The sequence below is a fragment of the Ruegeria sp. AJ12 genome (assembly GCF_056536245.1).
The window spans coordinates 2,610,090-2,667,760 of record NZ_JBQFJJ010000001.1; the positions used below are offsets into that span (position 1 = coordinate 2,610,090).

The 57,671-nt window shown below is 57.7% G+C and carries 53 protein-coding genes (2 of these 53 cut by a window edge); 12 read left to right on the top strand and 41 right to left on the bottom strand.

Annotation, left to right across the window (positions count from 1 at the left end; translation table 11 throughout):
- From ACR3E0_RS13145 to ACR3E0_RS13175, 7 genes are all read right to left on the bottom strand, one after another.
- A protein-coding gene (locus ACR3E0_RS13145) for an autotransporter outer membrane beta-barrel domain-containing protein (protein ID WP_480479266.1) crosses the window boundary here: on the bottom strand, nt 1-600 show its 5' portion. It extends 1,899 nt beyond the left edge of the window; only the first 600 of its 2,499 coding nucleotides appear in the window; the start codon lies at nt 598-600; its stop codon lies beyond the left edge, outside the window.
- A gap of 363 nt (nt 601-963) precedes the next feature.
- Nucleotides 964-2,340, bottom strand: coding sequence for a hypothetical protein (locus ACR3E0_RS13150; RefSeq protein WP_480479268.1), 1,377 nt, complete (start codon nt 2,338-2,340; stop codon nt 964-966).
- Nucleotides 2,341-2,350: 10 nt separating this feature from the next.
- Nucleotides 2,351-5,179 (bottom strand): peroxidase family protein, encoded by a 2,829-nt coding sequence (locus tag ACR3E0_RS13155; protein WP_480479270.1) that lies wholly within the window; start codon nt 5,177-5,179, stop codon nt 2,351-2,353.
- A 13-nt stretch (nt 5,180-5,192) separates the two neighbouring features.
- Nucleotides 5,193-6,923 carry a thiamine pyrophosphate-binding protein gene (locus tag ACR3E0_RS13160; protein WP_480479271.1) on the bottom strand — a complete coding sequence of 577 codons (1,731 nt, stop codon included), beginning with the start codon at nt 6,921-6,923 and terminating at the stop codon, nt 5,193-5,195.
- A gap of 175 nt (nt 6,924-7,098) precedes the next feature.
- Nucleotides 7,099-8,523, bottom strand: a complete 1,425-nt coding sequence (locus tag ACR3E0_RS13165) for a tetratricopeptide repeat protein (RefSeq protein ID WP_480479272.1) — start codon at nt 8,521-8,523, stop codon at nt 7,099-7,101.
- Nucleotides 8,524-8,525: 2 nt separating this feature from the next.
- Complete coding sequence (locus ACR3E0_RS13170; RefSeq protein WP_480479273.1) at nt 8,526-9,383, bottom strand: hypothetical protein; 858 nt, start codon at nt 9,381-9,383, stop codon at nt 8,526-8,528.
- 26 nt (nt 9,384-9,409) lie between these two features.
- Nucleotides 9,410-10,138, bottom strand: coding sequence for a hypothetical protein (locus ACR3E0_RS13175; protein ID WP_480479274.1), 729 nt, complete (start codon nt 10,136-10,138; stop codon nt 9,410-9,412).
- 334 nt (nt 10,139-10,472) lie between these two features.
- On the opposite strand from ACR3E0_RS13175, the gene ACR3E0_RS13180 reads away from it, so the two are divergent.
- Nucleotides 10,473-11,492 (top strand): hypothetical protein, encoded by a 1,020-nt coding sequence (locus ACR3E0_RS13180; protein ID WP_480479275.1) that lies wholly within the window; start codon nt 10,473-10,475, stop codon nt 11,490-11,492.
- A gap of 161 nt (nt 11,493-11,653) precedes the next feature.
- Here ACR3E0_RS13180 and ACR3E0_RS13185 read toward each other — a convergent pair whose 3' ends face one another.
- Entirely contained in the window at nt 11,654-12,637 is a 984-nt protein-coding gene (locus tag ACR3E0_RS13185) for a zinc-dependent alcohol dehydrogenase family protein (RefSeq protein ID WP_480479276.1), read from the bottom strand.
- A 511-nt stretch (nt 12,638-13,148) separates the two neighbouring features.
- Between ACR3E0_RS13185 and ACR3E0_RS13190 the strand changes: the two genes are divergently transcribed.
- From ACR3E0_RS13190 to trhA, 5 genes are all read left to right on the top strand, one after another.
- The gene (locus tag ACR3E0_RS13190; RefSeq protein ID WP_480479277.1) at nt 13,149-13,709 is read left to right on the top strand and encodes a TRAP transporter small permease subunit; all 561 of its coding nucleotides are present in this window, start codon (nt 13,149-13,151) and stop codon (nt 13,707-13,709) included.
- Nucleotides 13,706-15,034 (top strand): TRAP transporter large permease, encoded by a 1,329-nt coding sequence (locus tag ACR3E0_RS13195; protein ID WP_480479278.1) that lies wholly within the window; start codon nt 13,706-13,708, stop codon nt 15,032-15,034. The genes ACR3E0_RS13190 and ACR3E0_RS13195 overlap by 4 nt, the downstream gene beginning before the upstream one ends.
- A gap of 70 nt (nt 15,035-15,104) precedes the next feature.
- Nucleotides 15,105-16,145, top strand: a complete 1,041-nt coding sequence (locus tag ACR3E0_RS13200) for a TRAP transporter substrate-binding protein (protein WP_480479279.1) — start codon at nt 15,105-15,107, stop codon at nt 16,143-16,145.
- A gap of 82 nt (nt 16,146-16,227) precedes the next feature.
- A complete protein-coding gene (locus tag ACR3E0_RS13205; protein WP_480479280.1) occupies nt 16,228-18,636 on the top strand; it encodes a fatty acid cis/trans isomerase in 2,409 nt (802 codons plus the stop codon).
- A gap of 94 nt (nt 18,637-18,730) precedes the next feature.
- Nucleotides 18,731-19,399: a PAQR family membrane homeostasis protein TrhA gene (gene trhA, locus ACR3E0_RS13210; protein ID WP_480479281.1), complete on the top strand. Its 669-nt coding sequence runs from the start codon at nt 18,731-18,733 to the stop codon at nt 19,397-19,399.
- Nucleotides 19,400-19,497: 98 nt separating this feature from the next.
- On the opposite strand, the gene ACR3E0_RS13215 is transcribed toward trhA, so the two are convergent.
- The 27 genes from ACR3E0_RS13215 to ACR3E0_RS13345 form a co-directional block, all read right to left on the bottom strand.
- A complete protein-coding gene (locus ACR3E0_RS13215; RefSeq protein ID WP_480479282.1) occupies nt 19,498-20,241 on the bottom strand; it encodes a proteasome-type protease in 744 nt (247 codons plus the stop codon).
- A gap of 11 nt (nt 20,242-20,252) precedes the next feature.
- Nucleotides 20,253-21,050 carry a transglutaminase family protein gene (locus tag ACR3E0_RS13220; RefSeq protein WP_480479283.1) on the bottom strand — a complete coding sequence of 266 codons (798 nt, stop codon included), beginning with the start codon at nt 21,048-21,050 and terminating at the stop codon, nt 20,253-20,255.
- Between the two features lie 3 nt (nt 21,051-21,053).
- Complete coding sequence (locus tag ACR3E0_RS13225) at nt 21,054-21,995, bottom strand: alpha-E domain-containing protein (protein ID WP_480479284.1); 942 nt, start codon at nt 21,993-21,995, stop codon at nt 21,054-21,056.
- A gap of 3 nt (nt 21,996-21,998) precedes the next feature.
- Nucleotides 21,999-23,417, bottom strand: a complete 1,419-nt coding sequence (locus ACR3E0_RS13230) for a circularly permuted type 2 ATP-grasp protein (RefSeq protein ID WP_480479285.1) — start codon at nt 23,415-23,417, stop codon at nt 21,999-22,001.
- A 141-nt stretch (nt 23,418-23,558) separates the two neighbouring features.
- Nucleotides 23,559-24,191: an urease accessory protein UreG gene (gene ureG / locus ACR3E0_RS13235; protein ID WP_480479286.1), complete on the bottom strand. Its 633-nt coding sequence runs from the start codon at nt 24,189-24,191 to the stop codon at nt 23,559-23,561.
- Complete coding sequence (locus ACR3E0_RS13240) at nt 24,188-24,841, bottom strand: urease accessory protein UreF (protein WP_480479287.1); 654 nt, start codon at nt 24,839-24,841, stop codon at nt 24,188-24,190. Before ACR3E0_RS13240 ends, ureG begins: the two co-directional genes overlap by 4 nt.
- Nucleotides 24,825-25,277, bottom strand: coding sequence for an urease accessory protein UreE (gene ureE / locus ACR3E0_RS13245; RefSeq protein WP_480479288.1), 453 nt, complete (start codon nt 25,275-25,277; stop codon nt 24,825-24,827). The genes ACR3E0_RS13240 and ureE overlap by 17 nt, the downstream gene beginning before the upstream one ends.
- 18 nt (nt 25,278-25,295) lie before the next feature.
- Complete coding sequence (ureC, locus tag ACR3E0_RS13250; protein ID WP_480479289.1) at nt 25,296-27,047, bottom strand: urease subunit alpha; 1,752 nt, start codon at nt 27,045-27,047, stop codon at nt 25,296-25,298.
- A gap of 498 nt (nt 27,048-27,545) precedes the next feature.
- Nucleotides 27,546-27,851, bottom strand: coding sequence for an urease subunit beta (locus ACR3E0_RS13255; protein WP_480479290.1), 306 nt, complete (start codon nt 27,849-27,851; stop codon nt 27,546-27,548).
- The gene (locus tag ACR3E0_RS13260; protein ID WP_480479291.1) at nt 27,848-28,009 is read right to left on the bottom strand and encodes a hypothetical protein; all 162 of its coding nucleotides are present in this window, start codon (nt 28,007-28,009) and stop codon (nt 27,848-27,850) included. Before ACR3E0_RS13260 ends, ACR3E0_RS13255 begins: the two co-directional genes overlap by 4 nt.
- Before the next feature lie 16 nt (nt 28,010-28,025).
- Nucleotides 28,026-28,328 (bottom strand): urease subunit gamma, encoded by a 303-nt coding sequence (locus ACR3E0_RS13265; protein ID WP_480479292.1) that lies wholly within the window; start codon nt 28,326-28,328, stop codon nt 28,026-28,028.
- Between the two features lies 1 nt (nt 28,329).
- Nucleotides 28,330-29,067 (bottom strand): urease accessory protein UreD, encoded by a 738-nt coding sequence (locus ACR3E0_RS13270; protein ID WP_480479293.1) that lies wholly within the window; start codon nt 29,065-29,067, stop codon nt 28,330-28,332.
- A gap of 530 nt (nt 29,068-29,597) precedes the next feature.
- Nucleotides 29,598-30,608: a cytochrome d ubiquinol oxidase subunit II gene (locus tag ACR3E0_RS13275; RefSeq protein WP_480479294.1), complete on the bottom strand. Its 1,011-nt coding sequence runs from the start codon at nt 30,606-30,608 to the stop codon at nt 29,598-29,600.
- A 6-nt stretch (nt 30,609-30,614) separates the two neighbouring features.
- Nucleotides 30,615-31,976, bottom strand: a complete 1,362-nt coding sequence (locus ACR3E0_RS13280) for a cytochrome ubiquinol oxidase subunit I (protein ID WP_480479295.1) — start codon at nt 31,974-31,976, stop codon at nt 30,615-30,617.
- Nucleotides 31,977-32,218: 242 nt separating this feature from the next.
- The gene (locus tag ACR3E0_RS13285) at nt 32,219-33,373 is read right to left on the bottom strand and encodes a Gfo/Idh/MocA family protein (protein ID WP_480479296.1); all 1,155 of its coding nucleotides are present in this window, start codon (nt 33,371-33,373) and stop codon (nt 32,219-32,221) included.
- Nucleotides 33,373-34,428, bottom strand: a complete 1,056-nt coding sequence (locus ACR3E0_RS13290; RefSeq protein WP_480479297.1) for a sugar phosphate isomerase/epimerase family protein — start codon at nt 34,426-34,428, stop codon at nt 33,373-33,375. Before ACR3E0_RS13290 ends, ACR3E0_RS13285 begins: the two co-directional genes overlap by 1 nt.
- 27 nt (nt 34,429-34,455) lie before the next feature.
- Complete coding sequence (locus ACR3E0_RS13295) at nt 34,456-35,508, bottom strand: LacI family DNA-binding transcriptional regulator (protein ID WP_480479298.1); 1,053 nt, start codon at nt 35,506-35,508, stop codon at nt 34,456-34,458.
- Between the two features lie 7 nt (nt 35,509-35,515).
- Entirely contained in the window at nt 35,516-37,138 is a 1,623-nt protein-coding gene (locus tag ACR3E0_RS13300) for a dihydroxyacetone kinase subunit DhaK (RefSeq protein ID WP_480479299.1), read from the bottom strand.
- An 11-nt stretch (nt 37,139-37,149) separates the two neighbouring features.
- Complete coding sequence (locus tag ACR3E0_RS13305) at nt 37,150-38,142, bottom strand: ABC transporter ATP-binding protein (protein ID WP_480479300.1); 993 nt, start codon at nt 38,140-38,142, stop codon at nt 37,150-37,152.
- The gene (locus ACR3E0_RS13310) at nt 38,135-39,232 is read right to left on the bottom strand and encodes an ABC transporter ATP-binding protein (protein ID WP_480479301.1); all 1,098 of its coding nucleotides are present in this window, start codon (nt 39,230-39,232) and stop codon (nt 38,135-38,137) included. Before ACR3E0_RS13310 ends, ACR3E0_RS13305 begins: the two co-directional genes overlap by 8 nt.
- Before the next feature lie 2 nt (nt 39,233-39,234).
- Nucleotides 39,235-39,423 carry a hypothetical protein gene (locus ACR3E0_RS13315; protein ID WP_480479302.1) on the bottom strand — a complete coding sequence of 63 codons (189 nt, stop codon included), beginning with the start codon at nt 39,421-39,423 and terminating at the stop codon, nt 39,235-39,237.
- Nucleotides 39,420-40,358, bottom strand: a complete 939-nt coding sequence (locus ACR3E0_RS13320; RefSeq protein ID WP_480479303.1) for a carbohydrate ABC transporter permease — start codon at nt 40,356-40,358, stop codon at nt 39,420-39,422. The genes ACR3E0_RS13315 and ACR3E0_RS13320 overlap by 4 nt, the downstream gene beginning before the upstream one ends.
- On the bottom strand, nt 40,355-41,302 hold the full coding sequence (locus ACR3E0_RS13325; protein ID WP_480481039.1) for a carbohydrate ABC transporter permease: 948 nt from the start codon (nt 41,300-41,302) through the stop codon (nt 40,355-40,357). Before ACR3E0_RS13325 ends, ACR3E0_RS13320 begins: the two co-directional genes overlap by 4 nt.
- 78 nt (nt 41,303-41,380) lie before the next feature.
- Nucleotides 41,381-42,700 carry an ABC transporter substrate-binding protein gene (locus ACR3E0_RS13330; RefSeq protein WP_480479304.1) on the bottom strand — a complete coding sequence of 440 codons (1,320 nt, stop codon included), beginning with the start codon at nt 42,698-42,700 and terminating at the stop codon, nt 41,381-41,383.
- A 316-nt stretch (nt 42,701-43,016) separates the two neighbouring features.
- The gene (locus ACR3E0_RS13335) at nt 43,017-44,531 is read right to left on the bottom strand and encodes an ABC transporter transmembrane domain-containing protein (protein WP_480479305.1); all 1,515 of its coding nucleotides are present in this window, start codon (nt 44,529-44,531) and stop codon (nt 43,017-43,019) included.
- The gene (locus ACR3E0_RS13340) at nt 44,528-45,574 is read right to left on the bottom strand and encodes a hypothetical protein (protein ID WP_480479306.1); all 1,047 of its coding nucleotides are present in this window, start codon (nt 45,572-45,574) and stop codon (nt 44,528-44,530) included. Before ACR3E0_RS13340 ends, ACR3E0_RS13335 begins: the two co-directional genes overlap by 4 nt.
- Before the next feature lie 26 nt (nt 45,575-45,600).
- On the bottom strand, nt 45,601-46,638 hold the full coding sequence (locus tag ACR3E0_RS13345; RefSeq protein ID WP_480479307.1) for an alpha/beta fold hydrolase: 1,038 nt from the start codon (nt 46,636-46,638) through the stop codon (nt 45,601-45,603).
- A 21-nt stretch (nt 46,639-46,659) separates the two neighbouring features.
- On the opposite strand from ACR3E0_RS13345, the gene ACR3E0_RS13350 reads away from it, so the two are divergent.
- Nucleotides 46,660-47,166 (top strand): RNA polymerase sigma factor, encoded by a 507-nt coding sequence (locus tag ACR3E0_RS13350; protein WP_480479308.1) that lies wholly within the window; start codon nt 46,660-46,662, stop codon nt 47,164-47,166.
- A complete protein-coding gene (locus ACR3E0_RS13355; RefSeq protein WP_480479309.1) occupies nt 47,163-47,906 on the top strand; it encodes an anti-sigma factor family protein in 744 nt (247 codons plus the stop codon). The genes ACR3E0_RS13350 and ACR3E0_RS13355 overlap by 4 nt, the downstream gene beginning before the upstream one ends.
- On the opposite strand, the gene ACR3E0_RS13360 is transcribed toward ACR3E0_RS13355, so the two are convergent.
- The 3 genes from ACR3E0_RS13360 to ACR3E0_RS13370 all read right to left on the bottom strand — a co-directional run bounded on the left by ACR3E0_RS13360 (nt 47,903) and on the right by ACR3E0_RS13370 (nt 52,045).
- Nucleotides 47,903-49,285, bottom strand: a complete 1,383-nt coding sequence (locus ACR3E0_RS13360) for a S8 family serine peptidase (RefSeq protein ID WP_480479310.1) — start codon at nt 49,283-49,285, stop codon at nt 47,903-47,905. The genes ACR3E0_RS13355 and ACR3E0_RS13360 overlap by 4 nt on opposite strands.
- 448 nt (nt 49,286-49,733) lie before the next feature.
- On the bottom strand, nt 49,734-50,504 hold the full coding sequence (locus tag ACR3E0_RS13365) for an alpha/beta hydrolase (RefSeq protein ID WP_480479311.1): 771 nt from the start codon (nt 50,502-50,504) through the stop codon (nt 49,734-49,736).
- An 866-nt stretch (nt 50,505-51,370) separates the two neighbouring features.
- Complete coding sequence (locus ACR3E0_RS13370; RefSeq protein WP_480479312.1) at nt 51,371-52,045, bottom strand: TIGR04283 family arsenosugar biosynthesis glycosyltransferase; 675 nt, start codon at nt 52,043-52,045, stop codon at nt 51,371-51,373.
- A gap of 73 nt (nt 52,046-52,118) precedes the next feature.
- Here ACR3E0_RS13370 and ygfZ point away from each other — a divergent pair, with 73 nt between their 5' ends.
- Entirely contained in the window at nt 52,119-52,856 is a 738-nt protein-coding gene (gene ygfZ, locus ACR3E0_RS13375; protein ID WP_480481041.1) for a CAF17-like 4Fe-4S cluster assembly/insertion protein YgfZ, read from the top strand.
- 106 nt (nt 52,857-52,962) lie between these two features.
- Nucleotides 52,963-53,913, top strand: a complete 951-nt coding sequence (locus ACR3E0_RS13380; protein ID WP_480479313.1) for an ABC transporter transmembrane domain-containing protein — start codon at nt 52,963-52,965, stop codon at nt 53,911-53,913.
- A gap of 56 nt (nt 53,914-53,969) precedes the next feature.
- Here the strand turns inward: ACR3E0_RS13380 and efp are convergent, their stop codons facing one another.
- Nucleotides 53,970-54,533, bottom strand: a complete 564-nt coding sequence (efp, locus tag ACR3E0_RS13385) for an elongation factor P (protein ID WP_480479314.1) — start codon at nt 54,531-54,533, stop codon at nt 53,970-53,972.
- A gap of 219 nt (nt 54,534-54,752) precedes the next feature.
- Between efp and ACR3E0_RS13390 the strand changes: the two genes are divergently transcribed.
- On the top strand, nt 54,753-55,073 hold the full coding sequence (locus ACR3E0_RS13390; protein ID WP_008757056.1) for a DUF6280 family protein: 321 nt from the start codon (nt 54,753-54,755) through the stop codon (nt 55,071-55,073).
- 70 nt (nt 55,074-55,143) lie between these two features.
- On the opposite strand, the gene ACR3E0_RS13395 is transcribed toward ACR3E0_RS13390, so the two are convergent.
- Complete coding sequence (locus ACR3E0_RS13395) at nt 55,144-55,713, bottom strand: cobalamin biosynthesis protein CobQ (RefSeq protein WP_480479315.1); 570 nt, start codon at nt 55,711-55,713, stop codon at nt 55,144-55,146.
- 62 nt (nt 55,714-55,775) lie between these two features.
- On the opposite strand from ACR3E0_RS13395, the gene ACR3E0_RS13400 reads away from it, so the two are divergent.
- Nucleotides 55,776-57,233 (top strand): cobyric acid synthase, encoded by a 1,458-nt coding sequence (locus tag ACR3E0_RS13400; protein ID WP_480479316.1) that lies wholly within the window; start codon nt 55,776-55,778, stop codon nt 57,231-57,233.
- A gap of 3 nt (nt 57,234-57,236) precedes the next feature.
- Here the strand turns inward: ACR3E0_RS13400 and ACR3E0_RS13405 are convergent, their stop codons facing one another.
- On the bottom strand, nt 57,237-57,671 hold the 3' portion of the coding sequence (locus ACR3E0_RS13405) for a hypothetical protein (protein WP_480479317.1). 393 nt of this gene lie beyond the right edge of the window; the window shows 435 of its 828 coding nt (coding positions 394-828); its start codon lies off the right edge, out of view; its stop codon occupies nt 57,237-57,239.

Sequence of the window (57,671 nt, forward strand, 5' to 3'; positions counted from 1 at the left end):
CGCTCCAGAGCCGGTGTTGCCCGCGTAAATACCCGTCCTGCTTCCGCTGACCGCACCCACATTGATCGTGACATTGGTTCCTGCGTTTCGGGCGTTGATCCCGTCACCTCCTGTACCAGAAATCGCACCTGTAGACGTTATGGTCACGGCCCCGGTACCGTTGTTACGGGCGCTGATACCAGAACCGCCTCCGTTCACTTGAGCCGCCGAGATCGTCAGGTCTGTGGCGGTGGCCGCATTGCGGGCATAAATCCCAGTGTTTGAGACGCCGGTTACCGTACCCGTGACGGTGATCATAGTTGCGCCGGTCCCGTTGTTGCGGGAATAAATACCCAGATTTGAGCCGGAAATCGTCGAACTGTTATTGTCTGTAAATGTGACACTATTGGTCGAATTCAGATTGAATGCGTTGCCAGTGGAAACTGTTTGCCCGAATCCCGGCTGTGTCGTGACGGTCAGAGCCGCCGCCCCGGAGTTCAGCGAAATCGTCGTATCCCCTGCCGATGCTGCACCGGAACATTCATACGATCCACCGCCGATAGACGCGCAACTGCCGCCATAAGCCACTCGTCCATAACCGGAAACGAGAGCCATCGCCATTGAGGTTGTGACTAGGAGTTTAGCATTGCTAAGCGAAGCGGTTTGGGTATGAGATCTGGACACTGGTTACAACTTTAAAAACTGGTTACAGTTTCTGAGTGTAACGAGCATGTCGCAATTTTCCAAGAAACAACCACAAAAAAGCCTCAATCTGCCCCGCAAATGCCCCAGTCGAACACGGAAGCGGCGGTCAAGGCTCTCCCCTCGACTCTTTGATCGACAACAGGCAACTGACCCCGGATCTGACAAGAGCGCAGACACCTATCAGATCGCCAACTTCATAGTCGGCCTTTGGCCAACGTCTTCTCGTTACTGACCAAGCCTGTAGTACACAATGATATGGTTGAGCCTTCGTCCGGGTGGTCAGGACGGCCAGTTCTTGTCGTGATCCCGTTGTGCAACCGTCAGGCCGTTGTCGAAATAGGTATCGTAGTACTCGTTCTCGACCCGATGGGTCTGCAGCCAGATACCGGGCGCGTGGATGGCCTCGCAATGCGCGGGAAAACGGCCATGGGTCTTGAGGATGTAATTGCAGATGTCGCGGGCACACTCGATGACGTCCTGTTCGTACTCTCCGGCCTCTTCCAGGTATTTGCTTCCGAAATCATCCTTGTAGATGCTCTGAAACAAAGCCTCATTCTTGTAAATGCCGTTCGGGCCAAATTTGCCCGCGATAACCGCATCGACCGCGTCGGACATGGATGGATAATACGGAGGACATTTGCCCTTGATCAGATGCTCACCGTGGTGCCGTAACCCCACCGCATGGGCACGGACATGTTTCATCGCCGCAATCGGCAAGGTGTGCCAGCGCAGCAAGTCCATCATCCGCCACTTGGGCGTCACGTAATCGAAATTCAGCATGGCACCATAGCGATCGCTGAACTTCGGGTCCCCCATCAGGACCGGCGGTGATATGGCCGCGTGTATCCAGCCGCCCAGCCCCATAGCTTCGGTCACAAGAAACAGATTCTGAATCAGCAGATCAGCCTCGATCTGCGTGCGCATCTGGCCCAGTACCCCAAGCGGAATTTTGATGTCGGGGTTCAGGAATCCCTTTTTGATCCATTTTTTGACACCGGCCGGCTGATAGAAATTGCGGTCATCCACAATCACCGGTCGTGCCTTGTCCGGTTGGGTCAGCAGGTACATCAACGCGTTGATATACTGGTGTGAGAGGTCAACCACCGGGAAGAATATGGTCGACCCGGGTGTGTTCGACAGAAACCGGTTCGAATCCAGATAGGCTGGAAAATCGCGCATGTCGCCGGGCACGTCGATCCGTCGGTCAAGGATCTGTACCTTGGACTGTTCGGCCCGTTCGATCAGAACATCCGGAGTCCAGTCGTTGGTGCCACCTTCCAGCGGATCAAGGCGACGCAGAAAATAGGTCCCGCTGTCATTGATCATGAAAAAATGCGTGCCCTGCGCGTTGTCAGGGCTGCCTGCGGTCCGACCCTCCATCACGAGGTTTGGCTTGGACATGATCGGATCGCCGCTTTCATCGTCAAAAAACGGACGGTCCGGCATGGTCATTCCAGACGCACCTGTCGCGGCGATCAGGATCGCTTCCTGCAGGGGGGATAGCGGCGCGCGGTCGTTCTGGGATTGCCAGCTCAACGATCCCGCCACCACGTTCGAGCCGCGGCTGACCCGCTTGGTTCGACGGTTCCACAACGTCCCTGCCAGCGGAGCGTTCAGAAAAGCTTCAAGCCCTTTTGGTGCTGTATCCTTCGGCATCCTACACCTCCTAAACCATGCGCCACGGGGCGAACGCCGTCGCGTCCTTCGGCAGAACCGGTGCAAATTCCGGGAAATGACGCAACAACAGCGATTTCATTCCGTTCCGCGCGATCCAGTCCATGCCCAGTTGTGTGTAGATTTCCGGCCGGAAATCGGTGGTCAGAAACCGATCCGACTGCAGCCGGCGCGACGCCATCAGGACAAATATGCGGAACGCGGTGTCTGAGAACCCGAAACCATCCGGGGGCGTCTCGCCCAACAACCCGATGACGGTGTCGACCTTGTCGATGTCGCCGTAGAGCTCTTTCAGGATTTTGTTGGTCTCCGGGTTCGCCGTCAGGTTCTCCCACTCCGTCACCGGTGGCATGTGCAGGCCCCTGCGGAACTCGTTGTAGCGCGGAACGCGCCTGGCACGGGTGCGCACGATGTCGACCACGGACAAGTCGATCAGCTCGTCGAATCTTTCAAGGTTCTGCAGGGACTTCGGAAAGTTGTGCAGGGTGATCGCGCCGGGATGGGCAATGCCCTGAGAATACAGGCAGTCGCGCAGTCCAAGTTTCCGCAGTTGCTCGTCTGTCTGTTCGCCCTGAATGTCCAGGAATCCCCGCCGGGCTTTTTCGTTGCCCGTTGAGAAATCATAGAAAATATAGTCATCGGGGATCAGGGGGTGCATCCGGTAGACGGTCGCAAATTCCTCGGTCAACGCGTATCGCGCGGTGTGATGGTCCGGCTCGGTCTCCGGGATACCTTTCAGGGCGTGAACATCCGTTAGCCAGATACCCAGACGCGTCAGCCAGGATTTCGGCGGGCCGTACCAATTGGTGTTCATCCCAATATCCAGCGCCTCGGTTCCCAGAATGGCAGGCGTCCATTCCACGGTGTGAATCTTGGCGATCAGGGCGGAGACGATCAGGCGCGCGGTCTGATACACACGCTCGTTCTCCATTTGCGGGTATTCCCGTTGAAGTTCGTCGCACAACACATTGTGTTCACGTGCAAAAAGCGTGTGCAAAGTAGACAGGCCCAACCACCAGCTTTCATTGAACCCGGTGAGTTCGAACCCTTTGACATTTCGGGGCAGATAGCCCTCGTTCGTCAGTTTCAGCTTTGGCCCTTTGCCGCCATCCTCCCGCAGCTTCTTTGCCGCCACGGAATTGACGCCATAGACCTGTGATCCGTCCCACCAGTGGGTGTTTTCATTGGCAAACAGGAACGGGTCATCCGCGCCGTCCTTTGGAATGTTGCCCGCAATGCGCATCTGCCGTTCCGGATCGCCTTTGGGCGTGTTCTTCCAGTCGGGATAACCTTCGGGGACCGGTACGATATCGTCTTTCTTGCCCAGCTTGTGTCGTTCATGTGAGACCCAGTCATGGACCTGAAACTGAATCCAGGATGCGGCGAGGATGTTCAGGATTTTGGCTGGGATGAAGGCCTGCCGGTCCATCAGTTTGCGGGCCACCAGAATCGGGTTTGGGCTGTCTTCGGGTTGCACCTGCGGTGGCATGTTGCGCCCGAAGGTCGCCCCGGCGGCACCCATACACGGGTCGGAGAGGTCGTTATAGCTGCCGTCGTGGGTCCGGTAGACACGCTGTTCCGAACTGGGTTCCGGCGGAACAGAACGCGCGCTGGGCACGGTTTCTTCGGGGTCCGTATCGATCAGGTTCTTTTGCCGCAAATCGTACCTGAGAGCGTCCAGGTTCAGCAGTTGAACCAACAGGAACGGGATCTTGTGCCAGGGCACCCGGCGGTTCACGGCCCGCAGGATGGACCGGGCGGCGGAACCAAAGATGCGGTTCTGGAGTGGCGGCGGTTGAGCCTTGAACCGCTTGCCCTGTCTATGGGCCGCGGATGCGTCATAGGCCGCCTTGCGGGCCCGGTTCAGATTGCCCAATGGCCGGAAATCATCTGTTGTATTCCAGGGGTTGAAACCCATGTTCTCGATTTCCAGGGCTTCGGCAAGGGCTTCGGGCGTGGACAGATCGCGTTTCGGCAGGACCAGTTCCGCGACCTTGATGGGCGGGCTGACCCGTTCATCCCATTCATGGGCCGCATCCTCGATGGGGGTTTGGTCCTCGTTCACAAACCTCTGAATGAAGAGATCAAAGACTATATCGCCGTTGGCCTGCCGCGCTGCATATTCGGAGGACAGGCGCGATGCGCCACTGTGGGTTCCCTGAACGCCCGGTGTACTATCGGACGGTTTGAACGTGTAGCGGACCGCTTCATTGCCCCACGCAATGGCCCCCCTGCTCCAATAACTTTCCAGCGCGACGCTGTCGCATTCCCGCAAGGCCGTTCGCACATTGCCAAGCATTCGGCGTGTCTCGGAGAGGCCCAAAACAAAACACAGGCGCACAAGCCCGATCAGTTTGGACAAACGCCCGCCCGAGACTGCATGGGCGAAGACCACAAACTGACGCGCGTTCCGGGCATGTGGCACCGGAAAGTTCGTGGCCAACAGATCATGATCGACGCCGTCGGCTTCGTTGATACGTACCGCCAGCCCACGCAGGTCCTTGTCCTCGTCGGACTGGGCTTGCGAAGAGGCATTGGAAAACCGCACCATCGCCGGATAGGCCGCACCGGGCGCTGCGAAACCAACCTGCAAATCCTCCGGCAAATCCTGACTGAACCGCAGTTCCGCCCCCTTGAACGCCGCGATAGCCTTTTTGTGAAAGGCGCGGTCCACATTGCGCGCGCCGCCAGCGGCCATTGATTTCAACTGGGCCGCCATCATCATCTGTGCAAGCGCTTTGGTTTCCTTCAATTCGGCCTCGGGCGACCCGCCCACATAGACCTCGCGCCACTTCCGCAGAGTTTCCGAACTGCCGTCCATGGTGGCCTCCTCTTTACAATCCAAATCGCGTGCGCACGCCTTCCCAGATCGCGGCCAGCACGCCTTCGGGATGGGGCGAGTAATTGGGCAGTGCCAGACGTGTGATCCGTGCGTCGATCAGGGCCGGTCGGCCACTGGCCAGGGCCGCACCAAATGCCTGTTCGAACTCGTCCAGTTGATTGACCGTGTACCCGTCCGCCCCGCAGGCGCGGGCGTAGGCGGCATAATCGGGATTGTCGAACTCGGCCAACCCGGTCTTGAAGAAGGCCGACAACTGATACAGCTTGATCAGCTTGAATTCCCGGTCGTTGAAAATCACCCAGACCACGGGGATGTTGTATTGCACCGCCGTCATCAGCTCGAACCCGGTCATTAGATACGAACCGTCCCCGACCGCGGCCACCACTGGTCGGTGCATTTCGGCGTATTTTGCGCCGATCACACCGCACACCCCGATGCCCATCGGTCCGTAGGTGCCCGGTTTTCGGAAATTTTGCCCCTCTTTGAGTTCGAGATAGTATCCCGCCCACGCAGCATGTGCCCCGGCATCGGCCAGAACAATGCCGCCGGGCGGAAGCATCTGGGAAATTTTCTGGACCATCTCGCCCGGATGCAGCTGTTTTTGCGGAGAGATGATAAAGCGTTCATCATAGTCTTTGGGCCGGTAGTCCCTCTCGGGCACCGGCCCGATTACCGCATCAAGGCGATCATACAGCCCCTGCAACGCCTGCTTTGCGTCGCCAAGGATCACGTGATCCGCTTTGTAGAACTTGTCGAATTCTCCGGCATCGATGTTGATGTGAACAAGGGTCTTGTCGTCGAACAACCCGTCATGGAAGTCAAAGGTTGCATGCTGCGCGAACGAGTTTCCGACGGCCAGCACCACATCTGCATCCGAAAAAAGCTCCCACGCGGCTTTGTGCCCCGAGTCGCAATAGAGGCCTATGGCGAGCGGGTTTTCTTCGTCGACGATCCCCTTACCATCCATCGTGGTGACCAATGGAATCTGAAACCGTTCAAGGAACGCCTTCGTGATGGCGTTGGCGTCGGCCATTATGGCGCCGAATCCGGCCAGCATGACCACGGTCTTTTCCGACGTGATCGCCCGCTGCAGAACCCCGGCTGCGGCGTCCAGCGCACCGGGATCAGGCGTCACACCCAATTTCGGCAAACGCAGCGGGCGAAAGTTTGTCACCTCGACTTTTGGGTCGGTGATGTCCTCGGCGACAGCCACATGCACAGGTCCCGGTCGCCCTTCATGGGCGATGTCGATCGCCTTCTGCAGCGTATCCATCAGGTCATCCGGATCGGTGACCAGAAAATCTGCAGGTTCGCCCGTCTCGGGGTCCTTCTTGGTGACCGCGCGAAACATCATCCGGGAATCCGGTGTGCGCGCCAACCCGGATGTCTCGTTCAGGCCACCGCGTCCCTGCCAGGCCACCGTTGAGTATCCGCTGATCGCCAGCAACGGGTAGCTGTCGGTCAACGCCACGCACATGCCCGAGATCAGATTAAAGGCGCCGGGTCCGGCTGTCGCAAAACACACGCCCAGCTTGTGGCTGAACATCGCGTGCCCGCAGGCCATGAAGGATGCGCCCTGCTCGTTCTTTGCTATGACCGGTCTGATTTTGTCCGAAGCATCCAGTGCCAGCATGAGGCCAGCGGCGTTCTCGCCGGCGCCGCCATAGGCGGCATCGACGCCAATAGTCTCGAGTGCGGCAACCACCGCTTCATAAACACGCATTCACTCAAATCCAATAAAGTCTTCTACAATACCGCTGGAACATAGCAGAAATTGGCGATTTTCGAAACAGTCAGAGAGTTTACCTGCGCAAGAGCACGCGAGTGTCCGCCGAAACCATGCGTTTGCGGGACTGATTGCCCGCGGCCCCGGACGCTTTATCTGACCGGTGCAGCGCTTAGTTCCGATCGCTTTTGAGCAGGTCTGAATTCTGCTCGGCAACCTTCCGCACGACATCCAGCGTGCGCGGCAGATTGGTGGTGTCCACGCCTTCGGGTTGCATTTCGGTGGCTGTCAGAAACTCCAGAAATTGAAGCAGATTACCCAACGCCTCGCCATTCTGAGGATCAACCGAGACAGCGTCCGCGAACCACCGTGCCGGGTCGCGATAGGGTGGCGATCCTTGCTCGGAGCAACACAGTACGGTGTCCGTCACACCCAGCGCATTTCGATAGTGCGTATCGGTCGGCGAAAGTTCGGCCGCGCGCAGGAACGCCTTGCGAGCCGCTGGCCAATCCCTGACTTCAGAGGCCAAAACAAACCCGATCATTCCGTGCGCCAAAGCGCGTGCTTCGGGTTCATCAACCGTCAACTCATTCCCAAGATATCGCGACAAGGCGTTCGCAGCCTGTCGCCAGGCACCGTCTGGCGTGGGCGTGAACTCCAAAGCGTTGTAATCTTGCTGCAGCCTGAGAAAACCCAGCACTCCGTTCACGAAATCCAGTTCCGGCAGGTTGCTGTGCAGAAAGCGCGATGCCTCCGGGCTTACGCGAATGAATCCATGGCTGGGATGCCCGCCGAATATGTCTTCGACTTCGATCCAGCCCGGGTCGTTGGTGATCCTGACGCTGAATGCCTGCGGCTGACCGGCGTGAAAGACAAGTTCTTCGCCAGCTGTGCTCTCATCCGGGGATGGGAAGACTTTGCTGGCCTGCACAAAAGCAGCGTTCATGCTGTTAAACAACTCTTCCGAGACCACTCTTGGCGCGAAGGTAACGTCCAGCACCGGCAGCGAGATGAACAAACGTTCGTCTGACCCGTCAAAAGAGACCGACAGCCTTTCGCTGGCGAAGTTGCCAGCCATCGGAAAGACATAGTCAAATTGGTCCGATTGGCGCCGAAAGCCTCGGACTCTTGATTGGATAAATATCTGCTCATCTTCGATGAAGATACGCCCCTGCAGCATGATAAGAATCTGGCCTTGTCTGATGGGTGGGCCCGATCCCCCGACCAGCAACTGCCCAAGGACCTCGTCGGAGTCGCACACTCGCCCCAGGAACATGTGCGAGACAACGCCAAGACTGCCGTAGGTTGGCTGGTGCCAACTGTCGAGTTTGAACAGCCACGACAGACGCTGCGCCGTTTCCTGCAACCTGTCCATGCGTCCGTCCTGCGAGGCGGCCAGATCGACTGACGTTGCGGTGTATTCCAGCGGCACGATGTTGGCCGCCGAGCCTTCAAAAATGAAAGGTTGTTCGCATGCGGTAAAACCTCCTGCCTCGGCAGGCCGTGCGCCACTCAGAACGAATGCCCCCAGCATCAGGCTGACGGAAAGGAAGAAACCTGCAAAGCGCGGTTTGTCGGGTGTGAATAAGCGTTTCATCATCAGTCTCCACCGCCCCCTGCCTGTGACGGAAGCGCATCTACGCAAGCGCCGCTCAAGGCGACGTCATCCCCTCGGATTTCCTGAAGAATGGGCAATGTGCTTTGCGCACCGAACTCGTCAATCGTTGACTGGTACACGCGGGCCGCGCCCGTGTTCGCAAAGGTCCCGAGAGTTGCCCATTCAGCAGGTTGCAACCCCAAATAGTTCGGGCGGGGCCGCGCGGCATCCAGCGTACCGATCGCGTCGCAATAAAACGCACGCGACCTCAGCAGCATTGTTTTGCGCTCTTCGGACGTTGGCGCGGCCTCGGCTGCCTTTTCATGCCTGAGACCCAGGGCAAGCGCTGCAAGCAGGTGCAGTTCCGCGTTCCCGCGAAACAGATCGTGCAATCCGGTTTCGATCTGGGCCTGTTCGTACAAAGCCTCGTGATATCCCGGCAGGCGCGGCGGCTGTGCATTGTGAAACTCGTAGTGACGCAGAGGGACAACGACATATGCAACGATGATGTCATCTCCGCTGGCACGGGCGCCCACCTCCAGCAGTACCCGTTCGTCATTGAGCACACCGGTCACATTCGCATCGTAATTGTCCGAGTTACGCATTTGACGCTGAGGGCAGTAGATAACCTTGGCCAGTGATCCCAGCGATGCATCCGCCTTGTCGAAATGCATCTCAAAAGCCGCAAGCAGGGCCCGCCGGTTCCTCTCACTGATCGCGCGCACCAAATCCATTGACCCGATCAACAGCTTATCGTTTTGTGCCGCATCATTAGGGCATCCCTGCAGCTGCGCATTGACTTGCTCTCCGGAAAGAAACGCGGCAAGGAACGCGGCCAGCATTAGATTTGTCAGTTTCAAGCGGCCAATTCGGCCAGACATACGGTTCACCATATCTTCCACCATGGTTGCGCCCTCTGTTCTGCTCGTTCGATCTGTTTCAATGCGGTCTGGATCGCCAGTCCAAAATTGGTCGCTTGCTCACCCGCAGGCACGCCTACACTCTCCAGATTTGCGTTCAGGCGTTCCAGCGGGTCGACGGCACCCTGACAGGCCACCGACCCGGCCGTTTCAATCGCAACCTTCCGCGTTTGCCATCTGAACGTCGATGTGGGGTCGTCAATGACCCTGACCAGAACGTCGCAGGTTCCGTCATTGGCAATCAAACCGGCCTGTTCCAGACCCAGTTTGCCCCACCCGATCTGCAGCTCGTTCCCATGCTCGACGAGTTGCACAAGAGGGTACGTAGCAACGCTTCCAAACCCGCCAAGCGCCAATGCTGTTGCCTTTGACTTGGCGGGATCGGTGGCCGAAGCCGGACTGTTCAGATCAATCACATAGGTTTTCAACTTATCCGCGGCATCAGCGCTGAACTGCGCGCGTTTCAAGTCCAGTTCGACGCTCTGCACCAGCAGATACCCCAAGAAGAACGCAACCGACGTCTTGATCAGCGCCATCAAAAGGTCGGCAAACCACGCACCGGTCTTGCTGCTTTTTGGCTCGGGTTTTTCTGTTTTCTCGGGCTGTGCGGCCCCACCGCTGCGCGCGTACACAAGCAGAGCCTCTGTCTTTTCAAAGCCCTCGTCTTCTGGGATATGTGCTTCGTCTTCCGTCATCTTGAATACGAAAATCTGATCCTTGAAATAGGTTGAGCCTATCACAGTGCGCCGGAATCCAGAAGAATTCCGCGATTGGCGCGCAAACGGCGGGTATCAACACACCCTGTTTTGATCGGTCCGGGTGAGAGTTTTCGAGCGTTCTTGGAGCTGAACTGAAGGCGAATGTCAGGCCTTTTCCCGGTTCAGCCTTTCACAAAAAGTGGCGACCCAAAAAATCCGCACAACGGCCAAAATCTGCAGGTTCCGTTGCCTGAAAGCGAGCGAAAATGCCTGAAATCCAAATATGTGTTACGGTTCTCAGAATAAATTTTGACGACGTTAGGGATTTGATATGGCAAGCCAACGCGTAAAACTGCGGTACTTTGCTATAGCCCTGCTCCCGATTTGCGTCTTTGGGATCCACGAGCTGATCCACCAAAACATGATCGCGGCCGAACTGGAGGTGCCAGTCGACATTCTCCACGGCGAGAACCCCTGGCTGGAAGCGGTTGGGCGGTATCGGTTTCTGGCCGCGTCCTGGTTCTTTGCCTTGATCTCCCTGTTGGCCGTCGCGTTGCTGGTCCGACATCTGATGCGCCCGATGGCGCGTGATACGCGGATTGCTGCAACGCTCACGACACTGGTCATTCTCATTTTGGCTGTGACCCCGACGATCCAGCAATATGCCACCTCGGCAACCCCGCGCATTTACCATCAGGTCGGAAGAGCCGTTTTTGAAATGGCCCTGTCCCAGGGAACTCTGCCGGGGTGCTTAGGTCCGGATGACCGATGGCTGCTGGGAGATTGCGGCGAGATCCCTGTTTTCTCGTTGTTCAGGCGCGTGCTGGACATCATCAATGCTCTTGCGGGGCTTTCCGTGGGTGCGCTGATTGTCGGCATGATCCTGTGTCTGGCATCCAGTGACAGTAGCGACATCGAAGAAAAAGCAGCCGAGTTGGCCAGAAGCCTCCGGCAGATGCGTCAGCAGCTTTACCTGTCCAGTCTTATCCTGACCTTTGGCATGTTTTTTGCCACCAGTTGGATGTACTGGCCGTTGCCTCTGATCTCGGACTCGGACAAGGCCGCCTACAGTTCGCTTGTGACCGCATCCGCTCTGTTCACCGGCACCTATTTCTGCCTGCTGATGCTGAGTTTCTATCTGCCCGTCGCCCTTGTTTTGGATGGCAGGGTCAAAGCCCTTGCAGACGCGGCAAGGCGAGTTGGCGCAACACAGCAAACGCTGGATGTCGACGATTGGAGAGCAACGCACGGATTGAAGGAAGGCGTCAGCGATGTTCTGCGCGCAGGCTTCGCGCTGGCCGCACCCATACTGGCCGCCTTTGCCGGGGGCATTTCGCCTTTGGCAGTCTAGAGGTCAGACGGTGCATATGCTCTGCAAATCCAATCGACATCGGAACTGCCGCACAAAAATCACCGCTCGAATCCGTCGATGACAATCTGTTCGCTGAGGCTGAATGAGTGGATGTACCTCAGAACCGACCGGTTTCCACCTGATACGAACCCCGCGAAAGGTCATGGCACCAGCACTGCCGCCCCCTGCAAGCGCCCGCTGCGCAAGTCATCCAACGCCTCGTTCGCATCCTCCAGTGCATAGGTCTGGGTGTGAGTGGAAACGCCCGCCCGTTGGGCCAGTGGGAAGAATTCCTCGCCGTCCTGACGCGTCAGGTTCGCAACCGACAAGATGTGCCGCTCACCCCAGAGGTCATCGTAGGGAAAGGACGGTATGTCGCTCATGTGGATGCCTCCGCAAATCACCCTGCCGCCCTTTCGCACGGCTTTGAGCGCTGCCGGCACCAGCGCCCCGACAGGCGCAAAGATAATGGCTGCATCCAATTCTGCGGGCGGACGCTCGTCTGAGCTGCCCACCCAAGTGGCACCCAACTGCCCGGCAAACGCTTGTGCATCCTCATCACCGGGTCGTGTCAACGCATAGACCTGCCGTCCCTGCCAGACCATGATCTGCGCCAGGATGTGCGCCGCAGCGCCGAATCCATAAAGGCCAATGGCATGCGCGTCTCCCGCCATCCGCAGGCAGCGATAGCCGATCAATCCCGCGCACAACAAGGGCGCCAGTTTGACCGGGTCAGCATCCTCGGGCAGAGCGAACACATAACGTGAATCGGCTATGCACGCTTCTGCAAAGCCGCCGTTTCTGGTGTAACCGGTGAATTCTGGGGCATCACACAAATTCTCCTGAGCGCTTCGGCAATAAGGGCATTGATGGCAGGTTGAGCCCAGCCAGGGCACACCGACCCGTTGCCCGATGCGCAATCCGGACACCTCCTCTCCCATGGCCTCAATTCTGCCGACGATCTCGTGCCCGGGAACCAGCGGCAGAACCGGTTGGGTTAAATCTCCGTCGATGACATGAAGGTCTGTTCGGCAAACGCCACAGGCCTCGACCCGGATCAGCACATCCTGCGACCCTGGTGAGGGGACATCCCATGCTTCAAGTCCAAGCAAGCCGCCCGCCCCGCGAAAAACCATAGCGCGCATGTTGAGGACCTCCTGATGTTCGAGCCTGAAAGACTATCACGTCCATGTCTGTGACAGAGATCAAGAGTACCGACGTTTGCCCGAGCAATCCACACCCGGCCTTCACCACACCCTTGCCGCCCTTGCCTGCGGCTATGGTGCGAACAACGTGCATGCACCGATCAAGGATTCAGATTTGGAGCGTCAGACCCGGTTCCAGAACACCCGGTCCCCACACCGCACAGAAGGCCTTGACCGACGGCTTTCAGGCCATCGGGGCCTGCATTACGCGCGTTTCGATAGCACGAAACATCCGACGCAGCGCCGGACCCACGCTTGACAGGTGTCAATCACATGGCTCTGATGACATTGTGAAAAACAAGTCCGTAGCCTGCAACGCAACAGCTCTGGTCGCACACTCATGCGGTGTCGACCTTGGTGACTTGGCTTGCCAGCAACAAGCCCGCGAGCCTTTGCCCGGCCGGTCTTGTGGCGCGCACTGTCCCAGGGTTGCCACCTCGTGACGGGGCTGATGAAGACCTATATCGGCTGTGTCGACCGGTGCAATCGCATGATCGGACGGGTCGTGATGTATGGCATCTTCGTGATGATGGCCATTCTGCTGTATTCCTCTGTTTCCAAGACCTTCTTCGTGCCATCACTCTGGACCCTGGAAATGGCACAGTTCGCGATGGTGGCTTACTACGTCCTGGGGGGGCCTTACGCGATGCAGATGGGCGCCAACGTCCGGATGGATCTGTTGTATGGCGACTGGACCGACCGCCGGAAAAGCCAGGTGGATGCCCTGACGGTGTTCTTTCTCATTGTGTATCTGGCGTTCTTGCTTTGGGGGGGATGGGACAGCCTGATGTATTCTTTCCAATATGGCGGCGAACGGTCGTCCTCGGCCTGGCGTCCGTACATCTGGCCGATCAAGACGATCATGGTCATTGGCATCGTTTTGATGCTGTTGCAGGCCGTTTCCGAGCTGTTCAAGGACATCCTGCGCCTGCGGGGCCACGACATGGGCCCGAAGGATGATGAACCCGTTCACATGGCACCCGAAGACCTCGACGGAGGGCACCGGGGGTGAGTTACGAATTGATTGCCGCGCTCATGTTCTCGACGATGATGCTGATGCTTCTGACCGGGCAGCGTGTTTTCGGGGCAATCGGGTTCGTGGCGGTCGTGGCCGCCTTTTTCCTGTGGGGGGATCGCGGCGGGTATGACCTTGGGTTTGCCGCCGCGATCAAGGTGATGCGCTGGTACCCGCTGCTGACGCTGCCGATGTTCATCTTCATGGGCTACATTTTGTCCGAATCTCGGATCGCCGACGACCTCTACCGGATGTTCCATGTCTGGATGGGGGGGCTGTCCGGTGGTCTGGCCATCGGCACAATCGGCTTGATGGTTCTGATCTCGGCGATGAACGGGTTGTCGGTCGCAGGCATGGCCATCGGCGCGACCATTGCCCTGCCGGAACTGCTGCGCCGCAACTACGACAAGCGCATGGTCACAGGCGTGATCCAGGCCGGGTCGTCACTGGGGATTCTTGTGCCCCCGTCCGTCGTATTGGTCCTGTATGCGATGATCGCCCGGCAGCCGGTGGGTCAGCTTTGGCTGGCGGGTGTCGTGCCGGGCCTCATGATGGCGACGCTGTTCATTATCTACATCGCCATACGCTGCCGCCTGAACCCCGCCCTCGGCCCGGCGATGAGCGCCGACGAACGCGCCCAAGTGACCTGGGGCGAAAAGCTGCGCCTGCTTGGCGCCGGATTGCTGCCCTTGGGCATCTTCGCGGTGATGATGGTGCCTTTCGTCAACGGCTGGACATCGCTGGTCGAAAGCTCGGCCCTGGGGGCCATCGCTGCATTCCTTGCCGCTGTTCTGAAGCGTCGGATGACGTGGCAGGTCTTTGAAACCTCGGTCAAACAGACGCTGGGCATCACTTGCATGTTCATGTGGATAATCCTCGCCGCGCTCGCCTTTGGTGCGGTGTTCGACGGTTTGGGCGCGGTAAAGGCCATCGAGAACCTGTTCACCGTCCAGCTTGGCCTGAACCCGTGGATCATCCTGATCCTGATGCAACTGAGTTTTCTGCTGATGGGCACCTTTCTGGACGACACCGCAATGCTGGTGATCGTCGCCCCACTGTATGTTCCATTGGTGGGCGCGCTTGGCTTCGACCTGATCTGGTACGGTGTGCTTTATACGATCACTTGCCAGATCGCCTATATGACGCCGCCGTTCGGGTACAACCTGTTCCTGATGCGAGCAATGGCGCCACCAGAAGTAACCATTGGAGATATCTATCGATCCATCATACCCTTCGTCGGTGTGATGGCGCTCGCCCTGGGATTGGTAATGGCTTTCCCGGAGATCGCATTGTGGCTTCCGGGTGTAGTTTACGGAAACTGAGCACGTGACAAGAACAAGTGATCGGGTCAACCGGTTCGAAGTTCAATTCTAAGCACAGGAGAGGATGACCATGACCACGACACGACGCAGATTCCTGAAGACTGCTGCTGTGGCGGCCCCGGCGACGCTTGCGGCGCCTGCCATTGTCAAAGCGCAGGCCCCGATCAAGTGGCGCTTTCAGACTTACGCCGGCGGGGCGCTGGGCGAACATGTGACTAAACCGGCGATCGACTATATCAACGCCAACGCAAACGGTGAGTTGCAGATCGAACTGTTTTACGCAGACCAGATCGTGCCCACAGGAGAACTCTTCCAGGCGCTGCAGCGCGGAACCATCGACGGGGTGCATTCCGATGATGACTCGATGGCCTCGCCCACACCACTGCGCGTGTTCGGTGGTTATTTCCCCTTTGCCACAAAGCACATTCTGGACGTCCCTGTGCTGTTCAACCAATACGGGCTGGCGGATATCTGGCGTGACGAATATGCAAAAGTCGGCGTCCAGTGGCTGTCGGCGGCCGGACAGGACCCCTGTAACTTCAACACCAAGAAAGAGATCACATCTGTCGCCGATCTGGATGGCCTGAAACTCTACACCTTCCCGACAGCGGGACGGTTCCTGGCCCAATTCGGTGTTGTGCCCGTGAATATCCCGTATGAAGACGCTGAAGTTGCCGTACAAACCGGTGAGTTGGACGGCATGGCCTGGTCCGGCATCACCGAGGATTACACGGTCGGCTGGGCGGATGTGACAGACTACTTCCTGACCAACAATATCTCGGGCGCCTGGATCGGATCCTGGTTTGCCAATCAGGAACGGTGGAACGAACTGCCCGATCACCTCAAATCCATCGTGATGGCCGGCATCGAGGCCAGCCATACCTACCGCAATCAATGGTACTGGGGCGGCGAAGCGGCCCTGCGCGCCAATGGCGATAAGCTGGAGCTTCGTTCCGTGCCCCCGTCCGAATGGGCAGAGGTTGAAAACGCGGCCAAAGTGTTCTGGGACGAGATCGCGCAGGAAGGCGAAGTGCACGAGAAGATCGTCGGTATCTTCCGAGAATACAACAGCGTCATCAATCAGGCCGGCGTTCCATACAACTTCGAATAAACAAGTTCGGGGCGGCCCAACGGGTGCCGCCCCAACCAAAGCAGGTTTGATGGGCGCAAATGACAAACAAGCCGGTTAAGCTATGAGCATTCTGAGAGTACCTTTGCTTCGACGCATTCTGGTCTTTGCGGGCCTTGGCGTTGCCCTGACTGTGGCATACGGCGCTTCGCCTCACGGCACGGCCCAGGCGGATTCAACATCTGTTGAGTCGACCGATACCGGCGCTGACGGCACTGAACAAGAACCCGATTGGGCGGATATCAAACCAATTCTGGACCACCGCTGCGTTGTCTGCCACAGCTGTTATGACGCGCCCTGTCAGCTAAAGCTCACGTCGCCTGACGGTCTGATGCGCGGTGGCAGCAAAGAAGCGATTTACCACACCCAGCGTCTGAGCGACGCGCGACCGACACGGCTGGGCATTGACGCCCAAACGGTATCAGGGTGGCGCGGCCTTGGGTTCCATCCGGTCACGCGCGATCCGTCCCAGTCGACCAATACCTCCAATTTGCTGGCGGATTATCTGGAACTTGGCCGCAAAAACGTGCTGCCGGCCAATGCACCCATTCCCGAAGAACTTGGTCTGGAGCTTGACCGGCCGCTGGCCTGCCCCTCACCACAGGAGTTCGAAGCATATCGCAATGCTCATCCGTTCGCGGGTATGCCTTACGCAACCGCGCCGCTAGATGACTCCCGGTTTCAGATGCTTTTGTCCTGGGCTCGCAGCGGAGCGCCACTTGGTTCAGGTCCTGCCGAAATTCCAGACGACATTGCTGAGCAGATTGCTTCATGGGAAGCTTTGTTGAACAAAAACGACCTGCGCAGCCGACTGGTCAGCCGATACCTGTACGAGCATTTGTTTCTGGCCCGCCTGCACTTTCCAACAGACGATCCCCGGCGTTTCTTCCAACTTGTCAGATCGGCAACGCCACCCGGCGAAGAGATCATCGTCATTGCGACCCGCCGTCCCTTTGACGATCCGGGTAACGCCCCGTTTTACTATCGTTTGCAGCTGAATGATGAAACAATCGTCCACAAGGAACACCTTGTTTACACGCTGAATCCGGAGCGGATGGCCCGGTTTCAGGAGTTGTTTTTCGTCCCCGACTGGACCCTTGCGGACCTGCCAACTTACGGGAACACAGAAGGCGGCAACCCGTTCAGCACATTTGCCGCCATCCCGGCCAAAAGCCGCTATCAATTCCTTTTGGATGATGCGCTGTTTTATGTCCGCAGCTTTATCCGTGGCCCGGTTTGCCACGGAGAAACCGCGGTGGACGTGATCGAAGATCGGTTCTGGGTGGCTTTCCTTGATCCTGACGCAGACCTCTCGGTCACGGATCCTGCTTATCTGGATGAGGGTGCCGCCTTTCTCGAATTACCCGTCTCGGTGGGCAATAACGGGGTTTTGAGCGAATTGCAGGGGTTTTCGCACCAAAACCAGATCAAATATCTGGAGTTTCGGGATGAACGATACCGAAACAGCGACCAGCATCAAACCGGCTTCGACTACGACGCCATATGGGATGGCGACGGTACAAACCCGAACGCGTTGATCACCGTGTTTCGTCACTTTGACAATGCCTCTGCCATGACGGGGTTTCACGGCGGCATTCCCGAGACGGCCTGGGTCATCGACTATCCGATCTTTGAACGCATCTACTACAACCTCGTTGCCGGGTACGATGTCTTTGGACGGGTCGAGCATCAGCTTTCGACACGCCTCTATATGGACGAGCTGCGTATGGAGAGTGAGGATACGTTCCTGTCCTTCATGCCCAGAAACCTGCGCCAGGGCATGCACCAGGGCTGGTACAAAGGTCTTCTGGCTGAAATTCACACGTATTGGCATCGCCGCCGTGTCGATGACAGTTTTCCTGCGGGCATCGAGTTCGGGACAGATACCCCAAAAGAGGAATTCCTTCTGTCATTGCTGGATCGAGGCAACGGGCTTTGGCCCGTTTCAGATGCGATCAACAGATGCGAGGGCGCAAATTGCCTGCAGTTCGACGACGTCGGTTCTGTGACGATCCTGGCTGCTTTGGCGAACCAGCGTGGCGACTGGGTGAAATACTTGCCGGATCTCTCCGTCGTCGTCGTTGAGACGGACGACGCTGACCCCGAAGTCTTCACGTTCGTGCATGACAAGGCCCATGACAATGTCGCCTTTTTGTTTGAAGAAGAATCCCGTCGCGACCTCCAATCCGATGTTCTGACAATTTTGCCCGGAATGATTGGGAGCTACCCGAATTTCTTTTTCCACCTGCGACAGAACCAATTGGCTTCCTTCCAATACAGTCTGAAATCCATGCAATCTCAGCAGGAATGGATGGAGGTTGTGGAGACTTATGGCGTGCGCCGAACCAGCCCGGAGTTTTGGGCGGTAAGCGACCAGATCCATTCGATTTTCGTGCGGCAGGACCCCGTGCAAGCGGGCATTCTGGACCTCAACAGGTACAAGGACCCAAAACCAGACGACGACCCGACCTGACCGTCGCAAGCTGGCCGCTTGGACACGCATTCAGTCAAATCTGAAAAGGTGGCTCTGACTTGCCGACATGCGTCCGCGGCCATAGATTGATGAGATGTGGTCCGTTGAAGACATCCGTCCTGCCTATAGCCGCGCCGAGCGTATCAGTGATGGCGTTGTTCATGTTCTCGGTGTCTCTTCGGCCATCATAGCCGTGCCCTTGCTGATCACGATGACGGTCTTTTACCGCTCGGACCCTGCCGCCGTTTTGGGCGCGTCAGTGTACGGTATCACGCTGGTTTTGATGCTGACCTTTTCGGCGCTGTACAACATGGTCGAAAGCGAAAGGTGGGGTGACTTTCTCCGCCGCTTGGATCACTCCGGCATCTACGTAAAGATTGCCGGAACGTACACGCCGTTTATCCTCCTGTCCGGAGTTCAGATACCCGGGCTTTTGATCGGCCTCTGGTCTTCCGCAACACTGGGGTCGCTTTTGAAGTTGGCAAACCCCAACCGCTTTCGATGGTTCGGGCTGGCGCTCTATCTGATGATGGGCTGGGCAGCTGTCTGGGCGGGGCAATCAATGCTGGCTGAACTGCCGCCAACGGTTCTGATTTTGATGATTTCAGGCGGGATCGTTTACACCGCAGGCGTCGTCTTTTACCTTCTGGACTGGTTACCGTTCCACAACACAATCTGGCATGTCTTCGTTTTGGCAGGGAGCGTCCTGTTTTTCGTCGCCGTCGCCGCACGGATCGAGCACTTGCCGTTTGTAGCCACGTGATGGTACTCACATCTGCCATATCAAAATGATTTTAACTTTAAATCAATGATTTAAACAATAAACCTGAAGCTCTCCCAACCAACACTCGATCATCTTCTTCAGCCCGGTGTTTCCGATCTGTATTCAGGCAACTTGGACAGCGCCGACTTGAGCGCATCGCCCCAACCATCTGAAATAGCTTTGAAATACGGATCGTCAGGCTCAAATCGGGTGCGCCGACCTGTGTTGAATCCATCCTCATCGTACAGAAGCACATCAAGTGGTGCTCCGACGGACAGATTCGCCTTGATTGTCGAATCGAAGCTGACAAGCAGCAGTTTGACCGCGTCCTCAAAGCTCAGTTGGGAATCGTAGGCGCGCACCAGGATCGGGCGCCCGTACTTTGTTTCACCAATCTGAAAGAAAGGCGTGTCGGCGCCCGCTTCGATGAAATTGCCTTCGGGGTAGATCAGAAACAGGCGGGATGGCCCGCCCTTGATCTGGCCACCCAGAATAAGCGTCGCATGAAACGAACTGTCAGCCTGCTGACCCGCGCGTGAATGCAGCTCGATCACATCCTTGAGCGTTTCGGCAACCAGTTGAGCCACCTGAAACATTGTCGGCGCTTCGAGGATCGACGGCGCTCTGTCGGCCGGTGCCTTGGTCCGCTCTTCCAGCATACTGACCGTTGCTTGCGTGGTGGCCAGGTTTCCCGCCGTCAGCAGAGTGATGGAGCGTTCGCCCTCGACCGTCCAATTGAACATCTTTTCAAAGGTTGAGATGTTGTCGACACCCGCGTTGGTGCGCGTGTCGGACATAAAGACCAGCCCGCGATCCAGCCGCATGCCGACAGCATAGGTCATTTCGGTCTCCGTTACTGCTGTGCGACCTGCAACTGCACTGTCAGCTGCTCACCCGCTGCCCCAATTCTGTTTCCTATTACCGGTGCAGCCTGCGCATAGTCCAGACCGGTTGCAACACGAACGTAGCGGCTGTCGGGCGATATTCCGTTCGAGACATCGAAACCGACCCAACCAAGCCCGTCCACATAGACCTCGGCCCAGGCATGCGTCGCGTCCTGCAGTTCGGTTTCGTTCATCATGAGGTAGCCGGAGACATATCTGGCAGGCAGACCGAGCTGCCGCGCACAGGTAATGAAAACATGCGTATGGTCCTGACACACGCCGCATCCGGCGTCGATCGCGTCCTCGGCGCTCCAATCCGGCCGCGAACTTCCAACCTCGTATTTGATGCGCTCGCGAACCAAGTCGGACAAGGCGTGAAGACGATCCAGAGGTTCGCTCTCGGGCAGTGATTCAATCAGATCTGCGACGCCTTTTTCCGGCGTTGTCTGTGGTGTCTCACGCCGAAACAGCCACAGTGGCGTGGACCCTTCATGCTTGCCAAGAACGCCGTGTGTGTCTTCAATTTCCACCACGCCTTCGGAGACAAGCCCAACGCTTGTCGTGTTTGGCTCAAAACTCACGAGTTCCACCGTATTTCGGTGACAGTCTTCGAAACTCAGCTCTTTCTGACCGCCGGTGACATAGGTGTCCCAGCCGAGGACATTCTGATTGCGAAATGACTTGGGCGTCTTTCTAAGCTGCTGCAGACCGAAAGGCACCGGCGCGTCAAAATCGTATCGTGTTTCATGTCTGATATGCAGTTTCATAGGCTACTCATAGAAGCGATAGTCGACCTCAATCTGGCGGCTTAATCCAGCGAGATCGGCCAGGGTGTCCTGAATGTATTCATGAAGGCCGTACTCAAAAATGCCTTTGATTTCCTGATCGGACAGCCGGGCATACAGGGCCTTCGACGTACCGCCCGACGGCATTTCGGCACCATAGCCTTTTTCCAGCAGTGCCAGACTTTCCCGTATATGGCGGCAGCAGTAACTCAGACTGCGCGGCATACGTTCGTCCAGTATCATGAACTCGGCGATATCGGACGGCGACGTTTTCTGGCCGTGTGTCATCCGATACCCGCCACCGGCGCCGACGGACCGCAGGATGGTTTCCCATTGCGCATTGTCCAGCGAGGACCCCACCGAAAATGCCGTTGGCAACAGGACGTAGTATTTCACGTCCAAAATGCGCCCCGTGTTGTCCGCACGTTCGATGAACGTGCCGAGTTGGGCAAAGTCATGAATGTCGTTTCGCAGCATCGTGCCCAGATAGGCACCGCGTACCAAGGCCGCCTGATGGCGGATCATCTCCAGCACCCCGGGCAGATCGCGCTCGTTCACACGACGTTTCAGGGGGGTTTCGACCCGCATCCACGTTGCGTTGACCGCGCTCCAGACGTCATAGGTCAGGGCGGTGCGCACGAGACGCGCGTTGTCTCGCGCCTGTTTGATGACGGATCGCACCGATGAGGGGTTGTCGGTGTCCCGCAGCATCCAGTCGATGGCATTGTCTTTGGCAACTTCATCGTACTTGGCCTGATACCCGGTCAGCACGCCTGCAGTTTGCAGAACCGGAATCCACTCTTCATCCGCGCTGTTCATTCTGGTCAACGCCATGCGCTGGCCGGTTTCCAGAAGCCTAGCCGTGTTTTCCGCACGCTCCAGATACCGGGTCATCCAAAACAGGCCACCTGCAGTTTTTCCCAGCACAGCCTAGTCCTCCAGAACCCAGGTGTCTTTGGTTCCGCCACCCTGGCTGGAGTTCACCACCAGCGACCCTTTCTTTAGCGCAACCCGGGTCAGTCCGCCCGGTGTAATCCTGATCCCGTCCGGTGACACCAACACAAACGGGCGCAGGTCCACATGCCTTGGTGCCAGCCCGGACCGGGCGAAGATCGGAACCGTGGACAGAGACAGTGTCGGCTGGGCGATGTAATTCGCCGGACGCGCCTTTAGCTTGTCTCGGAAGGCTGACATCTCTCGTTTGCTGGCCGCCGGACCAATCAACATCCCGTATCCGCCGGAGCCGTGAACTTCCTTCACAACCAGTTCCGACAGGTTGTCCAATACATACGCCAGCGATTGCGGGTCCGCGCACCGCCAGGTCGGTACGTTCTTCAGCAACGGCTTCTCTCCGGTATAGAACTCGACGATCTCGGGCATGTAGGAATAGATCGCCTTGTCATCGGCAATGCCCGTCCCTGGCGCATTGGCGATCGTGATCCCTCCGGCGCGGTAGACATCAAGAATTCCCGGCACACCCAGGGCGCTGTCCGGGTTGAAATTCAGCGGATCAAGGAATTCGTCGTCCACCCGTCTGTAGAGCACGTCAATCGGACGATAGCCTCGTGTCGTACGCATGCAGACCCGACCATGAACAACGCGCAGATCGTGCCCTTCAACCAGTTCCACAGCCATCTGATCTGCAAGGAACGCATGTTCGTAATAGGCGGAGTTGTAGATGCCCGGGGTCAGCACCGCGACCGTGGGCTCTCCGTCAGCGCAGTCCGGCGCACAGGCTGCCAGCGAGCGTCGCAAGCTGCGCGGGTAATCCGATACATTCCGCACGCTTGTGGTGCTGAAGAGTTCGGGGAACATCTTGAGCATCGTTTCGCGGTTTTCCAGCATATAGCTGACACCCGAGGGTGTACGTGCGTTGTCCTCCAGCACGAAAAACTCATCTGGTCCCGTTCGCACCAGATCAATTCCAACGATGTGGGTGTACACCTGACCCGGGGGCGACACCCCCAACATCTGCGGCAGGAAAGCCTCATTTTCGGCAATCATCTCGGCCGGAACACGCCCGGCCCGCACGATTTCCTGTCGGTGGTAAATGTCGTACAGAAAGGCGTTGATCGCCCGAACACGTTGTTCGATTCCGCGTTCGAGCCGCTGCCATTCCCGGCCTGAAATCACCCGTGGCACGATGTCGAAAGGGATCAGCCGTTCCTCGGCCTCGGCTTTGCCGTACACGTTGAACGTAATGCCTGTGAGTCTGAAAACTTCTTCTGCTTCGCGCTGTTTGGCTCGCAGCCGTGAGACATCTTCTGCATTAAACCAGCGACCGATTTCTTCGTATGGTCCTCGGAGTGATCCGTCGCCATCAAACATTTCATCAAAGTACCCACTCATGCGAGAAGCTTGACGAACATACCGAAGTTTTCAAGAAAAACTGTTGCTGCACCTGCTTGGTAGCGTGCAAGTCGTCCAAAAATCAGGCTGATTGTGAATGTCACCGGACGTCAGTCAAGGCGTGTAAGCGCCGCAGTGAATTCATACGACGCGCTCGGACACCTTTAGGCCGCCAATCTGCGCCAGGAGGTCAACAACCTCGTCAATACCCTGCCCGTGGCGCAGAGCTGAGAACACAAAGGGGCGCTCTTTTCGCATAGCAGTGGCGTCTCGCTCCATAACATCCAGCGACGCCCCGACATGTGGGGCCAGGTCAGTTTTGTTGATGATCAGAATGTCCGATTTAGTGATCGCGGGGCCGCCCTTACGCGGAATTTCTTCGCCAGCGGCCACGTCGATGACATACAGAGTCACATCGGCAAGCTCCGGACTGAAGGTTGCCGACAGGTTGTCACCACCGCTTTCTATCAAAACGACCTCTATCGACGGGTGACGGGTTTGCATTTCCGCCACCGCAGCCAGATTGATCGAGGCATCTTCACGGATCGCGGTATGCGGGCAGCCACCCGTTTCGACGCCGATAATACGGTCCTGCGGCAGGACCTGTAGCCGCATCAGCGCCTCAGCATCCTCCTGCGTATAGATGTCGTTGGTGATGACGCCCACGGAATGCGTATCGCACAGTGCCTTGGCCAGCGCTGCCGTCAGGGTTGTCTTGCCAGCCCCGACAGGACCACCGATGCCGATACGCAAGGGACCGTTCATGCTGTTCATGTTCGAAAAATCCTCGAATACTGTGTTTCATGTTTCATGGATGCAATATCGGCCCGGAATGCCGTCGAGCCGAGATCGTCCAATCCGCCTTGCCGCACCTCTTCGGCGACCCGGGCGCAGAGCGGTGTCAGCCTGCGTATCACCTGTTGCCCTTCCGTCTGCCCGAGTGGCACCAGGCGCGTGGCACAACTTGCGAGGTTGGACAGGAAGCTTAGCAAAAACATCTGAACCGTCAGGTCCAGCGGCAAACCCTGTTGTCGCGCGCCATACCCGACCGCGACAGGATAAGTCAGCCCCTGCAGGTCCAGCGCCCAGATGTCGGCTGTGACCTTGCAAAAAGCGTCGCCAAGCAAACGGGTTTCCATCAGTCTTTCGGACGAGGCGCAGAACGCCCTAGCCAATGCATCGACTTCGGCAAGCCGCTCAGCCGTATGGGCTTGGTACGCAGCAACCAAAAACAGGCCATCATTGCGGCCTGATCCGTGTTCCAGGACATCCGAAATCCAACTGGTCGTGCCGACAGCATCCTTGACCTCTCCGCATTCGATCGCCCATTCCAGACCGTGCGAATAGGCGAACCCCCCCACCGGGTAGGCGGGCGAGAGCCACTGAGTCAGCGTCAGGATATCGGCGTCAGTGGGCGTGGCCATGCGTCCTGCCGTGGCCGTAAGCGCCACCTTCGGGGGTAAAGGGTTCCACGACTTCGCGCGTGCACGCGCCCAGTTTGGTCAGCATATCGCGAATGACATGATCGCGCTGGATCAGGAGGCGGTTATCTTCGATCTGGCATGGCGTGTGACGATTGCCGATATGCCATGCCAGCCGCAACAGGTTGTCTCCGGTGACTTCCAGCAGGTCTTCCGGGGCCGCCACAACTTCAACCTCGCGCCCGTCCTCCAGAACAAGGACCCCGCCGTGATCCAGCGATCTTGTTTGCGCCAGATCGACCAAAAACGCTTCTCCATCATCGGTCGCCAGCATTTTGCGGCGCAAAAAGCGGCCATCGTAATCCAGCGAAACCTGTGCATGCGCTGGGGCGTGGTGATGATCATGATAGACACGGGCGGTTTTGATCGCGGTCGTCATAGGGGGCCTCGTTTTATCTCAGAACATGAAATAGCGCTGCGCCATCGGCAGCACCTCGGCGGGTTGGCAGGTCAGCAGTTCACCATCAGCGCGCACCTCATACGTTTCGGGGTCTACCTCGACGTGAGGGGTTGCGTCATTTAACAGAAGGTCACTCTTACCGATGGCGCGCGTGTTGTGTACCGCGACAGTCGTTTTTGCCAATCCCAGTGTATCACCGATTCCGTCCGCTTGCGCGGCTTCCGAGACGAACGTGATCGCCGAGTTCTCGACAGATCGGCCATAGGCACCGAACATCGGGCGGCTGTAGACCGGCTGCGGCGTTGGGATCGAGGCATTGGGATCGCCCATCTGCGCGCAGGCAATGGTGCCGCCCAACAGAACCATTTCGGGCTTTACCCCAAAGAAGACCGGGTTCCACAGGACCAGATCGGCGCGCTTGCCTTCCTCGACACTCCCGATCTCGTGACTTAGCCCGTGTGCGATGGCCGGGTTGATCGTGTATTTCGCGATGTACCGGCGGACGCGCATGTTGTCATTTTCACCGGTTTCCTCGGGCAGCCGTCCCCGCTGTTTCTTCATTTTGTCCGCCGTCTGCCATGTGCGGATCAGAACCTCGCCGACACGGCCCATGGCCTGACTGTCTGACGCGATGATGCTGAACGCCCCCATGTCATGTAGGATGTCCTCGGCCGCAATGGTCTCGCGCCGAATGCGGCTTTCGGCAAAGGCCACATCCTCGGGGATGGATTTGTCGAGATGGTGGCAGACCATCAGCATGTCCAGATGCTCCTCCACCGTGTTGACGGTGAAGGGGCGTGTGGGATTTGTCGATGACGGAAGGACGTGATTTTCGCCACAGATTTTGATGATGTCCGGAGCATGACCACCCCCTGCACCTTCGGTATGAAACGCGTGGATCGTCCGGCCTTTCATGGCGGCAACGGTGTTCTCCACGAACCCGGATTCGTTCAAAGTATCGGTGTGGATCATCACCTGCACATCCATTGCATCCGCCACCGTCAGGCAACAGTCGATGGCGGCAGGTGTTGTCCCCCAGTCCTCGTGCAGTTTCAACGCGCAGGCCCCGGCCTTGACCTGTTCCTCCAACGCGGCCGGCAATGAGGCATTGCCCTTGCCCGCAAAGGCCAGGTTCATCGGGAAGGCGTCTGCCGCCTGCAGCATCCGTCCGATATGCCAGGGGCCAGGGGTACAGGTGGTGGCCAATGTCCCGTGTGCCGGGCCGGTGCCGCCACCCAGCATCGTGGTCAGGCCGGAATGCAGCGCGTCCTCTATCTGCTGCGGGCAGATAAAGTGGATATGGCTGTCGAACCCGCCCGCCGTCAGGATGCGACCCTCGCCGGCAATGGCCTCGGTTCCGGGCCCGATGATGATGTCGACACCCGACTGCGTGTCGGGATTGCCGGCCTTGCCGATTTTGATGATGCGACCGTCCTTCAGGCCCACATCGGCTTTGTAGATTCCGGAATGATCCACGATCAGCGCATTGGTGATGACCGTGTCGACCGCTCCGTCAGCCCGAGTCGTCTGAGATTGCCCCATCCCGTCCCGGATCACCTTGCCGCCACCAAACTTTACTTGCTCACCATAGAGCAGTGCCTTGTCGCCAGTGCCGGCTGCGGCAGCAAGCTCGGCCGTCAGATCGCGTTCAACCTCAATGATCAGATCCGTATCCGCCAGCCGCAGCTTGTCACCGGTGGTGGGACCGAACATGGCGGCATAGTCAGAACGTTGGATTGTTGCTGGCATTGAATAGTTCGCTTACTCAGTGATCATCTGGGGATTGCTGAAGGTACTACTGTTTAGTTACCCCTTCAGCTGGTACTCATGTTTTTCTTTTTCTTCCAAGTTGTTACTCAGTCATCTGTGCGCTGATGAATTTTCTTCCATTTAAATCCAGCGCTTTGGCCGAAGTCCGGAAGGGGAGTGCCGATCCCCGGCTATTTTGCTTGCAACAACTGTGTTTTAACCTCGTTTCGTTGTGACTATTAGAAAGGATGTCCATCGCCGAATCATATTTCGGCCTTAAACAAGGAGGACATCCAATGGCGCCTATCGAGTTCTGGCTGAAGTTGGCCAATCTGTTAGTGCCAACAACGATCGCAGCTATTTTACTCGTTGGAAAATACCGTGGCTGGTTTTGAGGGCGCTCCGAGTTGGCAGCCACGTTTTGTAACCAACTCGTTCCCAAGTTGTTGCTGGGCGCGAGTCTCATTTCAGAGTATCCCACTCTATCAATAGACAGAATCATAGCGCTCCCATGACCTTTTGGTTGAAGCCATAGACCATCCGCTTGCCGCCGAACGGGATCAGTGAAACCTCGCGGCTCTGACCCGGCTCGAACCGCACAGCGGTTCCAGGGGCGATATCCAGACGCAGCCCGTGCGCGGCCACCCTGTCAAAATCAAGGGCCGGATTTGTCTCGGCAAAGTGATAGTGCGAGCCGACCTGAATCGGCCGATCACCCGTGTTGGCAACCATCAAAACCATCGCCTGCGCGCCTGCGTTCAGGGTAATTTCGCCCTCGGCAGGAATGACCTCGCCGGGTATCATTTTGGCAATCGCGAGGCGAACAAAACTGCGGCCAGCGCGATTACGGCCAGCCCGATGCCCAGACTGACGTAATCTGTCCCATGCGCGTGGATGTGAGCATCGCCGTGCGCACTGGCAGGACCAGCGAGGATGAAGGCCGGAAACAGCATACGGGTCATGAATGGCTCCTTGGGTCTATCTTATCGGGTTGTGAACGGTGACCAGCTTGGTGCCGTCCGGGAACGTTGCTTCAACCTGAACCTCGTGGATCATCTCGGGCACACCCTGCATGCACTGGTCCCGCGTAATCACCTCGGCCCCGGCTTGCATCATGTCAGCGACAGAGCGACCATCGCGCGCGCCTTCGACCACCGCGTCCGTGATAAGGGCGATTGCTTCGGGGTGGTTCAGCTTGACCCCGCGCGCCAGCCTTTTGCGGGCGATCTCGGCCGCCATGGCGATCATCAGTTTGTCTTTCTCGCGGGGTGTCAGGTTCATGTCAGAGCGTCCAGCATTTGGGCAACGCATCGCCGTTGAGATGCGTTGCAATCGGCAGCAGCGACCGTCGAAGCGCAAAGCTGTCCCGCGCCAAAACCCTGATCGCCAGCACATCATCGTTCACAAGGCTGGCGCCAGCGTTGTCCGGCAGCATCTCACGCACGGTTTCCAGATGTGCTTCTGCGCAATGCGAAACCATGATGACAATCGCCATCGCACCAGCGCCGCCCGCTATATGCGGTCGGGACAGATGCGCGTTCAGATCACCGGAAAAAGCCATGGCATCTAGAAACAGAGGCCTCTTTTTCCGTTGTATTTCAATCCGATCGCTTAGTCGGATATCCGTCAGGACTTCCCCCATGGCCGGGCGCCCGAACACAAACGCTTCGACCACCAGTGCGGTCGCGCCTGAGTCCAAATCGATCACCAGGCGCCGGGTCAGAGCGCTGCCGTCGAACAGGATCGTTTCCTGTGGCAACCAGTTCAGCCGTGCCTCGGCCTCCACAACAATGTGGTTTCGAATTTCCCCGACTTGCCCTGGTTGCGCCTTGTAAGCCCGCTCGCAGGCCTGTGTCGTCAGGGTCAGAACGGTGCCCTCGGATACTTTCCCGAAGAAACGAAATCTGTCACCCCCCGTCACGCCGCCTGCCGTGTTGAGCAGAACCGCCTCCAACTCGGGTTTTCTGGTTCGAGGGAAAAGGCACTTGAAGGACCCCGCTTGCCGAAACGTATCGATCACGGTCAGATTGCGGTTTCGTTTGGTTTCAAGCCGCACCAAGCCCCGCGCCCGCGGCGCGTGACCCCCAGAGGTCGGGTTTATTGCAACTTGATGAGTAATCGGGCGCCCCTCAGATCCTAGACGTCTGACGCCTGTTTCGGCTTAGGCCGTGCCAAACTCTATTGATCGGAAGCTTTTCACTATATTCTGAGGTACATTTGCCAAATCTATTGTCACTTTTGGATTGAAAGCCAAAAATTTGGGCAACCTTGGAAGCTGGCACGCCAACACGAATCCTCCGCGTATCGGCGAAACCTCACCGCGTCACAAAGGGGCGATCTTGTGTGCCGGCGGTCTGCGCAGTGCCAACTCGAAAGAACTCCAATATCGCAAAGACCCGGTTGTTGAAAAATTGCATTCGAACAAAACCCACGGCTCTTTGCCAAGTTCAACACCAAGTAACTTGATACAGCCGCCGGGCGACTTTGAGATTCCGGCACACAGGGCAAAGACTGCGCGGAGACCTGTCCGCTGTTTTAGGTGGGCCGGTTTCAGTCGTACCGCAACTCGGTCGCCTTGCCTCGAAACACCGTGTAGGCCAGCGCCGTATAGCCGGCGATGACTGGCAGAACAAACAAGGTTCCGATCAGAATGATGAACAGGCTTTCAGGTGCGCTCGCTGCCTCATAGATCGTCAATTTTTCAGGAACGACATAGGGGTAGAAACTGTAAGCCATCCCAAAGAACGCCAACGAAAACAGAACGATCGAGGCCACGAACGGAAACCAGGCCCAACTGTCATTGCGGGTCGGCAAGTGCCTGAGCGCAAACCATAGCAGGGCGATCAGCATTCCGGACATCAAGGGCAATGGCAGCAGGAGGAAGAACTCGGGGAATGTGAACCATTTGTCGAAAATGCGGGGGCTGACCCAGGGCGTTGCCAAGGACACTGCGCCGATTCCGATCACCAACCCCCAGATGCCACCTTTGGCCCAGCCTACGGCTTTGCGCTGCAATACACCGTCCGTCTTCAGAATGATCCAGCACGCGCCGATGAAGGAGTACCCCACGGCCAGAAACACTGCAGTGATCGCCGCAAACACCCAGGTGCCGAATGTGCTGTCCAGCCCCATGATGTATTTACCCAGCATGAACCCCTGCGACAGCGACGTCATCAGCGAGCCCACGAAGAACGCCATGTTCCAGCCGTGCTTGTGGTGAGCGGGCGCCTTGACCCGAAACTCAAAGGCCACGCCCCGCAGGATCAAACCGATCAGCATGATTGCCACGGGCAGATAAAGGGATGTCAGGATGACGCCGTGCGCGGTTGGAAACGCGACCAGCAATATGCCGATTGCCAGAACCAGCCATGTCTCATTTGCGTCCCAGAACGGTCCTATGGATGCGACCATCCGGTCCTTCTCGTCTTCATCCGCAAACGGGAACAAAACCCCGACGCCCAGATCAAAGCCGTCAAGCACCACGTAGACGAGGATCGAAATTCCCATAAGGGCCGCAAAAGTCAGGGGCAGCCAGTGGGTCGGATCACCAAAGAATTCCATCGCAGTCTACTCCGCAGGGACGGCTTGCGCATCGGTACGCGGCGCATCCTGCATCGCCGCCTTGCGCGCCAGATAGAACAGCACGCCAATATAGGCTGCCAGAAGCAGCGCGTATATCGCCAGATACGCCGCAAGAGTTGTGCCCACCATCGGGGCCGGTACATCCGCCACCGCTTGTTCCGTGGTCAGAACCCCGTGGACCAGCCATGGCTGTCGTCCTATCTCGGTCGTGTACCAACCGGCCAGCGTTGCCACCCATCCGGAAAATGCCATCGGAACCAGCGCGAATTGCATAAGTCTGGGAACCCCCGCAGGTCCTTTGTCGCGCCGCATGAACCATACGGTGGCCCAACTGAGCAACAGCATGGCCACACCAGTTCCCACCATGACGCGGAATGACCAGAACACCGGAGCGACAGGTGGATGCAGAACCGTCCCGTCCTCGGTTACGAAATCATTCAAACCGGGCACGACGCCGTCGGCTTTGTGCGTCAGAATGATGGACGCCAAATTGGGGATGCTGACTTCGTACCGGTTTTCGCGGGCGTCCTCATCGGGAAACGCGAACAGTACCAGCGGGACGTTGGACCTTGTGTCCCAGTTGCCTTCCATTGCGGCAACCTTCTGAGGTTGATGCTCAAGCGTGTTCAGCCCGTGCATGTCACCCATAAAAATCTGCGCCGGGATGAGCACGGCCCCAAGCCAGGCACCGGTTCTGAATGTCGCCCGCACGTCCCGCCCCCGGTCACCGACCAACCAGCGAAAGGTCGAAAGCCCCAGGATCAGGAAAGCCACAGTCAATCCGCTCGCCAGCAGCATATGGGCCAGCCGGTATGGCATGGAGGGGTTGAAGATGATCGCCCACCAGTCGGTCGCAAAGGCGACGCCTTCGCGCATCTCGAATCCGGCTGGCGTATGCATCCAACTGTTGAGGACAAGTATCCAGAAGGCCGACATGGTCGTGCCGAACGCGACCAGAAAAGTCGACGTTGTATGCAGCCAGTTGGGCACCTTGGAGAACCCGAACAGCATGATCCCTAGAAAAACCGCCTCAAGAAAGAAGGCGGTAAGGATTTCGTAGGCCAGAAGTGGCCCGGCGATATTGCCGACCGTTTCCATGAAACCCGGCCAGTTCGTTCCGAACTGGAAGGACATTGTGATGCCCGAGACAACGCCCATGGCAAAGGAAAGCGCAAACACCTTTACCCAAAAACGATAGGCATCCATCCACTTCGCATCGCCCGTTGCGTTAAAGCGCAGTTTGAAGAACAGCAGCACCCAGCCCAAGGCGATTGTGATCGTGGGAAACAGAATATGAAAAGAAATGTTCGCTCCGAACTGTATCCGGGACAGCAGTAACGTATCCATCGCGCCACCTGCATTTGATGTTTGCGGTCAACTCGCAGATAGGCCGCGCCCGAACCTGTGGAAGGACATCTGCGACAGCGCGTCATGCGGCAGGGTGGCGCAGGACAACAACGCTTTGTTTCAGCTTCGAAAAATCACGCGTGTGGGGGCATTCACGCCAGATCAACAGAAGATGGCGCACCCGCCTTCAAAGACCGCTCCTGCGGGCTACGTTGAGAGCAGGACTGCCGCTTTCTATCGGATTACGCGAGTTTGACCCATGCCGAATTCCGGGCCGAACTCTGGACACACGCCGCAACGAACCTGACCCCGTGAAGACCATCCTGAACCGTCGGGAAGACAATCGATGCGTCGGGTGATTTACCATTCCGGAATGAAAGGATGGCTTCTGCAGCTTCGCTGTAGATGTTTGCAAATCCTTCCAGATATCCTTCCGGGTGTCCCGGCGGCACGCGGCTCAGGCGATTGGCAGCCTCTCCGGCTCCGGACCCGTTTCGGGTGATCATGCGTTTGGGCTCGCCATAAGGCGTGAACCACAGATAGTTCGGATCTTCCTGCGCCCATTCCAATCCGCCTTTTTCACCATAGACGCGCAATCGGAGGGCGTTTTCATTGCCGGGGGCGACCTGTGACGACCACAGCATTCCCCGCGCGCCGCCGTCAAACCGCAGCAACACATGGGCGTTGTCATCAACTTTCCGCCCGGGCACAAAGGCCTGCAGGTCCGCAGCAAGGCTCTCTGCTCTCAATCCCGTTACAAAACAGGCGAGATTGTAGGCATGGGTTCCGATATCTCCGGTCGATCCTCCTGCCCCGGAGCGTTCCGGGTCGGTGCGCCATTCCGCTTGCTTGAAATCCTGATGTTCGGTCAGCCAGTCCTGCGGGTATTCGACCTGAACCACCCGGATTTTGCCAATATCGCCATTGGCCACCATGTCACGGGCCTGACGAACCATCGGATAGCCCGTGTAGTTGTGCGTCAAAATGAAAAGTGCGTCTGAACTTTCCGCCGCTTTGACCAGCTTCTTTGCGTCGCCAAGGGTCGAGGTAAGAGGTTTGTCACAGATTACGTGAATACGGCGCTTCAGGAACTCACGTGCAGCGGCATAGTGAAGGTGATTAGGGGTAACAATGGAGACCGCTTCGATGCCGGTTTTCAGGCGCGCTTCGCGGACCGCCATCTGCTTGAAGTCGTCGTAGATCCGGGTAAGGCCCAGCGCCTCACCACTTTCCCGGGACTTTTCAGGTGTCGAGGACAGGGCTCCGGCCACCAGTTCATACTTGTCATCCAGCCGCGCCGCGATGCGATGTACGCCGCCGATGAACGCATCGTTGCCGCCACCAACCATGCCAAGACGGATACGGCCCGTGTTGTCTTCATTGCGTCCGGTAACCATCAGTCAATCCCCAGCATTTTTCGATTTGCCGCTTCATCGGTGCCACTGTCTGCGAAATCGTCAAAAGCCTTTTCCGTCACGCGAATGATGTGATCCGATACGAAGCGGGCCCCTTCCCGCGCGCCGTCCTCGGGGTGTTTGAGACAGCATTCCCATTCGACAACGGCCCAACCATCAAAGTCGTTTGCCGCCATCTTGGAAAACACCGCTCCGAAATCCACTTGGCCATCGCCGAGAGAGCGAAACCGCCCTGCCCGATCCACCCAGCTTTGATACCCGGAATAGACGCCCTGCCGACCGGTCGGATTGAACTCGGCATCTTTGACATGAAACATCCGGATACGGTCCTTGTAGATATCGATGTTATCCAGATAGTCGAGGCACTGCAGGACATAGTGCGAGGGGTCGTACAACATACAGGCCCGCGCGTGATTGCCGGTTCGCTCGAGGAACATTTCATAAGTGACACCGTCATGCAGATCTTCGCCGGGATGGATTTCGTAGCAGACATCTACCCCGCAGTCCTCGGCGTGATCGAGGATCGGACCCCAGCGCTTTGCAAGCTCATCAAAGGCCGTTTCAATCAGTCCAGCGGGCCGTTGCGGCCAAGGATAAACATAGGGCCAGGCCAGAGCGCCGGAAAATGTTGCATGCGCCGAGATGCCAAGGTTCTTTGACGCGGACAGAGCTTTTTTGACCTGATCCACGGCCCATTCCTGCCGGGCTTTCGGATTCCCCCGGACGTTTTCCGCCGCAAAGCCATCAAATGCCGTATCGTATGCAGGGTGCACGGCGACAAGCTGCCCCTGCAAATGCGTGGACAGTTCAGTAACCTCTACCCCGTTCTCTTGAGCCTTGCCTTTGAATTCGTCGCAATAATCAACACTGACGGCAGCAGTCTCGAGGTCGAACAGCCGCCCATCCCAACTGGGCACCTGAACGCCCCTGTATCCGCAATCAGACGCCCAGCGCGTGATTGCATCCCATGAGTTGAAAGGGGCCTCGTCACCCGCGAACTGCGCAAGAAAAAGCGCCGGTCCTTTGATCGTCTTCATGATGTCTCCTCCCCAATGTGTTGAAATCTAAGGCGGTAGGTTGTCTTTGAGATAGATATCTATCCGGATGCGTTCCTGCGCCTTGTTGAACGGAACCTTGTCAGACGTCGCGCGAAGCAGACGCACGGCGGACCGCACGATGTGACCTGAGTCCTGAGAAATCAGGGCATCAAACGTCCCACGTCTCAGGGCTTCGCGGCTGAGCGGCGTAAGCTCATGCGCGATAATCACCAGGTCCTTGTTGATCTTGCTTTCGGACAGAAACTGCACAAGGCCCGCGTTGCCAGCGGCGGATGAGTAAATGCCGACCAGATCCGGGTAAGTCGCAAAAATCTCAGGCATCATCTTGTAGATCAGTTCGGGATCGTCCCGCCCTTCAACCGAGGCAACAACTTCGAGGTGGGGAAATTCGTCCGCAACAACCAGATCAAAGCCCTGGCGCCGCTCCAAATGATCGCGCGCCAGCCGTGAACCGGTCAGGACCATGACCTTGCCCTTTCGGTGCACGAACCGTCCCATGAGCTGTGCCGCAGTGCGGCCAGCAGACACATTATCGATCCCGACAAAGTGATCTCTGTCAGAAGACGGCAGGTCCGACACCAGTGCGACAACCGGTATTCCCTTGTCTCTCACTCTCTTCACCGCATCCCGGACAGACGGCGTTTCAGGACCGAACACAGCCACGCCATCCACGTCGCGGGGATCAACAGCATCGAGGATTTCAACGATTTCCTGCGGCTCGAAAGGTGCGACCCGTTGGATCGCCACACGCGTCCGCTCGATGAACTGATCCCGGGACTGTTCGATAATTTGGTTGCTCAGGGCTTCCACGAATTCATTATCCGTGTCCGGCAGCACAAACAGAAAACTATAGACCCGGCTGCGCGCCAGATTTGCAGCGGCGGTGTCACGGACATATCCCAGTTCATCAATGGCTTTGTGCACTTTTTGAACGGTCACCGCCCGCACGCCGGGACGCCTGTTCAACACCCGATCAACAGTCGCAAGGCTAACACCGGCCACACGTGCGATATCGTTCACCGTTGGCTTCTTGACCAATTCTAGTTTTTGTTTCTTCACCAGTCCTTTAGTCCTTCATCTCCCGCGCCAATCCTTCAAACAGCAAGGCGACCGCTTCTGCACCTGGATCGTTATGTCCGATCAGGTTTTCTTCGGGAACATAGGCTGCGCGACCGGCCTTGGCACGGTGAATGTTTGCCGTTTTGTCAGCACCCTGTCGTGCCGCAGTTGCCGCCTGCGCAACACCGGTCGGCAGGGCTGACAGTGCCGGAGCCAGCGCGTCGATCATCGTTCGGTCGCCGACTTTGGCCCCTCCGACCTGGCTTACTCTTTTCAACCCTTCTTCCAGGGATTTCGGGATCGAGGCACCGCTTGCACAGGCATCGCCTGCCGCGTTGAAGAAAATCGCCAGGATCACGCCGGAAGATCCGCCCATTGTCTGGCTCAGTTCATTGCCCAATGCCGGGAAAAGCTGCGTGAGGTCCGCCAGCGGCATGCGGTCCAGGCTGCCCTGCAGGGATCGGGCCGCCGTTGCCAGAGTGCTGCCCGTGTCACCATCGCCAGACTTTGCGTCCAACTCATTGAGGTCTTTTTCGGCGCTGATCAGCAGCTCGGACAGCCGTTCAATGGTTTCCTTCGTTTTCGGGTTGTTGGAGGGGATGGGATCGATCGGTGTCAAACCGTCCGGCAGCGGCGCAACCCTGATCGGTTCAAATGAAGTGACGCCGGGCCACGCCGCAAGATCAACCGGGGCCTCAAGCGCTGACAAGTCTTCTGGTTCAACGGGCAGGATAGAGACTGAAAACCCGTGCATATCCAGCGACGTCATCATTGGCGCCGGCCCGATAACATGGCGCGCCACGCCGGTTTCGGCCAATGCGTGCGTCAGGACGGCCATTTCCAACGGTGTCGTTGATCCAAGGTTGTTCACCAGCGCCACACCGGTGCCGGTGCCAACGCGCTGCTTCAGTTTCTCCACCACGGTCGACATGGCGGTCACAGCGCTGGCAAAATCCACTTGTTCCACGCCGGGCTCACCGTGGATCCCCAGACCCAGTTCAGCCTTGCCCGGCGCGATTCTGTCCTCCTTTGGCGATCCGGGAACGGTGCATGTGTCGAGGCTCATCCCGATGCTGACCACTTTGGCGATCACGTCCTTCGCCGCTTTGGTCACGGTATCTAGGTCAGCGCCACTTTCTGCGAGCGCGCCTGCGATTTTGTGAACAAACAAGGTACCCGCAACGCCGCGTGGCTGCGGCAGGTCCGGCAAGGCAATGTCATCGTCCACGACAACCATTTCTACCTTGCGCCCCAACGCGCGGGCGCGTTCCGCAGCGAGACCAAAGTTCAGCCTGTCGCCAGTGTAGTTTTTGACGATCAGCAGACACCCGGCCTCGCCCGTCACGGCCAGAATCCCAGCGAGCACGGCCTCGACGGACGGAGACGCGAATACCTCGCCACAAACTGCAGCCGTCAGCATCCCGGCGCCGACAAACCCCGCATGCGCGGGTTCATGACCGGAGCCACCGCCGGACACCAAAGCCACTTTCGACTTGTCCCAATCCGAACGGTAGACGACCTTGATATGCGGATATCCATCCAACCGTGTCAGCGCACCTCCGGAAGACGCCAGAAGTCCGTCGATTGCATCCGTAACGAGTGTCTCTTTTGTGTTGAGGAACTGGGCCATGCGTTTGCTCCTTAAGCCACGCGCGCGCCTGACGCGTCGAAATACAATGGGTTGTGGGGGCGGATTTTGATGATCTTTCCTACCGGATAGTCCTGGTGAACGTCGATCAGCGTGACAACGGGGTGACCGTTCAGGTCCAGATGCAACCGGGTCTGATCGCCCAGATGCTCTGCACGTACGACCCGAGTATCCACGCCCTCACCTTCCACGATGTTTTCGGGGCGCAGCCCGATCTGGGGTCCCTTGTGATTTCCGCCAAACAATTCTGATGGCAGGATGTTTATTCTCGGCAGACCCAGACGGCTGGCGACATAAACGCTGCCCGGGTTTTCATAGATGTCACGGGGTGTGCCGTACTGAACCAGCCTGCCCTCTTCCAAAACGCCAATATGCGTCGCCATCGTCATGGCTTCGACCTGATCGTGCGTCACGTAGAGAAGCGTTGAGCCCAGATCGGCCTGAATCCGCTTGAGTTCGACACGAAGATCCGCCCTCAGCTTGGCGTCTAGCGAACTCAACGGCTCGTCCATCAGGAATATCTGAGGGTCACGCACCAGCGCCCGGCCAATTGAGACGCGTTGCATCTCGCCACCCGACAACTCTGTCGCCTTGTTGTTCAGTTTGTGTGGGATTTGAAGGATTTCCGCGACCTCGTTCACTTTGCTCGTGATCTCGTCTTCAGGCATCCTGAGGATCGGAGATCGCAGTGGGAACGACAGGTTCTCGCGCACGGTCATATGCGGATATAGCGAGTATTGCTGGAAGACCATGGCCACATCGCGCTGTGCGGGCGTTTCAAGCCCAACGTCCCGACCCGCAATGCGCACCACTCCCGAATCCAGTTTCTCAAGCCCTGAAATCAATCTGAGTGTCGTAGTTTTTCCCGCGCCGGTCGGGCCTAACAACACCACGAAAGCACCGTCGGGGATCGTCATCGAGATTTCGTCGACTGCTTTGATATTGCCGAAGGACTTTGAGATGTTTTCCAGAACGACTTCAGCCATGTCCCAGCACCTCATCATTCAAAACGGACCTTAAAGCCCGGCCCGTAGACTGTTCAAAAAGGGTCACGGTCGGAGAGCGAAATTCCAAACCGACGGTTTCGCCGGGGCTGACTGTCTCGCGCGCATCAATGCGGGCCTTCAACTCGCCATTCGGGCTTTGCAGCGTCACAATCTGGGTTGTCCCAAGATATTCTGCCGCCAGGACCTTTGCGCGGTAACTGCTGTCATCCGACAGAAAGACATGCTCGGGGCGGACACCAAATACCAACTCTCCCTCTGCCCCTTCCATCATTTTGGGAACCGCCTCATCATGACCATGTAGCCGGACCATCTCTGAGCCCGGCTCGACCTTTCCCTGAAACGGCAGGAAGTTCATCGACGGAGATCCGATGAAGTCCGCAACAAACATGGTTGCCGGTTTGTCATAGATTTCCTGTGGCGTACCAAACTGCTCGATCACGGCATTGTTCATAACGACGATCTTGTCGCCCATCTGCATCGCTTCCAACTGATCGTGCGTGACATACACGGTGGTCGCCCCCATGCGATCATGCAGAGCGCGCAACTCCTCGGCCATATGCTCCCGAAACTCGGCATCCAAAGCGCCGAGAGGCTCATCCATCATGAAGGCCTTGGGTTCGCGTACAATCGCACGCCCAAGCGCGACACGCTGCCTGTCGCCACCCGAAAGCCCACCAACCGGGCTATCCAGAATGTCCCTTATCCCCAGAATACCGGCAACTTCTTCCACCTTTGCTTTCACAGCCGCGCGCGACATCCCCTGTGAGATCAACGGATAGCTGATGTTCTTGCGCACATTCATATGCGGATACAGCGCAAACATCTGGAAAACAAAAGCAATGTCGCGCTCCGAAGGCGGTCTTTGGCTGATTTCCTCGCCATCAAGGTAGATCTCACCGGACGTCGGAAGCTCCAACCCCGCAATCATCCGCAGCGTTGTTGTTTTGCCGCAACCCGATGGCCCAAGCAGCATGAAGAACTCACCATCTTCAATCGTGAACGAGCTTTCCCGGACAGCCGTAAAATCGCCGAACATCTTCTTGACGTTATTGACTATGATCTGGGCCATTTCTACTCCCGAAAATGGCTGACGATGATGAACATGACGGTTCCGATCAGCGTGACGATGAAGGAATAGGTGAAGGCCCAAAGTACAAACGGCTGCATCAGCATGAACACCCCGACCGCAATCAGGACGGTCGCGACCATTTCCCATGGGCCGCGGCGAAATCGGATGAGGCCGGCTATGAATTCGCTCATTTGCGTACAGCTCCGAAGGTGATCCCGCGCAGCAGGTGTTTGCGCATAAGGATGGTGAAGATCATGACCGGGATCAGGAAGATCGTGGCACCCGCAGCCACAGCAGGCCAGTCCAGACCACCGATACCAATGATGGTTGGGATAAAGGGCGGTGCGGTTTGCGCATTGGCCGAGGTCAGCAGCACCGCAAAGGCGTATTCATTCCAAGCGAAGATCAGACAAAAGATTGCGGTTGAAGCGATGCCAGTGGCCGCCTGCGGCAGCACCACTTTGTAGAACGCCTGAAACCGTGTGTACCCGTCAATGAGCGCCGCCTCTTCATATTCGCGCGGGATCTCGTCGATGAAGCCTTTCAACAACCAGACGGCCAGAGAAATATTCACCCCGGTATACAACAGGATCATACCGAGATGCGTATCACTGAGGCCTAAATTCCGGAACATCAGGAAGATCGGGATCGCAACAGCGACCGGGGGCATCATCCTGGTACTGAGAATGAAAAACAGAAGGTCGTCTTTGAGCGGCACCTTGAAACGACTGAACGCATAGGCCGCCAAAGTCCCTAAGAAGATGCTGAGGAACGTCGATCCAAATCCGATGATGACCGAGTTCATGAACCGCTCGCCGAACTTGGAGGGTCCAACGATCACCATGTCATATTGGCGTACGATCTCGTCGGCCCAGTTCTGGGGTGGGTTCGCCTCCAAAAACTCCTGAGTTTGGCGCGTGCGGGTCGTGAACAGATTGACGTAGCCTTCCAGCGTTGGGTCAAAAACCACCTTGGGCGGGTAGCTGATGGCGTCGGCCGGAGATTTGAACCCGGTCAGAAGAATCCAAACCAAAGGGATCATCGTGATCAGCGCGTAGCCAATCACCAAGGCACCGGCGATCCACTTGGATCGGTTCGAAGGTTCGGTGACGGAAAAACTGCTCATCTCTGCTTCACCTTGTTCAGGGCTTTGACGTAGATCGACGCAAGGCCGAACACGGTGACAAAAAGGATGATCGCATAGGCCGAGGCATAGCCCGTGCGCCACTTTTCAAAGGCTTCGCGTTTGAGGTTGATCGAGGTCAGTTCCGTGACAGACCCCGGCCCGCCGCCTGTCAGCTGAACCACCAGATCGAACATCTTGAAGTTCTCGATCCCCCGGAACAGCACCGCCAGCATCAGGAACGGCAGCACCATCGGAATGGTGATCGTAAAAAACTGCCGCAGCTTGCTGGCTCGGTCGATTTCGGCAGCCTCATAGATGTAATCGGGAATACTGCGCAGCCCGGCCAGACAGATCAGCATCACAAAAGGCGTCCACATCCAGGTGTCGACAATGACGATCGCCCAAGGCGCCAACGTCACCGATCCCAACATTTCAAAGCTCGACGGGTCTTTGCCCGTGAACCACGACACGATATAGTTAAACAACCCGATCTGAGGCTGATACAGGAACTTCCAGAAATTCCCGACAACGGCCGGGGACAGCATCATCGGCAGTACGATGATGGTCGTCCAAAGATCATTGCCCTTGAATTTCTTGTTGATCAGCCAGGCCAGCGTGAACCCGATCAGGATCTGAAAGAAAATCGTCCAGAACAGGAAATGCGCGGTGGCCTGCATATTCAGCCAAGTGTCGGAGTCGGTCAGGATACGTTCGTAATTCCTGAACCCGACATCCTTGACCTCACGCCCGATCCGGTTGGCCTTGTAGTTGGTAAAGCTCAGCTGGATGGTCCAGATCAACGGAAAGATGTTGATCGCCAGAAGCAGGAAAATCGTGGGGGAGATAAAGATCCAGGCGATCGCCCGATCCGATAATCCCCTGATTTTGCGCGCAACTCGCACGGGCGTTGCCCGGGCAACGCGATCTACGGTCCTGTCAGACATCTCTTTGCCAGTTCTTGTCGGTTTCGGACGCAGGGCGATGTAGGAGCGGGTCACCCCCGCTCCAACCCTTGCGCCGGTTTACAGCTTGCCTTCGTCTTCGAAGACTTCCGTCCAGTCCTCGATCAACAGATCAAGCGCTTCCTGAGCCGTGCCCTGATCGGCAACGACGTAGTCATGGATGCGCTTCTGCATGGCCAGCAGCAGTTCCGCATATGCGGGCTCCTGCCAGAAATCCTGCACGCCTGCCATCGCTTCAAGGAAGTCGCCGGCAAACGGCTGGCTGTCCACGAAACCCGGGTCTTCGAGCACCGAGTTATGTGCGGAATAGCCACCCAGTTCCCACCACTTTGCCTGAACTGCAGGCTGCGCAAACCACTTGATGTATTCCAACGCGGCATCCTGTTTGTCAGAATAGCTGACAACAGAAATCCCCTGCCCGCCCAATGTCGAACCAGCCTGGTTCTGGGGTGGGTTCACGAAGAAATCGATCTTTTCGCCACCCGTGTTCGGATCGGCATAAAGACCTGGGAAAAACGCAAACCAGTTCATCGCCATGGCGACCTGACCGGACTTAAAGGCGTCCAGGCTTTCACCCATGTAAGAGTTGGTGTATCCCGGCGGCGTCGCCGTTTTGTAGAACTCTTTGTAGAATTCCAACGCCTCGACAGCTTCGGGTGAGTTCACGGCCCCTTCCATGTCATAGGATCCGGGCGTGTTTTCATACTTGAACCCCCACGGATACAACGCGCCGGTCACACCCATGGTGATCCCTTCCGAGCCGCGCTCCGTAAAGATCGCTGCACCGTAGACCGTCTTTCCATCGATCTCACGACCCTGGAAAAACTGGGCAATCTGCAAAAGCTCTTTCTGGGATTGTGGTTCGCGCAGGTCTTGCCCGGTGGCCTCTTTATAAGCCGCCTGAATGTCCGGGTTCTCGAACCAGTCCTTGCGATAGAACCAACCGTTCGCATCCCCCATCGCGGGCAATGCATAAAAGTTCGGTGTACCCTTCGGCCACGTCGAGTAGGCATAGACCGTGGCCGGTGCGAAATCGTCCATGCTGATGCCTTCAGCATCGAAGAAATCGTTCAGCTTTACGTAATGACCGTTTTCCGCGCCACCGCCGATCCACTGACTGTCTCCGATCAAAAGATCGCAAAGCTTGCCGCCCGAATTCAGTTCGTTCAGCATCCGGTCTGCAAAATTCGGCCAGGGCACGAACTCGAAGTTCATTGTGTGGCCAGATTCAGCTTCGAACTCTTTTGACAGTTCGACAAGAGCATTGGCCGGGTCCCATGCCGCCCAGCACAACGTCAGATCTTCGGCCTGAGCCTTGGTTGAAAGAGTAGTAGCGGCAAGGACTATTGCGCTGGCCGAAGCCAGTTTCGTGTAAGTCATCCATTCCTCCCTTTTTGCGCCGTCATTCGAGGATGTGCGAATCGCGGCATGGTTCCAAGGCTATTTGAGGTACGCACCTCAAGTCCAGAAATTTCTGAGGTTCGTACCTCAAGATTCCCTCGAATAGATCAAGATTGGCTCTTAAAGGTATGACAATATTACCTATAATCAGGCTCCGTTAATTCACTGGCGGATGCCCGACCGACATCTTCGGCAAAGATTGGATCATCGGACCGCAGTGCGAGGACAAGGCGTACCGACGCCCCACTCACCAATCCCGCAACGCCCGGTGACCGATTTCAACTTGAGTGGGACGTTAACAAGCCGGCAACGGTTTCGACGTTCCAATGGTTTCTTGAACAAGTTGAGTCGCATTGGCCAAAGCAGACAAGTTCTCTCGTTCAGATAAAACGCTGCGAACAAGAACAAGGCCCGGCCCCTGAAGTGCCAGCCGAAGGATCGAGATCGCAAGCCTATGATGTGCCGCGACGTTGGCGCCACGCTCCATCAGTTTGAAATCCAAACCGCCAACTTCGGAGATGAAGTCAAGTTGACCAATACGTTCGGCGGTTTGCAGAATTTGCGTGTCAGTCGGTCTGGGCCGCAGACCTAGCGTCAGGGCGCGCCGCAGACTGCCCTTCAGGATCAACGGCTGCTCAGTCACAATTCCGACGCACCGGCGCAAACTGCCCGATGTCAGCTCGGCAACATCCACGCCACCCAGCCTGAGCGAGAAGTCCTCGCTGTCCACGTTGCCGGTCAGCGCATTTTCAATCAGGTCCATTACGGTGCTGGAGACAACGGCTGCTTGACCAGCGCCCAGTTTCACAACTGTATCGTTTCCGCGAAAAACCTCGACGGAACAGGGCTTGCGGCGCAAACGGATCTTTCGCTGGCTCTGGGCAATCAGGGGACGCCCCAGGGCGCGCTTTAGACTGCTGTATGCTGCATTGAATTTGGCAGCCTTGTCGCTGGAAGACATCATGTTGCGCAATGGCCGGATCATAAGACCCAATGCCGCCAACGCGGCGGCGATGGTGGCTGCTGACAGGCCGCTCAGGCTGCCAATGAGCATGATCAGGCATGCTGCGATTGCTGCCGAAACCTCCGGAAGGGCCATTCGAACTTGATACATGGCACGTCTGTAACGCGCCGCGTCCACAACTTTTTCAGCACGCCGTTCCAGAGATCTGAGCTCCACCTGCCGGCGCCCGAGCACAGCGAGTTTCGGAGCAATCGGAAGGCGCTCTATGACATCGGCGGCAAGTCGGGCACGAAGCTTTCGAAGGCGAACATGGGCCTCAAAAAGTCTTCGATGCGTTGCGAGGGCCCATATGGCTGTCGGCAAAACTGCACTCGCCGCCACCCAGACAAAGCTGGGATACAAATAAATCAAAACTGCGGTTGACGCGGGCAGCAATACAACTGCCTGCACAAGCCGGGGCATGCCCAAGCCTGGCCAGTCCTTCAGCGCGTTCAGATCGCCCGTTGAACGAAGCACCTGATAGCCCGTGCGCCTGAGGTCGAGATCATGTTGGTTGCTGCGACTGGCATGGTCGAACAAGGCCAAACGAACATCCTTGGCGTAGTCCTGCCCCAGGTGCTCGGCAACATTTCGAAAGAGCAACTGGGTCAAAGCAGCAAAAATTCCGGCAATACCAACCGCGAGAATGGACACGATCGGAATTCCCATTTCAGCATGTAGCGCAACAAATACACTGCGTGTCGCAATGGCCGCCGCTGCAAGAGCGGCGGCCTGCGCCAGGGTCAGGAACAAGATCCACCCCAGCAGGCGGCGTCTGAGACCCGCAAAGAGCTGGGGAGGGGTCATGCTGCTTGCGGGACCCGCCCGATCCCGGTTCGCGCCGCCAGTGTGTTGGCATAGGCTGGGTCAAGGAGTTGGTCGCGTGTAAGCACTTGCACGCCTGTCACCGCATGCGCTTCGCTGGCAGACATCGGAGAACAGGACAGCATTCCGGTCAGCGCCATCGGTCGAATACCATTGCGCGCGAGTTCCGAAACGCCCCCCGCCGCAGCCACCGGATCGGCACAGGCAAACAGGTATTTCGAGAACCGGGTCCGCGCGTCCGCGTCGGCAAGAAGTGCTGCGGTCTCTCGCTGGTAGATCCCGTCCGCCAGTTCCATGACCGCAATGCCGCAACCCCGTGTTTCAGCTTCGCCCAAAAGCGCATCAATGCCTGCGATGATCCTTGGCAATGGTTCCAGATACGTCGTGACCATGCCCGCGTCGGTGAAATCTGCCACGTAAGACGCGCCAGCATCGGCGTAGGCGTTGTAGTCTCCGAATGCACCTGTTCCTGTGCCTTTCAGCACCGCAACCTGCCATCCGGCCCTGCTCAGGCCATGCGCCAACGCGGCAGTGGCTGTTGTCTTGCCCGAATTCATCGACGTGCCAACCACACCGATGACCGGCAGTTGAGAGGGCAAGGTTCGCGCCGGCAGGGCATAGTCGCCGGTGTTCAGGACATTTCCGTCCTTAGACATGATGCGTCCCAAGGGCTGAATCCGGGTCGGCGGTTTTACGCGTTCATTGCGTTGTGTCATTCGACCGACACATCCCCCACCGGCCAGCATGTCGCAGCCTGTTTCGTTGATCTCGGCCAGCCCTTCGAACTGATCCGGTGCATAGCGGGCACCGCACGGCAGAACCACAAGATCCCCGGGATACATTGTCGACGGACGACCTGTCGTCAGTTGAATGCGCCTGTGGTTTCCGATTTCAGACACCCGCCCGAGGATAAGATCGCCTGGCTTGGATCTGGAAAAGTCGTGACACAGCCGGTGGGCAAGCCCGGGATCAATCCGTCTGGTTGCAAAACACCATTTTGCATCTCTAAAATTGCAACGGTCCATCGTTAAACTCCTGTGATTGGGTGATTTCAGTTATTGCAAACAAGCCGAGTCAGACCGGCATTTGCGCAGTCAGAAAAGCTGTGGGCGCAGCCGCGGAGCTCCGTCAGTGACACGTCCGGAGTGATCCCTCTGGCCTCGGCCGCAGTTCTAAATGACCTGCAGTAATGCCGCGCACGCGCCAAGCGATGGCGGCCCTGCACATCGTCGATCAGTGGCTCCTTGCGCAAGGCTTTATCACGATGGTGATCTTCAGAACCAACGTAGACCCGCAGCGTCAAGGCAAGGTAGTTTCGCAGTTGATTATGGGCCAAAGCAGGTATGTTTGCCTTGCTCGGCTTGTCAGACGGAGCAAGCCCCATCGGAAAAGGCTGTGTCAAATCGGGCAGGCAATACCATCCTGCGGCCGCCAGATTCAGCGTGTCGATCCGCTGCGGGTACAGCATCGCAAATCGGTGCGCGAGTTGGGCGCCACCAGAGTAGCCGAATATCTCGACCTTATCGGTCGTCGCAATGCCCATTTGCTGCACCAAATCAAGCAGTGCAAGGATTGCACGATCCGGCCGGTAGGTGCCGATCCTTTGGAAGTGAGGCCAACTCTTGGCGGAGAACCTCGGAGTGATCAGGATTTGGCCTTTCGCTTCGCAATGGCCTGAAAACGCTTCGGCAATACCGCCCGCATTGCGTGAGATTCCATGCAGTGCCAACAAAGGCGGCTGCGTTGGCGAGGCTGATCCGGGTATCCGAACTTCCGCCGACAATACTCTTTTGCCAACCGTCACAGAGAGTCTGTGGACCGACATCGGCTTCGTTACAGGTATAATATCCATGGCAGTATCAAGCATGTGTTGCTCCCAAAATTCGTAATCTTGCAGAGACAACGGTGCGGTTCGCGATCTATTCCAAAAAAATTCAAACTCCTGTCTAAGACGGCTCTGGAAAACGCCCTGTGTGCGGCCAGGATGTGCGGTCCAAAACCTCGTTGGTCTCAGTAAACAGATGGGTCTCGGTTTCTTTTTCGGATCGGGATGGAATAAATGTCGGGCAAATCCGTTGTTGAAAAACAAACGCGCAACAGGAGAAGTACAATGTCGGATCGGTTCCGAAAGGATTTGGTGGCCCTTGTCCCAAAACTGCGCCGGTTTGCGCTGACTTTGACTGGCAATCAGCCGGACGCGGATGACTTGGTGCAATCTGCCTGTGTCAAAGCACTGAAAAACTCTGCCCAGTTTCGCGAAGGAACCCGAATGGACAGTTGGATGTATCGCATCATCCAAACCCTTTGGATCGACGATCGCAGACGCGCAAAGACGCGCGGGGCACAGATTGATCCGGAGCTTGTGAGCCTCAGTGACGGAGGACGCGGCGCGCGCCTGCCCGAGGATCGCATGATGCTCGACACAGCTCGGCACGCCATGGGCGAGTTGCCCGAAAACCAGCGCGTTGTCCTGTCTCTCGTGGCCATTGAGGGGATGAGCTATAAGGAAACGGCTGAGATTCTTGAGGTTCCTGTCGGCACCGTCATGAGCCGTTTGTCCAGGGCCAGAGAGGCGTTGCTGCCACAACTGGGAATGTCGAGGGGACCAATGCAATGACTTCTGACACTGTGATGAACCAGTCTCGCCTTGCCGCTTTTGTTGACGGAGAGCTATCGCCGGAAGAGGCAGCAGAAGTCGTTCTGCATCTGGCAGACCACCCGCAGGACCAAGCCTATGTCGACGCGCTTATGACCGCGAATGAAGCGCTGTCGCAAGCGTTCTCCGACCCATTGGACGAGCCTGTTCCGAACGCGATCCGGGAAACTGTCATGGGCCCGGCACAATCGGCAAATGTTGTGCCGTTTCGCAAACGCGGCGTCGTTTGGCTGGGCACCGGTTTGGCAGCGGCATTGGCGCTGGCGGTGATCATCGGCCCGGAACTTTCTGGTTCAGACGACGCGCTCAGGCTGGCCGTCGGTCCGGTCGAAAACGGGTCGGCGCTGGCCAGATCGCTTGACAGCCTTCCCTCGGGAGTTCCGGAGACACATGTTTCCGAGCAAAGCCTGATGGTTTTGGCAACGCTGCCGGTGGACGACGGATACTGTCGGGAGTTCGAGATCATCAGCTACGCAGATGAGCGGATAGACCTTGGCGTTGCATGTATCCAGTCCGACGGTTGGGTGGTCGAAGTCACCATGTCAGAGCCGCTTTCCGCCACAGGAACGGAAGATGGCTTTGTGACGGCCAGCGGAACAGAGATGCAGGGCTTGATGCCGTTCCTCGATCGGCTAGGGGCGGGCAATGCCCTGACCCCCGACGTAGAAGCCGACCTGATCGAACGCGGCTGGACAAATTAACACAACCAGCCCGTATTCAGCAGACCATGACCAAATATGTCGTCGAAACCTGGTGCGCCAAGATCCCGCGCGGACTGCAATAGCCGCGTACGGACCTCAACGGGTGTCAGCGTTTCGTCCTGTGACAGCATGATGGCGACAGCAGCGGTGACAAACGGGACCGCAAATGAGGTGCCGGATTTCGGTCTCGCGCCCCGGATTGAGGTCGCTGATAACATGTTCACGCCCGGAGCGGTCAGATCGATATGTGGTCCACGTTGCGCCTGACGGTAGACGCGCGCGCGGGCATCCACCGCCGTCACGGCAAGGACCCCATCAAAAGCAGCCGGAAAGGCAGGCTTGCCGGACGGACCGGAATTTCCCGCAGCCGCGACCAGGACGATTTGGTCCTCTTCGACCAGCTGGCGGACAATCTCCTCAAGTACGCTGTTATTGGGGCCTGCCAGTGACAGGTTGATGACGCGGACGCCGCGCCCTTTCAACAGATCGAGTCCTCGCAATAATGAGACCAGATCCGCACGTTCATCGGCACCTTGGCGCGCAAACGCATCCACGGCTATGACCTCCGCACCGTGGATGAGACCAGGAACCCGGCTGTTCGGATCACCGACCATAAGCGAGGCCACCGCCGTCCCATGGATCGCTTTGGACGGTGCCAGAGACTGATCCGAAAGCTGGATCAATTCCAGCCGCGCGTTCGACATGATTTCGTGGTTCGAATTGATTCCGGTGTCGATCATCCCGACGGGAACGCTGACAGAGCAGGTGACGGTTCTGTCCGCAATTCTGGGCCACTCGATCATCTCCCAGGCAGGGCAGTTTTCATGCGAACAGGTGTCAGACGCGTTCTCCGGCGTTTCCTTCTGTTCGAACCGGTAGAAATGATTGAAATCCGCGTTGGCACCAGAGGGCAGCGACCGGACACGATTTCGGGCCGTTTCCAGGTCCAAATCCTCGGGAACAGACAAGCGGGTCAGAACTTGGTCCAAAGCATCCAGATTTACCGTCGCATCTATCGCAAACCCCTCTGAAAGGAGCTGTTCCAGTTCTTCGGCGGTGGCATCTAGGACAACGATTTCAGACGGCGCTTGTATGGTAAGCACAGCAGGGGACGGTGGTCTGATTGTCTGGGTTTGTCGTGGCCTGTTGAACAACTGACCCAGGAATCCACCAATCGGCCGCTCTCCCGACGATCGGCCGCCACCCCGGGAGCCCGAGCCATTGTCATCGTTGTCATTGTCGTTGTCATCATCATCGTCATCTGCCCAAGCTGCAGAGACGAAAGAAGCCTGCCATTCAAATGGCAGGGCCAGTTGCACAGGCAGCCAGAGCCCGAGTATCAGGCTGATCTGAAGGGCACGATTTACGACCTTTTTCATTCCATTTTCCACATTGGCTATAAGACGTTCGCAACGACAACGCTGTGCAACGCGTTTTATTCCATATCAAGGGGCGTCGCGGCAATCAGGTCCATTACTACCGGCGCGATGCAACAAAAAAGGCCACTGCCCATCCCAAAGAATGCCGGTTCAACAAATGGCCGCACCCTAAACTCCAGCAAGAGCCCGGCACCCCTACCCCGCAAACGTCTCTGATGTTGAAAACGTCACGGCGCTCTGGCGGATTTTCATGACAAAACGGCTCTCTCTTTCCGAACCAATTGGTTGAAGGTGGCTCTGACAGGCAGGGGTCAGTTGCCAGGTACTTTTCCTGGACGCGGCATCTCTGGCAATGACCACAACGGCCGCTCGTGTTGAGACATCGGATACCCTCAAGCGATCACCCAAGAACGAGATTTGATATCCTGATCAAACCATGGACCGGGCGTCACCCCGGCGGCCCGTCCAACCACTCGGCAATCTGCCCGGCAGGCCCTTCCCATCCAGGCTCCATGAACAGAAAATGCGCATGGTTCTCGATGGGCAAGAAGGTCGCGCGGTCTCCGTAGAGCTTCGCCAACGCGCGGCAGGTGTTGGGATTCACGGCCCGGTCCTCGGTGCCCGAGACGATCAGCACCGGGCAATCGACCTTGTCGATATCGACCTTCATCGCGTGGTGATCGTCGAACATCCAGAAAAACATCTCGAACATCACCCGTCCGCTTTCGGCACCCAAGCGGTCGAACACCGCGTGCTGCTGTGCCTCGGGCATCTTGTTGAGCGCAAAGGGAGCCATCAGGTCGAACTCGACCCGCATCGGCTGTTTCCAAAACGCCCCACCCTCCATCAACGCGCGCGGCACGGCGCGTTCGTCGTCGGTTTCGGGCAGCGTGCCCCAAGGCGCGTTCGGGTTGATCAGGACGATGGCGCTGGCCAGACCGCGTGCGGCCACCTGCTGCGCCACCACACCCGCTATGGCGTGGCCCAGCAATACCGGCTTGCTGTCCAGTCCCCGCACGAACGCCGCAATGTCTTCGGCATAGTCCGTCACGCTGGTATTCGTTAGGCCCGGATCAGGGTCGGCCTTGGGATCGCCGCCATGATAGCGCAGCGCGGGGGTGTGCACCGTCCAGCCCCGGTCGCGAAAAAATCCTGCGTAGCCTTCCATACACCATGGACCGGCAAAGGCCCCGTGAATCAGAACAATCTCTTTGGTCATCGAAATGCCTCCCGTTCCGGCATCAGTATGGGCATCCTGCAAGACGTTACAACTGCGCGTGATCGCGGTTGCGTGACGGATCGGACCACCTAAACTCAGGCACATGAGTTTTGTAACCGATAACCAACTGCCCCTGCTGATCCTGTTCTTTGTGTTCGGGTCGATAGGCACCGCCTTCCTGTTCCGCAAACCGGCTGGTCATCGCGCGTGGAAACTGGCGGATCTGGTCTGGGTGGTTCTGGGCGGCATCGGGGCGTTGGTGGCGGTGCTGGCGGGGCTTTACACATCGGACAGTTCCCGGCTGGACCGACAGATTGATGTGGCCTATGCGGCCTCGCTGGCCTTTGACCGGGATGCGGCTCGGTTCCGGCTGCGGTTCTGCGATCCCGCCTTTGATCCAGATACCGCCGTGCTGTGCGACAAGGTCGAGTTTCTGTCGGCCTCGACCGCACGCAATGCCGACCTGCCCCTATTCATTGCCGTCACGAACGAGGTTGCACCTTTGCAGGGGCTGCATTTCCTGTTCGGGCGACAAACCAAGGACGATATGGATGAAATCCGCGAGATGGCCGCCAAGGCCGACGCCTTTGATATCGAACAGTTTCTAGTGTTTACCTCACTGGACGAAGCGACCCAGACCGCCATCGACAACATGCGCCGCAAGGTGCCCGCGATTGCCGGGGACTACCTGATCCTTGCGCAGAGCTATGACGATCTGATCGATCAGGTTGGTAAACTGCGGGATGAGTGGGAGTATCTGCAGGACAATGCGCATATTCTGGTGTTGCAGATTATCGCCCTGTGCCTTGTCAGCTTTGCAGCCCCCTTCCGACTGGGGAAATCGATTGTCGAACTGCGCGCCAGTCTCATCGACGATACGCCCGCGCCAGCCGCTCAGGGTCAGCTCCCAACGCGTACCGAGTCAGAGTCCACAGATTCCGCGCCCCCCGACGCAGCCAGCCCGAGCGCTCATAGCGTTCCGCACTCGTAATGGCATAAGCGTCGAGCAGCGCGACACGGGGCAACGCCCGCACAAGCGCCACATCTTCCATAAGCGGTTGGTCCTTGTATCCACCAGCCGCCAGATAGACATCGCGCCGAACCAGCAGGCCCTGATCGCCGTAGGGCAGCCCAAACCACCGGCTGCGCAGGTTGGCCCAGCCCGCTACCCAGCGAGGGGCCGTTCCTTTGGCCCGAAACTTCAAGCGAAACGCCGCAGGATCGGAGTTGGACAGGTGTTCGCTTACGGTTTCGGTCCAACCCGGTTGCAATTCGGTATCTGCATGCAGGATCAGCAACCATTCGCCCCTGGCTTGCGCGCAACCGCGCTGCAGTTGCCCTCCGCGTGACGCTGCGCCGGTGACCACCGTGGCACCGACCTCTTCCGCGATTTCAAGTGTTCGGTCCGTTGATCCCCCATCGCTGATCACCAGTTCGCGGATCAAACCCAAATGCAGCCCTTCCATCACCGCCCGAAGGCACACGGGCAAAGCATCGCCTGCATTCAGGGTCGGAATAATGATGCTGATCGGGGCCGGCACGTCTCATACCCTCTGGTCTTGGCTGCGAGAGGTCCTATATCACGATGCCGAAGGTTATGACGAGGACCAAGACATGCCCATCCGCCGCATTCTGCGCCTGTCCGGTTCGGACACCGAAAACTTCTTGCAGGATCTGATTACCAACGACATTCGCGGGTTGCAAAATGCACTGGTTTATACGGCGCTGCTGACACCTCAGGGCAAATATGTGGCCGATTTCTTTCTGAAACGGGACCCAGATGCGATCTTGCTGGATGTCGCCGAGGACCTCGCAGACGATTTGATCAAGCGTCTGACCATGTACAAGCTACGCGCGGATGTAACGATCGAAACCTCCGACTTACACCTGCAGCGCGGCACAGGGCCGGCGCCGGAAGATGCCCTGCCCGACCCCCGACATCCTGACCTGGGTTGGCGCAGATACACGCTGGCCCCGGAAAGTGACGACGGTACGGATTGGGATGAGGTCCGGGTGCGTCACTGCATTCCCGAAACGGGCATCGAACTGACGCCGGACAGCTACATCCTTGAGTCCGGATTTGAGGCCATCAACGGCGTTGACTTCAAAAAGGGATGTTACGTCGGGCAAGAGGTCACGGCGCGAATGAAGCTCAAGACTGAGTTGCGCAAGGGGCTGCGTCGGGTTGTGATCGACGGCAGCGCGCCGGTTGGCACCGAAATCCTGTCGGATGGAAAGCCCGCAGGCACCCTGTTTACTCAATCCGGTGGTCTGGCGATTGCATATTTGCGTTTTGACCGCTCTGGCGGCGAAATGAAGGCGGATGGGGCCACGGTAAGTCTGAGTGACTGAGCTGTTGCCGATCCGGCACGCCCGGCGTGCCGACGCGCCTCTGACTGTTTGAACCTGCCCCCGGACGCTGACAAACTGCCGGCGGTGGACTCAGCCGGATGTTTGCATGTTTCAGCTCTACTCCGCCATATGGCGCGCCAGCGCCGGGCGGCAAGTCATTCTCATAGTTCTGTCGCTTGCCGTTGCGGGCCTCGCAGCGGTGCCCCTGGAGTTTCAGCGCGATATCATCAACCACCTGACGTCGGATGATGTCGGGACAGAGCGTCTGATCCTGCTCGGGGTCGGAATGATGGGTGTGATCCTGCTGAGCCTCGCGCTGAAATGGGTGCTGGGCTACCGCGCAGGCACCCTTGGCGAGGATATGATCCGCCTGATCCGCCAGCGTTTGCTGGTCCGAACAGCTGATATAGACGAAACAGGCGAGGGTGTTCGCAAGGGAACAATGACAACCGCGATCTCCGCCGAAGCCGAAGAGTTGGGCAAATTTGCGGGCGGGGCGTTCTCGGACCCAGTTGTGCAGATCGGAACACTCATCAGCGTCATCGGCTATATCTCGTCCACGCAACCGGCCCTTGGCCTTATCGCGTTCTCGATGATCGTACCGCAGATTATCATAGTCCTGATGTCGCAGCGCAAAGTGAACATCTTTGTGGCCGAGCGTGTGCGCATCCTTCGCAGCGCGACGGACAGCCTGACGACCGAAGACATAGAAGCGGTGGAACGCGATATTGACGCCCAGTTCGACGACATCTACGAAACGCGACGCAGGATGTTCATCTGGAAACTGTCGGCCAAGTTTCTGCTGAGCGTGATCAATGGGGCCGGTACGGTCGGCGTTCTGATGCTCGGCGGCTGGCTGGTGCTTCAGGGTAGGACGGATGTGGGTACGGTCGTCGCGGCCACCAGCGGGCTGAGCCGCATTCAGGGTCCGACATCGTTTCTGATCGCCTTTTACCGGCAAGTCAGCGCAAACCGCATCAAGTTCGAACTGATGCGGGAGCTGTTTGGCCCCGACCCGTCCCGATACCGGGATATCTCTCGCCGAACGCAAAAATAAAAAACCGCGCAGTGTTGGCTGCGCGGTTCCGTAGTATCGCTGAAAGCAACGCAACGTTACGCGCGCTCGGAATACTCCATGGTCTCGGTGTTGACGACGATCATTTCGTCCTGACCGATGAACGGCGGAACCATGACTTTCACGCCGTTGTCCAACACGGCGGGTTTGAACGAATTTGCCGCCGTCTGCCCCTTCACCACAGGTTCGGTTTCCACGATCTTGCAGGTCACCTTTTGCGGCAGGGTCGCGTTAAGCGCCTCATTTTCATAGAATTCAACGACAATTGTCATCCCGTCCTGCAGAAACGGCCGCCGTTCGCCCAACAGATCAGCCGGCAATTCAATCTGCTCGTAAGTTTCAGAGTCCATGAACACCAGCATCCCGTCGGATTCATACAGGAATTGCTGATCTTTCTGCTCAAGACGGACGCGCTCAACCTTATCCGCCGACCGAAACCGTTCGTTCAGTTTGGACCCGTTGCGCAGGTTGCGAAGCTCCACCTGAGCAAAAGCGCCGCCTTTCCCGGGTTTTACATGGTCTACCTTGACCGCCGCCCAGAGCCCGTCGTTATGCTCAAGCACATTGCCGGGGCGAATTTCGTTCCCATTTATCTTGGGCATGACTTAAATCCTTCACAAACGGTTGATGCGTCATTTGCCGTCCCTATATCTGGCGGGATCATACCTGACAAGACAACGAAACCTAGTGCTGCACCTGCAGCAAGCTATGCACATGACGCAACGCAACTATGCATTTTAGGTGTATCCGAATCGGACCCAATAGGTCATAAGGATCGCCACGCCGAAAATTGCAAGAGCAAGAAAAACAAGGAAGACGAGATGAGAGATTTCGTTGACGGCACTGCCTTTAACAATGAGCAAGGCAATCGTGCTCGAAAACTGTTCGCAGCCGTTGTGTTGGCTGCTCTGGATGACGCCATCGCCGACGACAAGAAATATGGCAATGGCCCAGAACAAATCGCCCGCTGGGCTCGCTCGCGCGATGGGCGCGAGGTGCTGTCCTGCGCGGGTATCGACCCAAACGAGCGGGTTGTCGGCGGACTGATGGAGTTCGTTGGGCGCGGTGTGCGGACCTCGGTCGCATTGTCGCGTGAAGAAAGCGAGCGCCGCAATGCCGCTCAGCAGGCCGAAGCCGCCTGACCAGGAGAGCTGACCCAGAAAAAACGCGCTCCCTCACCCGGAGCGCGTTTTTCTTTTGCCCTGTGCCGCATCAGAAGAACAGCAACCATTGACGGGCCACCCAGAGTTCCGCCACCAGCATCACCGAAAAGAACGCTTTGGCCCAAACCGGCACGCCGCGTCGCCACAGGACGACATACGCCGCAAAGCAGACCACGCCTGACACGGGTGCAACCCAGACCGCGTGATGCGCACTGTCCCAATAGCTGACCGGACTGTGAAACACCCAGGTGCTGAACGGCCAGAACTGCGGACGTCCATCTCCCGCATGCAGCAGAAAATCCATTGCCAGATGCAACAGCCCTGCCGCGGCCCCTACAGTCACAAGTGGCCACCCCGTCCAAACGGCCACCCCCAGCGCCAGGCCCCAGAGAACAAATGAGTTGTCGATGGCAAAAACCGTCTGCCAAGCCGGCGAATAGTACAACTGGCCAAAGACAACCTGATCCGGAATGCCCAGCACGAAAAGGGATACGCCCGCCATGACGTACAGGGACAGGTCCGGCAGAAGTGAGCCCAGCAACGCCGCCCACAAGACCCGTGCATCGGCGGGCCGGGCGAATGCGGCGGCTCCAACCAAAAGATGTGCAGGCGTGTTCATCCGGGGCTTCCCCTCTGCCGTCAAATCGGGTCATCTGCGCGTCAAGATACAGGAGACATAGCATGGTTCGCGCCATCATGATTCAGGGCACCGGCAGCAACGTCGGAAAATCGGTTCTTGTGGCGGGGTTGGCGCGCGCATTCACCCGGCGCGGTCTCAGAGTGGCGCCGTTCAAACCCCAAAACATGTCCAACAACGCCGCCGTGACAGAAAACAGGGGTGAAATCGGCCGGGCACAGGCCCTGCAGGCCCGAGCGGCCCTGCGTACGCCTCATACAGATATGAACCCCATATTGCTAAAGCCTGAAACGGACACAGGTGCTCAGATCATTGTTCAAGGCCAGCGTGCCGGCACAATGAAGGCGGGAGATTACCGCAAGGACAAATCCCGGCTGCTTGGCGCAGCTCTGGAAAGCTTTGAACGGCTGTGCCGCGACTCGGACCTGGTACTGATCGAGGGTGCCGGAAGCCCGGCCGAGACCAACCTTCGCAGCGGCGATATCGCAAATATGGGATTTGCCTGCGCTGCGGATGTACCGGTTGTTCTGGTGGGCGATATCCACCGAGGCGGCGTGATCGCACAACTTGTCGGCACGCAAGCGGTTCTGGATTCGGGCGACCTGGCGATGATCCGCGGATTTGCCGTCAATCGGTTCAAAGGGGACGTGTCCCTTTTTGAGGACGGGCGCGATGATATTGCCGCCCGCACCGGATGGCCCTGCCTGGGTGTTGTGCCGTGGTTTCAGGACGCCTGGAAACTGCCGGCAGAGGACATGATGGATATTCGCTCCCATGTCGGAGGGGCGTGCAAGGTTGCGGTGCCACAGCTGGAAAGGATGGCCAATTTCGATGACCTAGACCCGCTTTCGGCGGAACCCGGTGTCAGTGTGGATATTATCCCCGCTGGCCGCCCACTGCCCGGTGATGCGGATCTGGTATTGCTGCCCGGCAGCAAGTCCACCATCGGCGATCTGACTTATTTCCGCGCGCAAGGCTGGAATATCGACCTTTACGCCCATGTGCGCCGGGGCGGTCACGTGCTGGGTCTGTGCGGCGGCTACCAGATGCTTGGAAGAACGATTTCGGATCCCGACGGCGTCGACGGGCATCCCGGAACGGTCGACGGGCTGGGTCTGTTGGACGTCGACACGGTCATGGCCGGGAAAAAGCAGGTCACCCTGCAAAATGCATACGCTTTGCCAAATCGCGAACCTGTCAAGGGGTACGAGATTCATATGGGCCGCACCGAGGGCCCTGATTGCGAACGCGCCTGGTTGGAGGTTGAGGGGCGCCCGGACGGGGCTGCCAGCCCTAACGGACGTATTCTTGGCAGTTACCTGCACGGCATCTTCTCATCTGACACGTTCCGGGCCAGCTATTTATCCCGGCTGGGTGTGACGTCAGATATCGCTTATGAGGATGGCGTAGAACAGACCCTGGACGATCTGGCGGATCATCTGGAACGGCACATGGATCTGGATTTGTTGCTGACTTTGGCGCGGCCCCCAAAGCTTAACTAAAGGTCAGTCCAGTTTCTGAGCTGCCAGCGCCCGATGAATCTCGCGGCGCACCATCTTGCGCAGGTTTCGCGTGATCCTTTCTCCCAACGCGCCCTGAAGCTCTTGCCGGACAATATCTGCGATCAAATCCCGCAGCGCCTCTTCGTTCATCGTCACGCTGTGAGGCTCATCCTGTTCGGGTATCTCAGGCTCCGGCTCAGAAGGTGTTGCCACCTCGGGATCGCGGATAAAGGTTGCTCCCGCTTCCAGCCCCTCTTCTGTCGCGAGGAACTCGTCCGACGAGTCCGCCACATCCTGCTCTTCAGCATCCGGTTGATCATCTGCGTCCACGAACCCGGTTTCAGAGGTCCAGGACAATGAATGCGTCGGTGTTCCCGAATAGGCGTCATCGCTTTCGCCATCAGGCTCCCATTGATCCTCTGTCCGGGCAATCGCGGC

What these genes read in the sequence shown, in the direction of transcription:
- ACR3E0_RS13150 (WP_480479268.1), bottom strand. Translation starts at nt 2,340, where the DNA reads ATGCCGAAGGATACAGCACCAAAAGGGCTTGAAGCTTTTCTGAACGCT.
- ACR3E0_RS13155 (WP_480479270.1), bottom strand. Translation starts at nt 5,179, where the DNA reads ATGGACGGCAGTTCGGAAACTCTGCGGAAGTGGCGCGAGGTCTATGTG.
- ACR3E0_RS13160 (WP_480479271.1), bottom strand. Translation starts at nt 6,923, where the DNA reads ATGCGTGTTTATGAAGCGGTGGTTGCCGCACTCGAGACTATTGGCGTC.
- ACR3E0_RS13165 (WP_480479272.1), bottom strand. Translation starts at nt 8,523, where the DNA reads ATGAAACGCTTATTCACACCCGACAAACCGCGCTTTGCAGGTTTCTTC.
- ACR3E0_RS13175 (WP_480479274.1), bottom strand. Translation starts at nt 10,138, where the DNA reads ATGACGGAAGACGAAGCACATATCCCAGAAGACGAGGGCTTTGAAAAG.
- ACR3E0_RS13180 (WP_480479275.1), top strand. Translation starts at nt 10,473, where the DNA reads ATGGCAAGCCAACGCGTAAAACTGCGGTACTTTGCTATAGCCCTGCTC.
- ACR3E0_RS13185 (WP_480479276.1), bottom strand. Translation starts at nt 12,637, where the DNA reads ATGCGCGCTATGGTTTTTCGCGGGGCGGGCGGCTTGCTTGGACTTGAA.
- ACR3E0_RS13190 (WP_480479277.1), top strand. Translation starts at nt 13,149, where the DNA reads ATGAAGACCTATATCGGCTGTGTCGACCGGTGCAATCGCATGATCGGA.
- ACR3E0_RS13200 (WP_480479279.1), top strand. Translation starts at nt 15,105, where the DNA reads ATGACCACGACACGACGCAGATTCCTGAAGACTGCTGCTGTGGCGGCC.
- ACR3E0_RS13205 (WP_480479280.1), top strand. Translation starts at nt 16,228, where the DNA reads ATGAGCATTCTGAGAGTACCTTTGCTTCGACGCATTCTGGTCTTTGCG.
- trhA (WP_480479281.1), top strand. Translation starts at nt 18,731, where the DNA reads ATGTGGTCCGTTGAAGACATCCGTCCTGCCTATAGCCGCGCCGAGCGT.
- ACR3E0_RS13215 (WP_480479282.1), bottom strand. Translation starts at nt 20,241, where the DNA reads ATGACCTATGCTGTCGGCATGCGGCTGGATCGCGGGCTGGTCTTTATG.
- ACR3E0_RS13220 (WP_480479283.1), bottom strand. Translation starts at nt 21,050, where the DNA reads ATGAAACTGCATATCAGACATGAAACACGATACGATTTTGACGCGCCG.
- ACR3E0_RS13230 (WP_480479285.1), bottom strand. Translation starts at nt 23,417, where the DNA reads ATGAGTGGGTACTTTGATGAAATGTTTGATGGCGACGGATCACTCCGA.
- ureG (WP_480479286.1), bottom strand. Translation starts at nt 24,191, where the DNA reads ATGAACAGCATGAACGGTCCCTTGCGTATCGGCATCGGTGGTCCTGTC.
- ACR3E0_RS13240 (WP_480479287.1), bottom strand. Translation starts at nt 24,841, where the DNA reads ATGGCCACGCCCACTGACGCCGATATCCTGACGCTGACTCAGTGGCTC.
- ureE (WP_480479288.1), bottom strand. Translation starts at nt 25,277, where the DNA reads ATGACGACCGCGATCAAAACCGCCCGTGTCTATCATGATCATCACCAC.
- ureC (WP_480479289.1), bottom strand. Translation starts at nt 27,047, where the DNA reads ATGCCAGCAACAATCCAACGTTCTGACTATGCCGCCATGTTCGGTCCC.
- ACR3E0_RS13255 (WP_480479290.1), bottom strand. Translation starts at nt 27,851, where the DNA reads ATGATACCCGGCGAGGTCATTCCTGCCGAGGGCGAAATTACCCTGAAC.
- ACR3E0_RS13260 (WP_480479291.1), bottom strand. Translation starts at nt 28,009, where the DNA reads ATGACCCGTATGCTGTTTCCGGCCTTCATCCTCGCTGGTCCTGCCAGT.
- ACR3E0_RS13265 (WP_480479292.1), bottom strand. Translation starts at nt 28,328, where the DNA reads ATGAACCTGACACCCCGCGAGAAAGACAAACTGATGATCGCCATGGCG.
- ACR3E0_RS13275 (WP_480479294.1), bottom strand. Translation starts at nt 30,608, where the DNA reads ATGGAATTCTTTGGTGATCCGACCCACTGGCTGCCCCTGACTTTTGCG.
- ACR3E0_RS13280 (WP_480479295.1), bottom strand. Translation starts at nt 31,976, where the DNA reads ATGGATACGTTACTGCTGTCCCGGATACAGTTCGGAGCGAACATTTCT.
- ACR3E0_RS13285 (WP_480479296.1), bottom strand. Translation starts at nt 33,373, where the DNA reads ATGGTTACCGGACGCAATGAAGACAACACGGGCCGTATCCGTCTTGGC.
- ACR3E0_RS13290 (WP_480479297.1), bottom strand. Translation starts at nt 34,428, where the DNA reads ATGAAGACGATCAAAGGACCGGCGCTTTTTCTTGCGCAGTTCGCGGGT.
- ACR3E0_RS13300 (WP_480479299.1), bottom strand. Translation starts at nt 37,138, where the DNA reads ATGGCCCAGTTCCTCAACACAAAAGAGACACTCGTTACGGATGCAATC.
- ACR3E0_RS13305 (WP_480479300.1), bottom strand. Translation starts at nt 38,142, where the DNA reads ATGGCTGAAGTCGTTCTGGAAAACATCTCAAAGTCCTTCGGCAATATC.
- ACR3E0_RS13310 (WP_480479301.1), bottom strand. Translation starts at nt 39,232, where the DNA reads ATGGCCCAGATCATAGTCAATAACGTCAAGAAGATGTTCGGCGATTTT.
- ACR3E0_RS13315 (WP_480479302.1), bottom strand. Translation starts at nt 39,423, where the DNA reads ATGAGCGAATTCATAGCCGGCCTCATCCGATTTCGCCGCGGCCCATGG.
- ACR3E0_RS13320 (WP_480479303.1), bottom strand. Translation starts at nt 40,358, where the DNA reads ATGAGCAGTTTTTCCGTCACCGAACCTTCGAACCGATCCAAGTGGATC.
- ACR3E0_RS13325 (WP_480481039.1), bottom strand. Translation starts at nt 41,302, where the DNA reads ATGTCTGACAGGACCGTAGATCGCGTTGCCCGGGCAACGCCCGTGCGA.
- ACR3E0_RS13330 (WP_480479304.1), bottom strand. Translation starts at nt 42,700, where the DNA reads ATGACTTACACGAAACTGGCTTCGGCCAGCGCAATAGTCCTTGCCGCT.
- ACR3E0_RS13335 (WP_480479305.1), bottom strand. Translation starts at nt 44,531, where the DNA reads ATGACCCCTCCCCAGCTCTTTGCGGGTCTCAGACGCCGCCTGCTGGGG.
- ACR3E0_RS13340 (WP_480479306.1), bottom strand. Translation starts at nt 45,574, where the DNA reads ATGGACCGTTGCAATTTTAGAGATGCAAAATGGTGTTTTGCAACCAGA.
- ACR3E0_RS13350 (WP_480479308.1), top strand. Translation starts at nt 46,660, where the DNA reads ATGTCGGATCGGTTCCGAAAGGATTTGGTGGCCCTTGTCCCAAAACTG.
- ACR3E0_RS13355 (WP_480479309.1), top strand. Translation starts at nt 47,163, where the DNA reads ATGACTTCTGACACTGTGATGAACCAGTCTCGCCTTGCCGCTTTTGTT.
- ACR3E0_RS13360 (WP_480479310.1), bottom strand. Translation starts at nt 49,285, where the DNA reads ATGAAAAAGGTCGTAAATCGTGCCCTTCAGATCAGCCTGATACTCGGG.
- ACR3E0_RS13365 (WP_480479311.1), bottom strand. Translation starts at nt 50,504, where the DNA reads ATGACCAAAGAGATTGTTCTGATTCACGGGGCCTTTGCCGGTCCATGG.
- ygfZ (WP_480481041.1), top strand. Translation starts at nt 52,119, where the DNA reads ATGCCCATCCGCCGCATTCTGCGCCTGTCCGGTTCGGACACCGAAAAC.
- ACR3E0_RS13380 (WP_480479313.1), top strand. Translation starts at nt 52,963, where the DNA reads ATGTTTCAGCTCTACTCCGCCATATGGCGCGCCAGCGCCGGGCGGCAA.
- efp (WP_480479314.1), bottom strand. Translation starts at nt 54,533, where the DNA reads ATGCCCAAGATAAATGGGAACGAAATTCGCCCCGGCAATGTGCTTGAG.
- ACR3E0_RS13390 (WP_008757056.1), top strand. Translation starts at nt 54,753, where the DNA reads ATGAGAGATTTCGTTGACGGCACTGCCTTTAACAATGAGCAAGGCAAT.
- ACR3E0_RS13395 (WP_480479315.1), bottom strand. Translation starts at nt 55,713, where the DNA reads ATGAACACGCCTGCACATCTTTTGGTTGGAGCCGCCGCATTCGCCCGG.
- ACR3E0_RS13400 (WP_480479316.1), top strand. Translation starts at nt 55,776, where the DNA reads ATGGTTCGCGCCATCATGATTCAGGGCACCGGCAGCAACGTCGGAAAA.